The 57,671-nt window shown below is 46.3% G+C and carries 54 protein-coding genes and 1 pseudogene; 22 read left to right on the forward strand and 33 right to left on the reverse strand.

All coding sequences use genetic code 11. The features are described 5' to 3' along the window. Positions 1 to 210 precede the first annotated feature (210 nt). From rdgB to HGH47_RS06220, 8 genes are all read right to left on the reverse strand, one after another. Positions 211 to 816 carry an RdgB/HAM1 family non-canonical purine NTP pyrophosphatase gene (rdgB, locus tag HGH47_RS06185; RefSeq protein WP_212566331.1) on the reverse strand — a complete coding sequence of 202 codons (606 nt, stop codon included), beginning with the start codon at positions 814 to 816 and terminating at the stop codon, positions 211 to 213. After that, the gene (locus HGH47_RS06190; protein WP_212566330.1) at positions 801 to 1,715 is read right to left on the reverse strand and encodes a hypothetical protein; all 915 of its coding nucleotides are present in this window, start codon (positions 1,713 to 1,715) and stop codon (positions 801 to 803) included. Before HGH47_RS06190 ends, rdgB begins: the two co-directional genes overlap by 16 nt. 334 nt (positions 1,716 to 2,049) lie before the next feature. Next, on the reverse strand, positions 2,050 to 2,430 hold the full coding sequence (locus tag HGH47_RS06195; RefSeq protein WP_212566329.1) for a DUF488 domain-containing protein: 381 nt from the start codon (positions 2,428 to 2,430) through the stop codon (positions 2,050 to 2,052). Positions 2,431 to 2,556: 126 nt separating this feature from the next. Continuing rightward, complete coding sequence (locus tag HGH47_RS06200; protein WP_230974619.1) at positions 2,557 to 2,778, reverse strand: hypothetical protein; 222 nt, start codon at positions 2,776 to 2,778, stop codon at positions 2,557 to 2,559. 42 nt (positions 2,779 to 2,820) lie between these two features. Beyond that, complete coding sequence (locus HGH47_RS06205; RefSeq protein ID WP_230974618.1) at positions 2,821 to 3,198, reverse strand: DUF4143 domain-containing protein; 378 nt, start codon at positions 3,196 to 3,198, stop codon at positions 2,821 to 2,823. An 88-nt stretch (positions 3,199 to 3,286) separates the two neighbouring features. Beyond that, positions 3,287 to 5,089, reverse strand: a complete 1,803-nt coding sequence (locus HGH47_RS06210; protein ID WP_212566328.1) for an L-fucose isomerase — start codon at positions 5,087 to 5,089, stop codon at positions 3,287 to 3,289. Between the two features lie 22 nt (positions 5,090 to 5,111). Next, entirely contained in the window at positions 5,112 to 6,587 is a 1,476-nt protein-coding gene (locus HGH47_RS06215; protein ID WP_212566327.1) for a rhamnulokinase, read from the reverse strand. 8 nt (positions 6,588 to 6,595) lie between these two features. Continuing rightward, entirely contained in the window at positions 6,596 to 7,279 is a 684-nt protein-coding gene (locus HGH47_RS06220; RefSeq protein WP_212566326.1) for a class II aldolase/adducin family protein, read from the reverse strand. An 82-nt stretch (positions 7,280 to 7,361) separates the two neighbouring features. Here HGH47_RS06220 and HGH47_RS06225 point away from each other — a divergent pair, with 82 nt between their 5' ends. After that, entirely contained in the window at positions 7,362 to 7,643 is a 282-nt protein-coding gene (locus HGH47_RS06225; protein ID WP_414162766.1) for a hypothetical protein, read from the forward strand. A 45-nt stretch (positions 7,644 to 7,688) separates the two neighbouring features. Here the strand turns inward: HGH47_RS06225 and HGH47_RS06230 are convergent, their stop codons facing one another. The 9 genes and pseudogenes from HGH47_RS06230 to HGH47_RS06270 all read right to left on the reverse strand — a co-directional run bounded on the left by HGH47_RS06230 (position 7,689) and on the right by HGH47_RS06270 (position 18,579). Further along, the gene (locus tag HGH47_RS06230) at positions 7,689 to 8,480 is read right to left on the reverse strand and encodes a class I SAM-dependent DNA methyltransferase (protein WP_230974617.1); all 792 of its coding nucleotides are present in this window, start codon (positions 8,478 to 8,480) and stop codon (positions 7,689 to 7,691) included. Between the two features lie 9 nt (positions 8,481 to 8,489). Beyond that, positions 8,490 to 8,840 (reverse strand): PadR family transcriptional regulator, encoded by a 351-nt coding sequence (locus HGH47_RS06235; protein ID WP_212566324.1) that lies wholly within the window; start codon positions 8,838 to 8,840, stop codon positions 8,490 to 8,492. Positions 8,841 to 9,064: 224 nt separating this feature from the next. Further along, positions 9,065 to 10,849, reverse strand: coding sequence for an ABC transporter ATP-binding protein (locus HGH47_RS06240; protein ID WP_212566323.1), 1,785 nt, complete (start codon positions 10,847 to 10,849; stop codon positions 9,065 to 9,067). Then, complete coding sequence (locus HGH47_RS06245) at positions 10,846 to 11,670, reverse strand: ABC transporter permease (RefSeq protein ID WP_253676431.1); 825 nt, start codon at positions 11,668 to 11,670, stop codon at positions 10,846 to 10,848. Before HGH47_RS06245 ends, HGH47_RS06240 begins: the two co-directional genes overlap by 4 nt. Next, complete coding sequence (locus tag HGH47_RS06250; protein ID WP_212566322.1) at positions 11,667 to 12,614, reverse strand: ABC transporter permease; 948 nt, start codon at positions 12,612 to 12,614, stop codon at positions 11,667 to 11,669. Before HGH47_RS06250 ends, HGH47_RS06245 begins: the two co-directional genes overlap by 4 nt. 81 nt (positions 12,615 to 12,695) lie before the next feature. Further along, on the reverse strand, positions 12,696 to 14,255 hold the full coding sequence (locus HGH47_RS06255; protein WP_212566321.1) for an ABC transporter substrate-binding protein: 1,560 nt from the start codon (positions 14,253 to 14,255) through the stop codon (positions 12,696 to 12,698). A gap of 352 nt (positions 14,256 to 14,607) precedes the next feature. Next, positions 14,608 to 15,099 (reverse strand): annotated as a pseudogene (locus HGH47_RS06260) (AAA family ATPase); the annotation flags it as partial. A 133-nt stretch (positions 15,100 to 15,232) separates the two neighbouring features. Then, complete coding sequence (locus HGH47_RS06265; RefSeq protein WP_230974615.1) at positions 15,233 to 17,041, reverse strand: leucine-rich repeat protein; 1,809 nt, start codon at positions 17,039 to 17,041, stop codon at positions 15,233 to 15,235. Positions 17,042 to 17,832: 791 nt separating this feature from the next. Continuing rightward, on the reverse strand, positions 17,833 to 18,579 hold the full coding sequence (locus tag HGH47_RS06270; protein ID WP_230974614.1) for an RluA family pseudouridine synthase: 747 nt from the start codon (positions 18,577 to 18,579) through the stop codon (positions 17,833 to 17,835). Between HGH47_RS06270 and HGH47_RS06275 the strand changes: the two genes are divergently transcribed. Next, positions 18,556 to 19,761, forward strand: a complete 1,206-nt coding sequence (locus HGH47_RS06275; protein ID WP_212566320.1) for a hypothetical protein — start codon at positions 18,556 to 18,558, stop codon at positions 19,759 to 19,761. The genes HGH47_RS06270 and HGH47_RS06275 overlap by 24 nt on opposite strands. Before the next feature lie 48 nt (positions 19,762 to 19,809). On the opposite strand, the gene HGH47_RS06280 is transcribed toward HGH47_RS06275, so the two are convergent. After that, entirely contained in the window at positions 19,810 to 20,766 is a 957-nt protein-coding gene (locus HGH47_RS06280; protein WP_212566319.1) for a TraB/GumN family protein, read from the reverse strand. Between the two features lie 204 nt (positions 20,767 to 20,970). On the opposite strand from HGH47_RS06280, the gene mraZ reads away from it, so the two are divergent. From mraZ to HGH47_RS06335, 11 genes are all read left to right on the forward strand, one after another. Then, positions 20,971 to 21,420 carry a division/cell wall cluster transcriptional repressor MraZ gene (gene mraZ, locus HGH47_RS06285; protein WP_212566318.1) on the forward strand — a complete coding sequence of 150 codons (450 nt, stop codon included), beginning with the start codon at positions 20,971 to 20,973 and terminating at the stop codon, positions 21,418 to 21,420. A 5-nt stretch (positions 21,421 to 21,425) separates the two neighbouring features. Next, on the forward strand, positions 21,426 to 22,373 hold the full coding sequence (rsmH, locus tag HGH47_RS06290; RefSeq protein WP_212566317.1) for a 16S rRNA (cytosine(1402)-N(4))-methyltransferase RsmH: 948 nt from the start codon (positions 21,426 to 21,428) through the stop codon (positions 22,371 to 22,373). Positions 22,374 to 22,378: 5 nt separating this feature from the next. After that, positions 22,379 to 22,660 (forward strand): cell division protein FtsL, encoded by a 282-nt coding sequence (locus HGH47_RS06295; RefSeq protein ID WP_212566316.1) that lies wholly within the window; start codon positions 22,379 to 22,381, stop codon positions 22,658 to 22,660. A gap of 4 nt (positions 22,661 to 22,664) precedes the next feature. Then, positions 22,665 to 24,056 carry a UDP-N-acetylmuramoyl-tripeptide--D-alanyl-D-alanine ligase gene (locus HGH47_RS06300; protein WP_212566315.1) on the forward strand — a complete coding sequence of 464 codons (1,392 nt, stop codon included), beginning with the start codon at positions 22,665 to 22,667 and terminating at the stop codon, positions 24,054 to 24,056. After that, on the forward strand, positions 24,053 to 25,189 hold the full coding sequence (gene ftsW / locus HGH47_RS06305; protein WP_212566314.1) for a putative lipid II flippase FtsW: 1,137 nt from the start codon (positions 24,053 to 24,055) through the stop codon (positions 25,187 to 25,189). Before HGH47_RS06300 ends, ftsW begins: the two co-directional genes overlap by 4 nt. Next, positions 25,189 to 26,028, forward strand: a complete 840-nt coding sequence (locus tag HGH47_RS06310; protein ID WP_212566313.1) for a cell division protein FtsQ/DivIB — start codon at positions 25,189 to 25,191, stop codon at positions 26,026 to 26,028. The genes ftsW and HGH47_RS06310 overlap by 1 nt, the downstream gene beginning before the upstream one ends. Beyond that, positions 26,021 to 27,262, forward strand: a complete 1,242-nt coding sequence (gene ftsA, locus HGH47_RS06315; RefSeq protein WP_212566312.1) for a cell division protein FtsA — start codon at positions 26,021 to 26,023, stop codon at positions 27,260 to 27,262. Before HGH47_RS06310 ends, ftsA begins: the two co-directional genes overlap by 8 nt. A gap of 23 nt (positions 27,263 to 27,285) precedes the next feature. After that, positions 27,286 to 28,575, forward strand: coding sequence for a cell division protein FtsZ (ftsZ, locus tag HGH47_RS06320; protein ID WP_212566311.1), 1,290 nt, complete (start codon positions 27,286 to 27,288; stop codon positions 28,573 to 28,575). Positions 28,576 to 29,002: 427 nt separating this feature from the next. Continuing rightward, entirely contained in the window at positions 29,003 to 29,896 is an 894-nt protein-coding gene (locus tag HGH47_RS06325) for a tyrosine-type recombinase/integrase (RefSeq protein ID WP_212566310.1), read from the forward strand. A 289-nt stretch (positions 29,897 to 30,185) separates the two neighbouring features. Then, on the forward strand, positions 30,186 to 30,560 hold the full coding sequence (locus tag HGH47_RS06330) for a hypothetical protein (protein ID WP_212566309.1): 375 nt from the start codon (positions 30,186 to 30,188) through the stop codon (positions 30,558 to 30,560). Positions 30,561 to 30,571: 11 nt separating this feature from the next. Continuing rightward, complete coding sequence (locus tag HGH47_RS06335) at positions 30,572 to 31,564, forward strand: radical SAM protein (RefSeq protein ID WP_212566308.1); 993 nt, start codon at positions 30,572 to 30,574, stop codon at positions 31,562 to 31,564. 247 nt (positions 31,565 to 31,811) lie between these two features. Here the strand turns inward: HGH47_RS06335 and HGH47_RS06340 are convergent, their stop codons facing one another. The 6 genes from HGH47_RS06340 to HGH47_RS06365 all read right to left on the reverse strand — a co-directional run bounded on the left by HGH47_RS06340 (position 31,812) and on the right by HGH47_RS06365 (position 39,747). After that, on the reverse strand, positions 31,812 to 32,489 hold the full coding sequence (locus HGH47_RS06340) for a hypothetical protein (protein ID WP_212566307.1): 678 nt from the start codon (positions 32,487 to 32,489) through the stop codon (positions 31,812 to 31,814). A gap of 386 nt (positions 32,490 to 32,875) precedes the next feature. Further along, entirely contained in the window at positions 32,876 to 34,840 is a 1,965-nt protein-coding gene (locus tag HGH47_RS06345; protein ID WP_432911054.1) for a TRAP transporter permease, read from the reverse strand. A gap of 155 nt (positions 34,841 to 34,995) precedes the next feature. Beyond that, positions 34,996 to 35,967, reverse strand: coding sequence for an electron transfer flavoprotein subunit alpha/FixB family protein (locus HGH47_RS06350; protein WP_432911057.1), 972 nt, complete (start codon positions 35,965 to 35,967; stop codon positions 34,996 to 34,998). A gap of 16 nt (positions 35,968 to 35,983) precedes the next feature. After that, the gene (locus HGH47_RS06355; protein WP_432911060.1) at positions 35,984 to 36,787 is read right to left on the reverse strand and encodes an electron transfer flavoprotein subunit beta/FixA family protein; all 804 of its coding nucleotides are present in this window, start codon (positions 36,785 to 36,787) and stop codon (positions 35,984 to 35,986) included. 247 nt (positions 36,788 to 37,034) lie between these two features. After that, entirely contained in the window at positions 37,035 to 38,180 is a 1,146-nt protein-coding gene (locus HGH47_RS06360; protein ID WP_432911063.1) for an acyl-CoA dehydrogenase, read from the reverse strand. Positions 38,181 to 38,205: 25 nt separating this feature from the next. Beyond that, positions 38,206 to 39,747: an L-lactate permease gene (locus HGH47_RS06365; RefSeq protein ID WP_432911066.1), complete on the reverse strand. Its 1,542-nt coding sequence runs from the start codon at positions 39,745 to 39,747 to the stop codon at positions 38,206 to 38,208. A gap of 346 nt (positions 39,748 to 40,093) precedes the next feature. On the opposite strand from HGH47_RS06365, the gene HGH47_RS06370 reads away from it, so the two are divergent. The 9 genes from HGH47_RS06370 (at position 40,094) to HGH47_RS06410 (ending at position 49,925) form a co-directional block, all read left to right on the forward strand. Then, positions 40,094 to 40,645: a LutC/YkgG family protein gene (locus HGH47_RS06370; protein WP_432911068.1), complete on the forward strand. Its 552-nt coding sequence runs from the start codon at positions 40,094 to 40,096 to the stop codon at positions 40,643 to 40,645. A 177-nt stretch (positions 40,646 to 40,822) separates the two neighbouring features. Then, positions 40,823 to 42,979: an L-lactate dehydrogenase (quinone) large subunit LdhH gene (gene ldhH / locus HGH47_RS06375; protein ID WP_432911072.1), complete on the forward strand. Its 2,157-nt coding sequence runs from the start codon at positions 40,823 to 40,825 to the stop codon at positions 42,977 to 42,979. A 2-nt stretch (positions 42,980 to 42,981) separates the two neighbouring features. Beyond that, on the forward strand, positions 42,982 to 44,001 hold the full coding sequence (locus tag HGH47_RS06380) for a polyprenyl synthetase family protein (RefSeq protein WP_432911075.1): 1,020 nt from the start codon (positions 42,982 to 42,984) through the stop codon (positions 43,999 to 44,001). A gap of 3 nt (positions 44,002 to 44,004) precedes the next feature. Next, entirely contained in the window at positions 44,005 to 44,931 is a 927-nt protein-coding gene (locus HGH47_RS06385; RefSeq protein WP_432911078.1) for a prenyltransferase, read from the forward strand. Positions 44,932 to 45,016: 85 nt separating this feature from the next. After that, positions 45,017 to 45,745, forward strand: a complete 729-nt coding sequence (locus tag HGH47_RS06390; protein WP_432911081.1) for a ubiquinone/menaquinone biosynthesis methyltransferase — start codon at positions 45,017 to 45,019, stop codon at positions 45,743 to 45,745. A 146-nt stretch (positions 45,746 to 45,891) separates the two neighbouring features. After that, a complete protein-coding gene (locus HGH47_RS06395; RefSeq protein WP_432911084.1) occupies positions 45,892 to 47,187 on the forward strand; it encodes an FAD-dependent oxidoreductase in 1,296 nt (431 codons plus the stop codon). A gap of 2 nt (positions 47,188 to 47,189) precedes the next feature. Next, positions 47,190 to 47,474, forward strand: coding sequence for a hypothetical protein (locus tag HGH47_RS06400; RefSeq protein ID WP_432911087.1), 285 nt, complete (start codon positions 47,190 to 47,192; stop codon positions 47,472 to 47,474). Between the two features lie 99 nt (positions 47,475 to 47,573). Further along, on the forward strand, positions 47,574 to 48,758 hold the full coding sequence (locus tag HGH47_RS06405) for an ArsA family ATPase (RefSeq protein ID WP_432911090.1): 1,185 nt from the start codon (positions 47,574 to 47,576) through the stop codon (positions 48,756 to 48,758). Positions 48,759 to 48,761: 3 nt separating this feature from the next. Continuing rightward, entirely contained in the window at positions 48,762 to 49,925 is a 1,164-nt protein-coding gene (locus HGH47_RS06410) for a TRC40/GET3/ArsA family transport-energizing ATPase (protein WP_432911093.1), read from the forward strand. A 2-nt stretch (positions 49,926 to 49,927) separates the two neighbouring features. Here the strand turns inward: HGH47_RS06410 and HGH47_RS06415 are convergent, their stop codons facing one another. The 9 genes from HGH47_RS06415 to HGH47_RS06455 all read right to left on the reverse strand — a co-directional run bounded on the left by HGH47_RS06415 (position 49,928) and on the right by HGH47_RS06455 (position 57,637). Then, positions 49,928 to 50,431, reverse strand: a complete 504-nt coding sequence (locus HGH47_RS06415; RefSeq protein WP_432911096.1) for a DUF1850 domain-containing protein — start codon at positions 50,429 to 50,431, stop codon at positions 49,928 to 49,930. A 12-nt stretch (positions 50,432 to 50,443) separates the two neighbouring features. Next, a complete protein-coding gene (locus tag HGH47_RS06420; protein WP_432911099.1) occupies positions 50,444 to 51,448 on the reverse strand; it encodes a TAXI family TRAP transporter solute-binding subunit in 1,005 nt (334 codons plus the stop codon). Between the two features lie 111 nt (positions 51,449 to 51,559). After that, positions 51,560 to 53,689, reverse strand: a complete 2,130-nt coding sequence (locus tag HGH47_RS06425) for a methyl-accepting chemotaxis protein (RefSeq protein WP_432911102.1) — start codon at positions 53,687 to 53,689, stop codon at positions 51,560 to 51,562. A 35-nt stretch (positions 53,690 to 53,724) separates the two neighbouring features. After that, positions 53,725 to 55,050: an ABC transporter substrate-binding protein gene (locus HGH47_RS06430; protein WP_432911105.1), complete on the reverse strand. Its 1,326-nt coding sequence runs from the start codon at positions 55,048 to 55,050 to the stop codon at positions 53,725 to 53,727. 146 nt (positions 55,051 to 55,196) lie between these two features. Then, entirely contained in the window at positions 55,197 to 55,625 is a 429-nt protein-coding gene (locus HGH47_RS06435; protein WP_432911108.1) for an MOSC domain-containing protein, read from the reverse strand. A gap of 4 nt (positions 55,626 to 55,629) precedes the next feature. After that, on the reverse strand, positions 55,630 to 56,589 hold the full coding sequence (gene moaA, locus HGH47_RS06440; RefSeq protein WP_212566301.1) for a GTP 3',8-cyclase MoaA: 960 nt from the start codon (positions 56,587 to 56,589) through the stop codon (positions 55,630 to 55,632). Continuing rightward, complete coding sequence (gene moaC / locus HGH47_RS06445) at positions 56,579 to 57,058, reverse strand: cyclic pyranopterin monophosphate synthase MoaC (protein ID WP_212566300.1); 480 nt, start codon at positions 57,056 to 57,058, stop codon at positions 56,579 to 56,581. Before moaC ends, moaA begins: the two co-directional genes overlap by 11 nt. Positions 57,059 to 57,180: 122 nt before the next feature. Further along, positions 57,181 to 57,324 (reverse strand): HepT-like ribonuclease domain-containing protein, encoded by a 144-nt coding sequence (locus HGH47_RS06450; protein WP_230974612.1) that lies wholly within the window; start codon positions 57,322 to 57,324, stop codon positions 57,181 to 57,183. Beyond that, positions 57,314 to 57,637, reverse strand: a complete 324-nt coding sequence (locus HGH47_RS06455) for a nucleotidyltransferase family protein (protein WP_212566299.1) — start codon at positions 57,635 to 57,637, stop codon at positions 57,314 to 57,316. The genes HGH47_RS06450 and HGH47_RS06455 overlap by 11 nt, the downstream gene beginning before the upstream one ends. Positions 57,638 to 57,671: the final 34 nt, after the last annotated feature.

The following is a 57,671-nucleotide window of genomic DNA, read 5'->3' on the forward strand; positions in this document are numbered from 1 at the left end:
CTCGCAGCCCAAGAATGTACACGGACGTTCATTTTGGGCGAGGATGTCCGTGGTTCCACGCAAAGGCGATGTTTTTGCGCAGCGAAAACTCGTCGTTGAAAAGTGTACACGGATGTACACTTTTCAACAGGCCTGCGGTTAATTTGTGCTCGCTCCTAGCATCTGCTCTACCCATTTTCAAAAGGCTAACGGAATGGCTATTGCCAAAAATCAACATCCCGACGCAGTGGACGGAAACATAGCCAATAGTTGGGCGACAATTCGTCCGGCTTTTCCGCGATGGGACAGTTCGTTTTTTTCTTGTGCCGTCAGTTCTGCAACCGTTTTGCCGATCTTGGGAAGATACACAATCGGATCATAACCGAAGCCGTGTTCTCCGCGCTCCGATTCGGCAATTACGCCCTCGCATGTTTCTTGTACCGTAAAAAAACGGTGAGCATCCAGCATTACCGCAATGCAGCAGACAAACCGGCAGCTGCGGTTTTCTATCCCTTTCATCTGTTGCAGCACAAGTTGATTCCGCTCCTCCGCTTTCAGCTGTACACCGTCTTTCATGCCGTAGCGGGCTGAATAGATACCGGGCTTACCGCCCAGCGCATCGATACACAGCCCCGAATCGTCGGCAATCACCGGACATTTAACACATTCGTATAGGACGCGGGCTTTTAATAATGCATTTTCTAAAAAAGTCGTTCCCGTTTCTTCGGGGTCAAAGAGGATACCCGCATCAGCAGGGAGGCTGATGTGATGGCCTTCCAAAATAGCGGCAAATTCTTCTTGCTTATGTCGGTTGCCGCTTGCTAAGTATATGTGCATGGCTTACCATAACACGCTTTTTTAAGCTCGACAAGATCGCTGTTAATCGTTGCTCGAGAAACGCCCAGTTGCCGTGCCAATGCTCGATTGCTCGGCCCCCGCGTGTATTCCCGTATCCGCTTCAGGTATCCCTGCCAACGTGCATAGCTGTATGCCTGACGATGTTTCAAACGTTTGATAACGGAACCATGCGCCTCATCAACCTTACGAAGCTGGAGCGTCGCACTCTTATACCGCACATAATAAAAATCCCGCTTTGCTACCCATTCGTTGTAAACAGCATCCCGTTTATCGGTCAGCTCCTTTGCTTCCTCAATCAGCAGTCTCACCTTTCGTACCGATATTCCTAAATGTACGGCAACTGTTTGCAGCAAATGTTCGTTGATACAAAAACAAGACTTACACAGTAGTTCGAGAAAATAACGTGTATAGATGTCTTTTCTTTTTCTTTCCCATCTGATTGTTTCCTGAATAGACTGAACTTTTTCGGGTAACACCGTATATGAAGGCGACGGACTTGCTGCATACAATTCATAGTTTTGTGATCCGTTCTGTTCGTCCCGTCTCGTTTTAACGATCCGCTGCTGATCATCTTGAGCAACGGAAGCATACGTTGCCTGTTCACGATTCCGCCTTAGAAAAAGCTTCCAACTATAGGTAAGAGACATTCGCAAGTAAGTAGGAAATATTGACCTATCGGGATTATAACCGTCTATGATAGTATCCAGCTTTGGATAGAGCCAAAGCAAAAAGTCACTGCGCATATCCTCGCTTCCACAGTAGACCCCGAATTCACCGAGATTAAAATACAAATACTGAAACAGCGTATCTACGGCTTTTTTTTGTTTATTCTGCCGTGAAAAGTCCGCCAATATCGTTTCAATGATATCCTCTTGCATACGTTTCTCCTTCGGTTTCATCTTGTCTATAGGGTTGTCATAGCAAGATATATGCCAAAAAAGGATTGCAGGATTTTTCAAAAACCGAACAGTCCATAAAAGATAATGATTGGCAAAGACGGATAATAAATTTATTAAAATAAGTCCTTCTATGATAATAACTTACAAGTTTTTTCATTAAATTATACGTATGAAAGAATATGTTTGTTCCGTTTTTCTCCTACCGTGATTATGCAGTAACATCGAAATATGGATAAAACGTAACTAATTCACCTGTCAGAATATGACATACGGAATATCAGAATTTGAGACTTCGAAAATAATCAGGGAAGTACTAATGAAAGCGAGGGCTGTATATATTTTTTTCGATAAATGCCCGTAGGGTAGGAATATGGCTAGTCTCAAGTTCTTTGACCGCATACAGTATTGTAACGTTCCCGTTTTGTAGCTCGGTCTTAATTTTTTCGATAAAAGCCGGTGCTTCAGGATTTTCCGCCAATTCATTTGCATAGAGGGCGGAAAAATGGCCGTAATCCATTTCTTTTCTATGATAGGCTTGTCGTATTGCCGATGATGGTGCAATATCTTTAGCCCAATCTCCGAGCGCTGCCTTTTCTTTTGTAAGTCCGCGCGGCCATAGCCGATCAGCTAATATCCTAAACCCGTCTTGCGGTTCAGCAGCATCGTATATCCGCTTCCAATATAGTGTTCCCATAATAATGCCTCCTAACGCATCTACGCCTTAATCTTGTGCCAGTACTCTTCCGACGTATCATGTATGGTTTGCATGCACCTTAGCGATGTATCGTAGCGTGTTATCCACGACACTATCCGCAAAAGCTCACTGTAAATACTTTTCCCAATCGCGCCAGCTCACATAAGCAGTGCCGTTGATGTTCATACTCATATCGGACAAATAAAACACTGCGTTTTTTGCCGTTTCATCATTCAGCAGCTGCAGGTATTTTTTTGTGTTGCGCGACAGCTTTGCGTCCGGGGCATTGGAACTTTTTATCTCAATCGCAAAAGTACGGTTCCAATCCGCAATCGTATCTACCTCCAAGCCCTTGCTGTCTCTAAAAAAGGTGAGGTTCGCTTTTTTACCCTAATTCAGGCGATGTTTCAGTAATTCCGAAACGGCAAAGGTCGCAACCGCGGCTCCCTTGTATCGGCTCAAGAGCAAATCTTCTTTTGTCTCCAGCCGCAAAAGATGACACATCAACTCTGAATCAACAAAATAGAGCTTCGGCGTTTTTACGATGCTTCGTCCAAGGTTATTAGTATTCGGTTCAAGAAAGTGGATAATAAACGAAGCCTCTAAAATAGAAAGCCAGCTCTTCACCGTCGGCGCAGAAATGCCGGTATCCCGCGCAATGCTATCCATAGAAAGCAGCTGACCGCTGTGCACCGCGCACACGTGCACAAACTTCTTGAACAGAGAAATATTGCCGGAATTAATCTGATCCCGTATATCCAAATCCAAGTAGGTATCGATATAGTTTTCATACCAATCCTCTCGAATTAGGACTGTCCCAAAAGTCGGTTACTTTCGGGACAGCCCCCGTTCCCTGTTATTTATACAGGGGTCCGAGTGTTGCACATGCACGATAATCCGCGCCTTCCAACTCATCGCCGAAAGCATTCCAGTACTGCGGACGGTAGATTTTTGCATTTTCAACATTGTGCATACACACCGGTATACGCAAAATAGCGGCCAGTGCGATCAGTTCTGCCCCGATATGTCCGTATGTAATTGCCCCGTGATTTGCACCCCACTTTGCCATGACGGAATAAACATCTGTAAATGCGCCCTTACCGGTCAAGCGCGGAACAAACCACGTAGTCGGCCAAGTCGGATTGGTGCGCAGATCAAGTTTTTCGTTTACGGCTTTAGGAAGCGATACGGTGGCGCCTTCGGCAATTTGCAGTACCGGACCCAAGCCGTGCACCAAGTTAAGACGCGCCATAGTAACCGGCATTCCGCCTTCCGTTAAGAAGTTGGAAGAATAACCGCCGCCTCTAAAGTATTCCAAGCTCGCATATCGCCACTGCGTGGCATCAAGACAGGCATTAGCTTCTCCGGAGGTGATTTCCCAGAACGGCTTCATAACGGACTTACCGTCTTTTTTCTGTTTCCCCGTACCGTCAAGACAGGTTGCTCCGGAATTAATCAAATGGATAAAGCCGTTTGCCGCATCGCCTTGAGGCTTCCATCCGGTAATCCGTTCAACCGCTTCGGGGCTCCAATAGGTTCTGACGTCGGAGAAAATCGCCGCACTATAGCCGAGCAGATGTTCAAACATCATACAAACGCCGTTCAGCGAATCATTTTCGGTGGCTACTAAGAATGGCTCACGGATACCGTTCCAGTCAAAACTGGAGTTCAGCATGGCTTCGAAGAAGTCGCCGTTCGGCATAAAATCAGTCCAGTGGCGCTGTCCTTGGAAGCCTGCCAACAAGGCGTTGCGTCCTTTGGCTTCCTCAGGAAATTTTGCTTCAAGTTTCTTGTTTCCGATCATCAAATCGCGGACGATGATCATGCACTTAACACAGATTTCCCATGTTTTATCTTTCCGTTCCCGTGAATGCTGCATTTTTTCGGGGTTGTCGTCCTTCCCCTCTTTGCAGTGTTCTTTTGTCCATGCAAGCGCTTTTTTGAATTCTTCTTCATCGTAGATATTCTCGTTGATGCGCCGAATAAGTTCGGACATATCGACGGTTTCATTTCTCATACCGAGATACCGCTGGAAAAAGTCCTGAGAAACGATCGAACCTGCAATCCCCATCGAGACGCTTCCGATAGACAGATATGATTTTCCCCGCATCCATGCAGCGGCAAGGGCTGCACGGGCAAAAAGCAAGATTTTTTCTTTTACATCGCAGGGAATAGCAGTGTCATCGGCATCTTGAACATCCCGTCCGTAAATGCCGAATGCGGGCAGCCCCTTCTGGGTGTGTCCTGCAAGCACGGCCGCAAGATATACCGCGCCGGGTCGTTCCGTACCGTTAAAGCCCCACACTGCCTTAATGGTCATCGGATTCATATCCATAGTTTCGGAACCGTAGCACCAGCAGGGGGTTACGGTCAGCGTGATATCCACACCTTCCCGCTGAAATTTTTCCTCGCAGGCAGCAGCCTCGCCGACACCGCCGATAGTAGAATCTGCGATAACGCACTCAACCGGCATACCATTCGGATGGCGGAGATTTCCGCTAATCAGCGCCGCAGCGCTCTTTGCCATATTCATGGTTTGGTCTTCAAGACTCTCCCGCACTCCCTGCTGCCGACCGTCAATAGCCGGTCTGATACCGATTTTCGGTAAGTGTCCTTTATACCGGTTTACCGGTTCCGTTTGCTTAAACTGTGTTGACATACGTCCTCCTTACTGTTTTCTGTTAACGACAAAACGCCCGAAATGCACTGTAATGTTCATCCCACAGGCGTGTATCTTCCGGCTCATATTCTGCAACCGGATATGAAGCGGCAATAACTTTCCGGGCTTCCTTGATATTCCGTACATCGCCGGAAGCGATTAATTGCACTACAATATTACCCAATGCCGAGGCTTCCGTAGGGCCTGCTTTTACCGGCCGTCCACAGGCATTTGCTGCAAGACGGCAGAGATGCGTATCCTTAATGCCGCCGCCGACTATATGAATAACAGGATATCGTTTACCGGTACACAGCTCTATTTCTTCAAGGGTTTTTCGATACAGGAAAGCGAGACTCTGATAAATGCACTGCATAATGCTTCCGACCGTTTCCGGCACGGGCTGACCGGTGTTCTTGCAGTATGCCCGTATCCGCCCGGGGATATCGCCGGGAACACCTAATTCGGGAGCATCCGGATCGATAAATGATACGAACGGCTTGGCTTTACGCGCCTCTGCCTCAAGCTCTGCAAACGAGTAGTTTTTACCTTCCCGCTGCCACTGCCTTTTGCTCTCTTGTATCAGCCAAAGGCCGGTACAGTTTTTTAGAAAATTTGTTTTACCGCCGAAACCTATTTCATTGGTAATATTAAACCGTGCGGAATCATCCGAAATAAGCGGAGCATCCAGCTCAGTTCCGAATAAAGACCATGTTCCGCAGCTGACAAAGATAAAATCGTCACAGTCGGCAGGAACAGCGGCAACGGCGCTCTGCGTATCATGCCCGCAAACGGCCGTAACCTTGACGGCAGTCTTTCCGAAACCTTCGCACACCGACGGTTTCAGTAAGCCGATTTCGGTACCGGAGGGGATAATAGGGGTAAGAATATGAGCAGGCAGCCCCAGTGCACCGATAATCTCCTCCGACCATGTTTGAGAGTCGGCATCAAGCATCTGTGTAGTAGAAGCGATGGAACACTCCGTCCGCTTTTCACCGGTTAAAAAATAATTGAAAAGATCCGGCATACACAGCATCGTTTCGGCGCCGTCAAGCAGGTAGGGACGCTGTTCCTTTAGTGCATAGAGCTGGAACACCGTATTAAGCGGCATTAGCTGTACGCCGGTAATACGGTAAAACCGCTCGGCGTTGATTTTTTGTAAAGCATGAGGGAAACTTGTTTCGGTTCGTCCGTCACGATAATGAACGGGCGTTTCAATAAGCGAACCGTCTTTTCGTAGCAAGCCGAAGTCTACCCCCCATGTATCAATCCCGATACTTGAGACAGGCACGTCCTGCTGCGCTTTCAGAATGCCCTGTGTAATTTCAAAAAATAAACGGTAAAAATCCCAATACAATACTCCATTTAGCATAACGGGATCATTTGAAAAACGATGACTTTCCTGCATCGTAATACGGCTGCCGTCAAAGCAGCCTAAGAAAGCGCGCCCGCTTGAAGCGCCGAAATCAAGCGCTAATACAACTTTATTACCGGATATCATAGGTTCTCTCATTCTTTTCGATAATGCTTATACCCCGGATGCCGGCCGGTTACCTTATAGTCGGCACGCATTCTGCACAAACGTTCAATGTTTTCAGGGGAAATTTCTTTTTCACCGCCGAGAATGGTTGCATTTATACTGATCTTTGCCCAGAGTTCCAACGTCTCCATACGGTAGTATGCAGTGATGAGATCACAACCGACCGCTAATGCTCCATGGTTTTCCAACAGCATTACATCGTGTTCTTGCAGATAGGGGGTAATCGCATCCGGAACTTCATGCGTGGAAGGCGTTCCGTATGGAGTTACCGGTACGGAACCGATCGTAATAACGGATTCGATCATCGTATAGCGATCCAAGGGTACATGAGCCACGGCGAAGCCTGTTGCGGCAGGCGGATGGGCGTGTACGACAGCCCCGACGTCATCACGTTCTTCGTAACAGCGAAAGTGCATTTTAATTTCGGAGGAAGGCTTATATCCTTCTGCTCCTTCAATAATAGCGCCGTCTTTTGCAACAATAAGCAGCTTTTCGGGTGTAATAAAACTCTTACTAATCCCTGTCGGGGTTACCAAAAAGGTGCCGTCGTCAAGTTTAACGGATACATTACCGTCATTGGCTGCAACCCAACCTAACTGCCACATTTTATGGCAAATATCGCACACTTGGTCTTTCAATTCACTTATGTTCATTTTATAGCCTCTTATGTTTTAAGTATAACACAGCCATTTCTCCTGTCAATTTCAATCACAAGATTGACAAAAATTCTTAGGAATTCTATTTTTTAATCAGTTTAGGGCGGATATCCTTTTTATGTCCTGCGGTGGGCTATCCCGGGCAGCAGGCATAACAGAAGCAACTCTTGCACAAGCCTCAGTCAAAAAAACAATGATTAAAAACGCTCGGCAGCGTATTTTACTGTGCGACAGCGATAAGATGAATGTAGAATTTTTTTGTAAAATTTGTGAATTTGATGAAATCGATTTGCTTTTGACCGATTCCCGTCCGCCTGAAGATATTATGCATATACTCGGAAATAAGATCGTGTATGAATAAAGGCATCTATAAAAACTTCAGGCATGAATTTTTAGAGCTTTCCATTTATGTTTCCCACAGGATAATCGCTTTTACCACAGATTCTTCTGTCGTGATTACACCGTCTTTTTGTTTTTCGTTCAAAAGCTGCATAACTGTTGCTTTTTCTTCATCGGTATATTCAACCTCTTGTGTATAAAATTCGACAGCATGAGTTACAGTCTGAATACGTTTATCAAAAAAAACGTTCGGATAATATCCCATCTGCCACAAAATATTCCAAATCCCATAGATATAATTTTTATTGTTATGCGGACGGTTAAATAATTTCTGTTGGAAGTGTTGTTCTATTTCTTCTTGAACAATGTCTTTTTGATATATAACTCGTTCCAGCATACAATACTTTTTTGAAATCATATTCATTCGTTTTATATTCTCGATGGAGCTGATTGCTGGCGTCATACACGCAAAGACAAAATCAAATTCGTCTTTAGTTGTAAATGTTTCCATCCAATTACCGTGAATTAATGTTGCCTGCGGAATATGCTGAAGTTTTTCTTGTGCATACGCAAGCATTTTTGAAGAAATATCGATACCGGTAAGATACGGTGTGTATGCCGAAAATTCCAGCAAATGCCGCCCCGTTCCGCAGCCGATATCCAAAACTTTAGAATCCGCACCAAGTAGTGTCCGTTCTTTTATCAGTCGAAATACAAATTCATTTGCAAACTGCTTTCGTTTTTTTTCCGTATGTGCATGAAAGCTTTCGCTTCTGTTATCCCACATTTGTTCGGAATTTGCGTCAGTCCGAGTTTTTTGAATATACCGTTCGAAATCATACATCGTTAGTTCCATCATTACCTTCTCCTATTTTTGCCCTGTCTCCAGTGCAGTATATTTTTGTAAAAAGACCTCAAAATTATGTTTGCGGATTTCAATGTCTTCTTTCCATTCACATAAATCATGTTTACCGCTCGACGTAATTGCATATTTCTTCCGTGCAGCTCCTTCCGGCGGCAATTCCCACTCCATCGTTACCAAGCCTTCTTTTTCCAAACTGCTGAGGCAGCGGTACACGGTTGACATATCGATGGTAAAACCGGGAAAATCCTGCAGAAGGATCGACTGTATATCCCGCGGATTGCGCGGCTGCTCTGCAAGGATAACTAAGATAAACGCCGTCAAATGCTTAAATTTCGATTTTTCATTGATATTCATTGCATACTCCCTCTCAATCCTTTTTACAAAATACTTCAGGGCAACTGCATCACAAATAGTTTAAGCAGTTGCCTTCCTTCTGTGCGAAATTTTATTAAAATTTCGCACATTTTTTCCAGCAGACGGGCAAGCGCATCAGGTTGAGTAGGCAAAATCGCAGAATAATGGAGACTGGGAGACCATTTGAGCCGTACAGCGGCGAAACTCTGGTTGAGCAGACTCCATTATTCTGCGGGGCTGTTAAAACAGCCACCTGATGCGCTTGCCCTACCAAACACCTTCCGTATGCTGCCTTCTTCTACGATGCGGCCGGCTTCCATGCGGTACACATAGTCGGCAACTTTCTTTACAAGGTCGATGTCGTGTGTAACCAGCAGCATCGAAAAGCCGAGTTCGTATTGCAGCTGCTTTAAAAGGCGCATGATGTTCACCTTAGATGAATCGTCGAGCATGGCGTTTATTTCATCTGCTAACAGCAGTATCGGCTGCATCGAGAGCGCCCGTGCAATCGCGGTTTTTTGCCGCTGCCCGCCGGATAATTCCCGTGCTTTTTTATGCAGCAGCGCAGCATCGGCAGGCAGCCCGCAGAGCTTTGCATATTTCGCTGCCGTTTCCGCAAAGGCAGCGGCGCTTTTACGGTAGCGGATGACGGATGGTTCGGCGATAATTTCCTGTACGCTCAGCGCGGTGTTCATTGAAGAAAACGCATCCTGCTCTACAATTTGCAGGGCATGTTCCCGCGCAAGCAAATTATTTTTTTCCATTGAGGTGCCGTTAAACACAATGGAACCGGCGTCTTTGTTCAAAAGCCCTGCAATGATATGCAGCACGGTCGTTTTCCCCGAACCGGATTTTCCCAGCAAGGCGACAATTTCTCCGTGCCGCACCCGCAGCGAGCAGTCTTGAACGGCTGCTGTTTTTTGTGTGCCCATACCGAACGTCTTTGAAAGATGGTGGACGCTTAAAATAGTCTGTATGCCGTTTTTTGCACAGGCACAGCCTTCACTGCACTCCGGCGGCAAATACGGCGTGTACGATAGGCACTCGCTGCTTTTTTGCGTACACCGCTCATAAAACGGGCAGCTCTGCCGTTCATCCGCTTCTTTAATGCCCCACAAATCCTTCCACGGATTAAGATAGGTACTCGATTGCAGCAGCGCATTGGTGTACGGGTGCTTTGCCTCTTCCAAGATATTCTGCGTTTTGCCTTTTTCGATAATATATCCGTGCAGCAGTACCATCAGATTATCAGTGAGGGCTTCAATCACTGCAAGATCATGGGAAACAATCAACATTGTCGTGCCGTATTCGCTCCGGATGTTTTTTAGAAGTTGCAGTATCTGCTGCTTTGATGCGGGGTCTAATGCGGTTGTCGGCTCATCAATCAACAAAAGCGGCGGGCGCAGGCAAATTGCCATTGCGATAAATACCCGCTGCCGCATACCGCCGGAAAGTTCATGCGGATACCGGTTTTTTACGCTTGCTTCCAGCCCGACGGACTGGAGCACTGCGGCAAGTTCTTGTTCCAACAGCGCGGCATCACTTGTTTTTTTGCGCAGGATTTCGGCAATTTGCTCCCCAACCGTTAGCGCAGGATTGAGCCGCTCATCCTGATTCTGAAACACCAGTCCGATTTCCGTAAAGCGGAGATGTTTCCACTCATTTTTTCCGGTATTTTGTATTTCTCTTCCATTATAAATGATTTTGCCCGTTATCTCAGCAGAGTCGGCATCGCCGCCGCGCTTTTCTTGCAGTAAGCCCATAATTACCGAAAGCAGCGTGCTCTTGCCGCCGCCTGATTCTCCGATGATGCCGCAGCGTTCACCCCGCTTGAGCGAAAAGCTGACATTCCATATTCCGGATTTGGCTCTATCAGTATTACCGGCTGCAGGAGTGCGTGTTCCTGCCTTGTCTGTATTACCGGCAGCGGTATGGTAAATTTCCGTATCGGCGGCGCTTCGGTACCGCACCGTGAGGTTTTCTACCCTGAGTATTTCGTCCGGCATCATGAGCGGGTACGCCCTCCAATGCTCAGCTCCATCCGCCTACCGATTGCCGCAACAGAGAGCACGGTACACACCATCACGGCTGTGGGAAATACGAGCCACCACTTCCAAAAATCCGTGAGGTAAATATTCGGAAAATCCATTGCACGGGTAATGGTCATCCCCCAGCTTTTTGACAGCGGATCGCCGAGTCCCAAATACGCGAGCGATGCTTCCGCCAGAATCGCTTTATTCATAATCTTAATCACACTCACCAGCATAATAGAAAAAAGCGGTTTCCAAAAATGCCACGCAAAGATATGCCAAAAATGCGCGCCGTACGCTTTTGAAAGCCGGATATACGGTTCCGTTTTCAGTTTGAGCACTTCGCTCCTGACAATTTTAGCAGGCATTATCCACGACACAAGGGAAATAGCAAAGATGATATTCGCCAACCCCGGACCCAAAAAAACTCCCAGCACTACCATCAGCAGCAGATCGGGAATACCGATACAAAAATCGATCATACTCACTATCACCGCGTCGATACTGCCGCCTGCATAGCCTGCAAGCATCCCGATGATACTGCCACCGATTGCTGCAGCTACTGCGCTCCCCACCGATAAGAGCAAACTGCTTTTTGCCCCATAACAGATCGACGCAAAAAGATCGATGCCGAGGTCATCAGTGCCGAACCAATGTTCCCGCGACGGCGGACTCAGTGCAACTCCGCTGGGTATGGTACCCGATTTCAAAAACGGAAAGTACGGTAAAACGGCAGCCAGCACAACCGCACACAAAAAAAAGCATGGCAGATACGGCGTAGTAAATTTCGGTTGTTTCACACTGCACTCCTTTCCGTCCGCCGGTACACCGCTTCACCCACTGCACTGATGCACAAGATAAACACGGTGATAACAAAAAAGATGCCTTGCAGCAAAAGGTAGTCTCGATAAAAGACGGCATCCCTAATGAGCCTGCCGATACCGGGATACTTAAAGACGTTTTCTACAATGAGCGCACCGTTAAAGAGCGTTTGTAGGCTGAGCAAAAAGCGGGTGATAATCGGGTTTGATGCATTCGGCAGACAGTGTTTTACCACGATGGTGAACGCTCCCAAAGATTTTGCCTGCGCGGTTTCGACATACTTTTTTTGCAGCTGCCGCAGCATCGCGCTCCGGGTTACAAAATAAAAATCCGGTGTTTTAAGCAAGGATAAGGTCAGCGCAGGCAACACCGCGTGTTTTATGATGTCGGTGATAACAGGCAGGGTAAACTCCAGCGGTAAAAACGGCGTGATGCCGCCCGATGTCGGTAATACTCTCCAGCGGATAACAAACAGCATCAGAATAGCGTTTGCCGTTAAGAAGGACGGAATCTCCGACACTACCGTCATGGTATGATACAAAAAACCGTCAAGCCGCTTTCCGGCAAACCACGCACTCAGACTTCCCAAACAGAGTCCCAGCAATAGACTGAACAATAGGGACGCGCACACAATCCCCGCCGTCCATACCAGCCGCTTAAAAATAAGGTTGACCACCGAATCTTTAAAGTAAATGCTGTAGCCTAAATTAGCAGTAGCAATACCCGCAACGTACTGCACATATTGCTGCCACAGCGGCTTGTCGAGTCCGTAATACGCTTTGTACTTATTGATTTCTTCCTCGCTGTAGCTTGCAACTTCCGTTCCGTCTGATGAGATGAACACAAACGGATCTGCGCGCATCAAGCGGGGAAGAAAAAAATGAGCGGTAATCAAAGCAAAAAATAAAACGAAATATTTCATTGGGGAGGAAGCCTCACGTGCGTGCTGCGCTGCCGCGTTGTACTGCAGCAGCTTTAAATATCGCTTTTTACTCGCTCTATTTTACCGGATAATGTACGATAACTTAGGATGCTCCAATTTTGCGTGATCGTACCGCACCGTCCACCGGTCGTATTTTGCGGGGCGATACACCGCATTATCGATTTTGCCGTAGAGCAGCAGCATCGGAATTTCATCCGCAAGAATTTCCTGCACATCATAGATCAGCTGCTTCCGCGTTTCCGCATTCCGCTCTATCGACTGCCGGTACAATAGGTCATCTAGCCGCGCATTGGCATATCCGGCAAGGTGAGGCTTTTTCATTTTAGACGAATAAATTTCGCGCAGCATATCAGCATCGCCGCCCATACCGCCCGATTCCACAATCGCAGTCTGATAGGTTTTATCCCGGATCATACCGTCCCGCGCTTTGGAGTCGACACTGACAACATCCAACGTAATTCCGATATCCGCCAATCTGATTTTAATCAGCTCCGCCATCTTTACCTCTTTCGGCGAGCTGCCCACGGTCAACTGCGCGTTGATTGTTCTGCCCTTCATCAGCTCCTTTGCTTTTTCAACATTGAACTCGTACTTGGGAAGATTGGGATTGTACATCGGGTGCGCAGGGTGCAGATACCCTTGACTGCCTTCCAGCCCCGAACCACGTTCAAGCTTTTCGATTAATTCTTTGCGGTCTATTGCATACGCGATTGCCTGCCGGACTTCCTTTTCGCGGAAAGCAGGAACGGTATCAAAATTGAAATAGAAACGGAAATCGTGCAAACCGAAATTTTTAACGACCTTAAACTCGCTGTTGTTTTCGTAATTTTTGACGAGATCGGCGGGCAAGTTGGTAATATCAATTTCGCCGTTATTAAATGCCAAAATAGCATCGCTGACGGGAATCCATTCTATTGCGGAAACGGCGGGCTTTAATCCCCAAAATTCGTCAAAGCGTACCATTTTATATGCGCCCTGTTCGCTCTGGTAAGAAGCCAGTTTATACGGCCCGGAACCGACGATATCACCTTCGCCGGAAAATTTTGCAGGGTCGTCAATATGTTCCCAGACGTGTTTGGGGATGATGCGCATACTGCCGATTTTTTCCAGCGCGGTCGGCGTATATTCCGGAATGTGAATGCTCACCGTATTGCCGTTGACGGTAACGGAATCCATCAGATATTTTCCATGCAGCATCAGACCTCCGCGCATCGGCGGATGTGCTTCAAAATACTTAACCGTAAACGCAACATCGTCCGCCGTCAGCGGCTTGCCGTCATGCCACGTTGCATTGTCTACAATGGTGAACGTATAGGTTTGCCCGTCATCGTTCACCGACCATTCCTTTGCAAGCCATGGGATCAGCCCTTTTTCGTCCTTTTCCAAAAGCGAATCGTAAATCAATTCCATTTTGAAAAAGCCCGGCCCGCGGTTTTGGTGCCGAAACGGGTTCGGATAGCCGAAGTCCCCGCCTGCTTCCCGCAGCACAATATCCGCAGCCTTTTTTGCCTCCGGATTCTGCATACCCTGCATATCCGCATTTTTTTCCTTGCTGCACGAAACCGCCAGCACTACACACAGCGCACCTATTCCTAATGCGCGTATTGTTTTGTTTAACATAACGCCTCCACTCTATATTAAGTTAATAATAACTAACTTCGGGGCGCATAATAGTGCATTATGCACTATGGTGTCAAGTGGAAGGGGAAAAAACAGGCATTGATATTACTCTACATAAATAAGGCGATCTTCGATATCAACAATGGCAGAATTCTGCGGAGGTAGGAGCGCAGCTCATTGATGTAATTTACTTTTCAAACACCTCGGTTTTCCAATTCTTAATTGTCCGCGTTGCTTCCTCAAATCCTGTTAAACAATGTACGTCCTTGTACATTGTTTAACGTCGAGTTTTTGTAAAGCAAAAACATCGCTGCTGCGTGGAACCGCCGCCATCCGTGGCGGCACTGCTATAGCAGTGGACTTCCGTCTGCACAAACTGCCCCATCAGTTTAAAGATGAGGTACACTGCTGTCTGGTAGTTTTGCTCCCGCAATTTCAGCTCTTTGCTGTTAAAGTTGTCATAAGAAATACCGGCGATAAGCGACTGCATCCGTTCCATAAAGCCGTTTACATTCCCCTTGCGGATATCCTGTACAAAACGTCCTACCCATACGCCTGTTTGACCAAAGGGGACATCAGAGTATGCTGGCAGCAGATTTTCCAAAAAGCCGTATCGTACTTCATCATTCGGAAAGCCAAGCCGGTAGAGCCTAACATCGCGTATGTACTCTTTTATGGTCAAATAACCGGCCTGAAAGAGAATAGGCAGTGCATCTTGTGCTACCGCCCGATAGGTCTGTAATCCCGATTCATCGAGCTCAACATTTCCATCCAAGTCAGGGATAAAATAGTGTGCTTCTTTGAGAAAATTCACTAAAAATGTCGGCGTTCCCGTGCTAAACCAAATGTTTTATACGCGAAGCCCTTTCCTTGTAGTAAGGCTTCGCTCTCATTCCACAAGGGCTTGCCCCCTTTCGGGACAAGCCCCCATCAGCCCGTGCAGCAACTCAGCTGCACGAATTTCTCTCATATTTCTTCTACGGTTGTTCAATAATCTTGTCTGCATTAACCCCGTAGTCAAGCAGCTTCTGCTTTACATTGCCGCCGGATTTAACCTTAAACCGTGCTTCGTCATGAATATTGTCAAATGCATAACTTCCTATCCCCGTTATATTCATCGCTTCGATAGTGATGTCTTTGAGCCCCGTGCAGCCGGAAAAAGAATAGCTTCCGATTTGGGTAACACCCGCAGGAAGGGTTATGCTTGTCAGCCCCGTGCAGCCGGAAAAAGAATAGCTTCCGATTTGGGTAACACCTGCGGGAAGGGTTATGCTCGTTAGCCCCGTGCAGCCTTCAAAAGAAGAGCTTCCGATTTGGGTAACACCTGCAGGAATGGTTATGCTCGTCAGCCCCGTGCAGCCTCCAAAAGCAGAGCTTTCGATTTTGGTAACACCCGCAGGAATGGTTATGCTCGTCAGCCCCGTGCAGCCTCCAAAAGCAGAGTTTCCGATTTTGGTAAGCCCCGCAGGAAGGGTTATGCTTGTCAGCCCCGTGCAGCCGCTAAAAGCAGAGAATTCGATTTCGGTAAGACCTGAAGGAATGGTTACCTCGGTAACTTTTACGCAGTCTTTAAAGGCGTTATTTGCAATGCTTTTTACATAGTCGGGAACTGCGATTACCCCTTCGGCAGTTTTTTTACACGATTCGACATAATGCTCTCCTCTCCAATCTTTTCTAATGGTAAGAATATCGTCAGGTTCAAAGGTTACCGAAACAGTCTTGTCTGCTTGCACCGTGTGGACTTTAACATAGCCGTGTTCGGGGTCGGTATTTACGTTTTCCCACTTTAAGAGCCGGTAGTCTATTTCGGGAATGGCGGTAAAAACGATATGCTGCCCTTCCGCAGCTTTGTCACCGCTGTTAAATTGAACACCGTCAAGGGTGGCTTTAAGAGCTCCATTGGCAGGTTGGTTAAATGTTATGGTGTACTCGGGCACATTGATAAATTCAACCGACACGTGTACCGCTTTTGTAACGGTGAGTGTGTGGATGGTTTTAGTATCTGCATTTTCCAATCCCGTCCATTTTCTTACACGGTAGGTAGGAGCAGGTTCTGCCGTAAAGACGATAATTTTGCCTTCTCGTACTTCACCGCCGGTAAACGGAGCGCCGTCAAGGCTTGCTGTTAATGTGCCGTTCTGCGGGGTATCAAAGGTAACGTTAAATTTTGGAACCGGAATAACCTCAACTCCATACTCAAACTCCACCGAAACCGTTGCATTTTCTTTTACCGTGAGTACTGCCGTTTTATCCGTGCTTGCAGGATTATCCGTGCTTGCAGGATTATCCGTTCCCGTCCAGCTCTTTACTCGGTACCCGTCGGCAGGGGTGGCGGTAAAGACGACTGTTTTCCCTTTTTGCACGGTGCCGCCGGTAAAGTCTTTTCCGTCAATACTTGCCGTAAGCTTTCCGTGTTCGGGTTGCGCAAAGGTAACCGTATGCATAATTGCCGTGCATTCTGCGGTTACCGAAACGCCTGCCTTTACGGTCAGTGTTATGGTAACTTTGCCTTCGGATTTATCTATCCCCGTCCAGCGTGAAACCTGCATTCCGCTTTGCGGATGAGCAGTAAAGGTTACCTCCTTTCCGACTCCAATCAAGTCCCCGTTTTTAATTTCTTTTCCGTCTACACTGGCGGTAACGGTTCCTCCGACGGCACTAAAGCTGACCGGGTATGCGGTAACCGTAACGGACGGCTGCTTACAGCCCATAACCATGCTTACAGCCAGCATCATCGCCGTTACTGCAAACGCAAAGAATGTACTTCTTTTATTCGTAGTCTTCATATAGTTCTCCTATTTAAGTTTGTAGTTGTTCGTTCATGTTGAATGGCGGAATGATCGATAATTATCCCTATCAAGCCGGATACTCTGCCGTCCCCATCGGTACAAAGCAGCATTGTAAAAGCGCATGCAATAGCTGATATTCAGTGTTTCAATTAACCGCGAAGTACGCAGAGAGCGCAAAGAATAAGGTATAGAAAGCAAAGTATAAAAATCCTTGGGATATTTTTGCGTTCTTAGCGGTCTCTGCGGTTTATTTATACCCTGTAATGCGAAAAGAGAGTGCTGTGTAACCTGAAAAAACCGTCTCAAGCCATGCCGCTCCGCATCTACTGGTGAGAAAAAATAATGATATTTGTGAAAAAATGCGAAAAAATTATCTAAAGAGTATTCGCCGTGAAGCCGTGAAGCCGTGAAGCCGTGAAGATTTTGCCGGCCATTACAGGTCTGTCAAGCCCTGTGTACGAATTTCTTGCTGGGGTTTGTGCTTTGGTGAGAGACTTTTTATACTGCGACAATCCTGTTCTGCGGCTGAACATAGATATTATTATAGAAGCAAAAACGGGGAAACGCAAGCGGAAAAATGAGGAGAAAACGCACAACCGGAGGCAAGCTGCCGTAGAGCATATAACAGACCTCTTCTGAAACTTTCATTTCCGAACAGGTTTAACGTAAAAGCGCAGGGATGGCAAAAGCAACCGACTTTTGGGATAACCCCGATGTCCGATCATTACAATTCCGACAGAAGTTCTGTAGAAAAATGATTTATCGTATCCGCTAACGTGGATTGTGAATCAGTTTTTAGCTACACCCATCAGTGTATCAATAGCAGCTTGTATATGCTCCGGTACCGGCACGGTAAAAAGGCGAACTTTGCCGCCGATGGGAAAGCGGAGACGGTATGCGCAGAGCTGGAGCTTTTTAATACGAGCGGTTTTCCAAAGCTGTTTATTTAATGCAAAGTTTCCGTGCTTGTCGTCGCCGATAATCGGGCAGCCGATACCTGCAAGGTGAATACGAATTTGGTGCATTCTGCCGGTATGCAACCGGACGGAAAACAAACTGCATGCGTCCGTACCTGCAAGCAGTTTATACGCGCTTGAGGCAGGCTTTGCCGTGCCGTTTTCCATAATCGGCGTATCGATAATGCCTTCTTTCGGAATGGGTTTCAATGTTTTCTTATTTACAGAATGTTCAAAACTGCCGAAGCATAATGCAAGATATTCCTTTTCGACCGCCCTCGACTCAAACAAGGTGCGGCATGAACGGGCGGCGGCGGCGCTTTTTGCCGTTACCAATAAGCCGGAAGTCTCTTTATCCAGCCGGTGTACCGGAAATATTTCTGTCCTGAGCTGCTTGCTTAAAATCTCGGTAAGGCACACGGCAATGTGCGCCCCGCCCTGTACCGGAATACCGTAAGGCTTATTAACGATACAAATCGCTTCGTCCTCGTATACAATCGGAATGGATTTCTTTACAATATTTTGTTGACTATTGTGCATAGTGGGGAGTATATGATGAATCGAAAAAAAATTCAGCACTTGTTATGTGTAATCCTTTTATCGTTTTGTATCGGCTATCCGCTTCGGGCGGAACTGATCAGCAATCCTTCATTAGGCTATACATTGGATTTACCGGAGGGATTCAGGCAGGTGAATTCCCGGGATAATTCCCGCTACCTTTATCAAAACACAATTATCCCCGTCGGATTACAGGTTGCCCTCTACCCATATCAACAGTTCGGTACGGTAACCGCTGCGGCGGAACATATTTTTTCTCAACTGAAAGCGCAGAAAAAGGCGATACAATTTTTGATGCAGGGCAACCCCGCACTCGTTGCAAACCTTCAATTTACACAGCAAAACCAAAAACAGGCAGGGTGGCTTTTGGTGCAGCCGCTCGCCGAACAAAAGGGATGGCTGGTTGTCTTAACAACAACGCAGGCGGCAAAAGCGCAGGAATATGAGCCAATGATGATTTCCTGCTTGGATGCGGTATTCATCAGCCGTCAGTCCTTTTTTGAACCCGGTCCGATGATTCAAGCGGTATATCCCAAAGAAGGGACGGTAAAAAAAGAAGTACTCTTTAACGGAAAAAAACTTTCCGTGCATTTTGACCGCTCCGATTCCGAAGCAAACCAAGCAGTAATAGACCGCGAGTTTGCCCTGCTGACCCGCTACCTTAATTCCCCACTGCAGCAAAAAGCATGGCAGCGCTATTACCGGATGATTTACCGCGACAGTATTGCCCGCTGCCGCCATCTTTCGCTGATGCTGGAAAAAGAATTAATCGAAGTGGACAAAGAAGGAAAAATACCTGCTGCGGAAACCATCGCCGCAGCCCTGCTGGAGTGGCTGCAGAATTTTACCTACACAAGGGATGAAAGCGGAGCAGACTTTCTCAATATCCCGACCGTGTGCAGCGACCGGAGCGGCGATTGCGACAGCCGAGCGCTGCTGATGTCCGTACTATTGCAGCACTTCAATATCGATTCCATCTTGATGATTGCACCCGGACAAAAACACGCGGTTGCAGCCGTAGACTGTACCGGCGACGGAGCACGCTTTACGCACAACGGCAAGCGCTATCTTATTGCAGAAACGACGGCAAAGGTTGCGCTCGGGCAAATCGCACAAGACCTTGCCGACCCCAGCCTCTGGTTCGCCGTCGATTGGTACGTTCCCCCTGAACGGGACGAGTACGGCTTCGGTAAGAAAGAATAACTCTCCCCGCAGAGGAGCTATGCGGGAAAGAAAAACATTCCTGAAAATTTACTCAAGCATGTTCTTCTGCCGCATAATTTCAAAAACGCTCGACTTTCCAAGGAAGTGTGCAGTACCGGCAAAAACAAATGTATTGCCGCCTTCGCGCAGGTATTCATCGAATTTCTGCGCCCATATCCGGTTCCGGTCGGTCAACAGTGTATCAATATAAGCTTGCGCCTTTTTTTCAGAGAAAGAAGACGGTACATTCAAAAGTAATTCGACCAGCAACGCTGAAAGCTCTTTCCGATTATTACTCAGATAAAAATCCCGAATCCTATGCATTTCTTCAATACTCTTATCAATATCTCGCAATGCTTGTATGGAATCCTTTAATAGAGCAAGTTGCTCTTCAAAAGTACCGTACGATAACACTGCAAGCTGCTGCTCTGCCGTATCGAGCGCTGCAATTTTTTTATTTTCAGCCCGCTGCATCAAATACATATCGATACCGTCTCCGGCATTCAACCCTGCTTTATTCATTAAAAGCTGCGCTAAGACCGTGTTCAAAATCCACGGATTAAATAAGGCAAGTTGATGCACCGTATCATCACCAATCGTTTCATAGAGGAAAGCAATATCTTCCTCTGATAAGACTTTGAGCAAACTCTTTTTGGGGTCGGCATTTATATTCTTCATGATAACGGTTTGCAACATTCCGGTGAATGCCTCCAGTTCTGCCTTGCCGCCGATTTCACTTACTAAGCGGTCAGCTTTATCGAATGCACGGAGCACGTTCTTTTCAAGCGGATAAAAACCTTTATCGGCAACATGAACGGTTCCTAGCACATAGACGGAGCCATTATTACCCTTTATCTCCCAAAAAAAACGTTCTGGGTGCTCTATCAGCACCGGTTTCGATAATTCAGAACGACGTTCAGCCTGTCCCGTAGTCGTACAAGCAGTAAGCGCGATAGTCAACATAAGGAGCAGCGCAATCTTTTTCAAATATTTAAGGGTTATCATACAGTCCTCCTATTTATCCCTAAAATAACGTTTTTTTGTATTTCCTACTAGAGGACTCATATCCGATTCTGCAGAGAAAAAAAGTTGTTGATTCGAGTGCCTTATTTCGAGTGTCCCATAATATCGGCAAAAAGAGCATTGACATTTATCATTTTACCGGTAAAATAAAAGTAAATGGGGAAAAGTGGAGGAAAGTAGGTAAAAGTGGAAAAAAGTGTGTTTTCAGGAGAGTATAATAATACACTCGATGAGAAGGGGCGTATTATGTTTCCTGCAAAATTACGCTGTTTACTGCCGGACTCACAAGTAGTGATTACCCGGGGGATCGACCGCTGTCTATGGATATTTCCCCCTGAAGAATGGGCATTGCTATCCGAAAAAGTTATGCAATCCGCTTCGTTATTTCAGGCAAACTCCCGTCTTGTACTGCGCAGACTTATCGCTCCTGCGCAGGAAATAGACATCGATAAGGCGGGACGTGTTTCAATACCCCAAAGTTTACGTGAATACGCGCAGCTCGAAAAAGACTGCGTGCTATTGGGCATCAACCGTTATCTCGAATTATGGGATGCGGATGAATATCGGGCTTATCTGGAGGGAAGCGAGGCGGATTTCCATCAAGCGAGCGAAGACTTGGGGCTTATTCGTTTTTAACATGTATGAACTTTGTACACACACCGGTTTTATTACAAGAATGCCTGCAGTTGCTTGCCCCGGAAACATCCGCCCCGCTCCTCATCGACGGAACATTAGGCGAAGGCGGCCACAGTGAGGCCTTTCTAACCCGCTTTCCGCAGTTAAAGGTTATCGGTATCGATGCCGACCCTGCCATTCAAGCAAAGGCAAAAGTACGGCTTGCCCCATTCGGCAACCGTATGCAATTTTTTTTAGGCTGGTCGGATGCTTTTTTCGATCAATACCCTCACGATATGCCTGCGCCTTCGCTCATCTTATTTGATCTTGGCATCTCTCTCTTCCATTATATGGAGTCAAAACGCGGCTTTTCATTCAGCGGCGACGAACCGCTCGATATGCGCATCAATCCGAACGAATCGCTAACGGCCGCCGATATCGTAAACACCTACAGCGAAAAAAAACTGGCGGATGTATTGTACCACTATGCGGAAGAACGTTTTTCGCGGCCGATCGCCCGCGCTATTGTTGCGGAGCGGGAAAAACGCCCCTTTATGGAAGCGCGGCAGTTAAGCGAAACCGTATTCCATGCGGTTCCCGCCCGTTTTCGGCACGGCCCCATACACCCTGCAACCAAGACATTCCAAGCCCTACGGATTGCGGTCAACAGCGAGCTTGATCGGCTGCCGCGCCTATTGGAAAAAGCCTTTGCCTGCCTTGCGGAAGAGGGAAAAATGGGTGTTATTTCCTTTCACTCGCTGGAAGACCGCATCGTAAAACTTTTTTTTAGAGACCTTGCAAAAAGCTGTATTTGCCCGCCTGAAATGCCGATATGTACTTGTGGAGGCATCCCCCGTGCAGCTTTGCTTACTAAAAAACCGGTCGGTCCCTCCGCCGAAGAGACAGCCGGCAATGCGCCGTCCCGCAGCGCCCGGCTCCGTGTTGTTAAAAAGCTCTCTTTGAGGAGGTCATAACCGATATGAAACACCTTTTAGCTTTGATTCTTACCATCAGCATCCCGGGTCTGTTTTTCTTTACCGTTAAACAGTCTCAAGTTTATAATACACTTGAACGTGAAGTAAACGCATATAACGACGAGCAAAATCGCTTGATTGCAGAAAATAAACGGAAGATTTCGGCTATTTCCATCCTCTCCAAACCGCAGCGGATAGAAAAAATCGCCGTCGAAGAATTGGATATGCACAAAGCGGATTCCTCTCAAATTATCCGCATCACCTTAGATAAGGAAAAGAAGGGATAACGCCATGCTGTTGGGTTGGGAGGCTCTCTGCAAGGCAATTGCAGGAACATTTATTTGCAATTATTCTCCTTATCAAGGGTTTGATTCCGTTACCACGGACAGCAGAACCGTAAAGCCTCGTGCACTCTTTATTCCGCTGCGGGGCACACAGCAAGACGGACACCGCTATATCGAACAAGCCTTGCAGCAAGGCGCTGCGTGCGTATTTGCCGATGCGGTATTCCTCGACATTCAAGAAAACATCCAACATATTATTGCTCTTTGCAAAAAACATCAGGCAGCCTGTATCCGCGTTGAACACACGTTAAAAGCATTGCAAGATGCCGCTGCTGCCTATCTGGAACAATTCCCGCAGCTCCTAAAAATCGGGGTAACCGGTTCAAACGGTAAAACGACGACGAAAGAACTGCTTGCATCCGTCTTTGCGCAAAAATACCGCACCGTGAAAAACGAGGGCAACCTCAATTCGGAAACGGGGCTGCCGCTCTCGGTTTTTACCGTAACAAAAAAACATGAAGTTGGCATTTTTGAGCTCGGTATGAACCGGAAAGGAGAGATTGCGGAGCTTGCCGCAGTTCTTAAACCGAATATTGCCGTTATCACCAATATCGGCACCGCACATATCGGAATGCTCGGATCCAAAGACGCTATCGCACACGAGAAAAAACAAATTTTTTCCTGTTTTGATGAAAACTCTGTCGGATTCGTCCCCGATAAGGACGAGTACACGGCTGTCTTAAAAGAAGTACCGCACGGAAAAATCTTTACTTATAGCGCAGCTCTCGGCTCCTATACCCTCGAGGGGCTTTCCGGCGCAGAGATACGGTATAAGGGAGAAACCATCCGCCTGCCGCTTCCGGGAATCCATAACGTACAAAACGCTTTTGCTGCGATTGCCGTCGCGGAATACTGCAATATTCCGCTGCAGTTGATAAAAGCAGGCATCGAACAGATACAGGCGCTATTTGGCAGGTCGCAAATTATCCGTGGTCCGGTAACTTACCTGCTCGACTGCTATAACGCCAATCCCGATTCCATGAATGCGGGACTTGCGCTGTGTGCGAATATCGCAGTACGCGGCAAAAAGATTTATCTGCTTGCCTCGATGAAGGAGCTTGGCCCGGAATCAACGAAAGCACACCGTGCCGTATGTGCAGCAGCATTTGCCTCCGATGCCGATATACTATTCTTTTTCGGCGAAGAAATATGCGCTGCTGCCGTCGAACAAAATAAAACTTCGAATAAACCTTTTTTCTGCTTTACGGAAGCCGAAGCGGGCAAACTCCGCGACACATTGGACAGCTTATTAAACCGAAACGACTTCGTATTTCTGAAAGGATCCCGCAGCCTTGAGCTTGAGCAGTTTGAGCCTATCCTGCAAAAGGAGCGGGTATGATGCAGCACACTATCACTGTTGAAAAGAACATCAACCGCGACCGGTACAGCTTCACGTTTATCCTGCTCGTGCTCATCATGGTTGGAATCGGCCTCGCTGTGCTCTATTCGGGTTCCTTGCATTACGCCGAACGTTTTTTCGATGATTCTTCTTATTTCCTTGTCCGGCAATTTCGCAATCTCCTTATAGGCTGCATCGGCCTTATTTTCTTTTCGTTCTTCAGTTTTGACCGTTTACGAAAACTGCTCCCCTATCTCTTGATAGCAGGCGTTATCCTCCTCTTACTTCCCTTTATTCCGGGCATCGCTTCGCCGCGGAACGGCGCTAACCGCTGGATTTCCATCGGCGGTTTTAGCTTGCAGCCGTCAGAATTTATCAAGCTTTTGCTCATTATCTTTCTTGCAAACTTCTTTGATAAAAAAGCGGATCAACTGGATGCGCCCTTAATTTCCATATTGCCGCCTTTTTTTATTACGTCGGTATTCGTATTGCTGATATACCTTGAAAACGATTTTTCGAGTGCAATTTTTTTAATGCTCATCTTTATGGTCATGTTTTTTGCGGCAGGAGGGCCGCTGCTCTGGTTCCTCAAAGGATTGATTGTTACCATCCCCTGCGCAGTTCTCATGGTTGTTACTTCAACCTATCGGATGAAACGTGTACTCTCCTTTATCTCCCCCGATAGCGATCCGCTCGACACGGGCTATCAAATTAATGCAGCCCTCGAAGCGCTTGCAAGCAGCGGTTTGTACGGTACGGGAATAGGGAATGGCATCCATAAAATTTCGAGCGTTCCCGAAATATATTCCGATTTTATTTTTGTCGCATGGGCCGAAGAGATGGGCTTTTTGGGAGTATGCGGTTATCTTGCACTCTTGCTTGCATTTACTGCGGTAGCCTATCTGATTGCCTTTTCCTGTAAAAATCGATTCGGCTGCTATGTCGCATTCGGCGCCGCCACCTCAATCGTTCTTCAATCTTTTTTAAACTTAGGAGTCGTTGTCCGCCTGCTACCCGCAACCGGTATTCCTCTCCCTTTTTTCTCATTCGGAGGATCTTCGCTTATTACCAGTCTTTGCCTATGCGGACTGATTATCAATGTTTCAAGTTATTCAAAAAGGAGCGCTTCATAATGTCTGATATTATCGGTTTACAAAACCACGCATACACCGAATCGCGTCAATTACCTCAAACCGTAAAAAAAACAAAAGGAAAGCAGCTCCTTAAAATCATTATTTTAGCGATGCTGTTGTTTTTGGTAGGCGACTTAGTATATTATCTTTTTATCGTACCGTTTAATTCGACGGCAAAGATACGGATTTCGGGAATCGACACCATTCTCGAAGCGGATTTGAAAAAGGCATCCGGCCTGACCGGAACGGAAAAATGGGGAAAGATCGATAAAGATGTGCTATTGCATCGGATTGCAAGCTATCCGCTCGTTGCGGAAGCACGCGTAGTCAAAAAATATCCGGACAAGGTGTTGATTGAAATAATCGAACGAAAGCCGGTCGGCGTATTGCTCGCGACAGTCGGCGGACGTACAATTCCGATGGAAATAGACAAAACGGGAACGGTGTTCAAAGTCACTTCAAAGAAAGATACTCAAACACTGCCTGTTATCAGCGGCCTTTCTTTTCAGACTATACGAGCGGGAATGAAGGTACACAAACAGCTTGTGCCATTATTTAAACAACTGGATCTTTTGCAGAAAAAAAATCCGGCCTTACTCAGCGAAATCTCCGAAATGAAGATTGAACAAAAAAAATACGGCGGATTCGACCTCATTCTCTATCCGGTACAAACACCGGTTAAGGTACGTACCGACAGTACATTGAATGAGGAGCGATTGCAGTATATGATATTGACATTGGATGTTATACGAGATCTTGATCTGAGTGCAAAGATTGAGGAGTTGGATGTACGGGCGGGAACCGCTTCCTACCGGTTAAGAGGTGAAGCCGATGAGTGATATCATAGTCGGATTGGATATAGGTACCAGCGCAATCAGAGCCGTTGTTGCCGAAAAACTGGAAACAGGCGTTTTACAAATTATCGGCGTGGGCACCGGCATTTCCGAAGGCTTACGGAAAGGAACCGTCGTCAATATCGAAAAGACCGTACAGGGAATCCATGAAGCGGTGGAAGCCGCGGAGATGATGTCCGGCGTGGAAATTACCCACTGCATTACGGGAATCGGCGGCACCCACATTGAAGGAATTAATTCCCGCGGTATTGTTGCCGTTACCGATAAAGGAAAAGGGAACCGCGAAATAGACCAACAGGACATCGACCGCGTTATAGAAGCTGCAAGAGCAGTCGTTATCCCGATGGATAGGCGCGTCATGCACGTTATCCCCCAATCGTATATCGTTGACGACCAGCGCGGCATCGCGGATCCGCATAACGTCATCGGTGTCCGCATTGAAGCCGAAGTGCATATTATCACCGGATCGGTTACCTGCATCAAAAATATCGTCGATTGCGTGAAGCGCGCTAATTTACAAGTTGATGCACCGATGTATCACGGTTTGGCCGCCGTAGAATCCGTTATGACGCAGGAAGAACAGGAACTCGGCTCGGTGCTTATCGATATTGGAGGAGGCACCACCGATATTGTGGTGATGTCGGGCGGAGCGCCGGTGCTTACGACCGTGTTGCCGGTAGGCGGCGGCCATGCGACAAATGATTTGGCGATTGTGAAAGGGCTTTCGACCGAAACCGCCGAAAAGGTTAAAATAACCGACGGATGCTGCTGGCAGCCGCTTTTGGAAGATAATAAATCCGTACTGATTTCCGCTCCGGGCGGACGAGCGCCGATACAGATTGAAAGAGCGGATATATGCGATATTCTGCAAGCCCGAATGGCGGAAATTTTTACGATGGCAAAAGATAAAATCGCACCGGCGACAGCGTCCAACCGATTCGCAGGCAATGTGATCCTCTGCGGCGGCGGCTCTCTGATGCCGGGCGCTACGGAACTTGCTTCCGAAATCTTCGGCACGCCTGCAGTACGGCTCGGGATTCCGGGAACTTTCGGCGGGCTTACCGGAGAATACCGAAGCCCCGAATTTGCGGCCGTACTCGGACTGATTTTATCGCAGTACAAACAGCGGGCGGCATCCGGTGAGGAAACAAAAAAAACAGAAGCCGAGCAGGGTAAAATTGTCGGTAAACTCAAAAACTTTTGGAAAAATTTATTTTAACCAGCAAGGGGGAGGGAATATATATGGATTATCAAGTGATGCAGCAAAATGAACTGTTACCGGTCAATCCTACCGTTATTAAGGTAATCGGCGCCGGCGGAGGCGGTTCGAATGCGGTTAATAGAATGTTGGAGTGCAATATCCGGTACGTCGATTTTATCGTAGCGAACACCGATGTACAGGCGCTCAATTATTCAAAGGCGCCGATGAAATTGGTGATAGGTTCAAAGTTGACCGGAGGACTCGGCGCGGGAGGCAAACCGGAAGTCGGCGAAAAAGCCGCTATGGAAGACACCGAAATTATTGCGAATGCCGTCCGCGGAGCGCACATGGTCTTTATCACTGCCGGTATGGGAGGCGGCACTGGCACGGGTTCCGCACCGGTCATCGCAAAGATAGCCCGTGACCAGGGAGCCTTAACAGTCGGCGTCGTTACCAAACCATTCAGTTTTGAAGGACGTGCAAAAATGCGCACCGCCGAAGCGGGGATTGAAAAACTCAGGCAAAACGTCGATACGCTGGTCGTTATTCCCAATCAGCATTTATTAAATATGGTAGACAGCAAACAGACGATAAAGGATGCTTTCGTTATGGCGGACGATGTGTTGCGCCGTGCCGTGCAGGGCATTGCGGATATCATTACAAAGAACGGATTGGTCAATATCGATTTTGCGGATGTGCGTTCCACGATGGCAGGGCAAGGCGATGCGTTAATGGGCGTCGGTACCGGATCGGGAGAAAACCGCGCGGTTGACGCAGCAACGAATGCCATCAACAATCCACTTTTGGAAGATTCCCACATAGAAGGAGCAACACACATACTGGTTAATATCTACGCAGCGGAGATGCCTTCTACGGTGGAAGTCAACGATATTATGGAAATCGTTACCGCGAACGCCCATCCCGATGTTGAAACCATTCACGGCATTACCATCGATGAAACCGACGAAGCCATGAAAGACAAAATCACCGTAACGGTCATCGCAACGGGCTTTCCTACCGATGCGGATCCGATTCAGAGTATAATACAGCAACCGGGACAACCGGCTGGAACAAGCGTTCAGAGTGAACCGCTTCATACGTCATTTTTACAAAACGATTTTATTTCGGCAAGCGAATGGGCAAAGCTGCAAACACCGCAACAGCCTACCCTACCCGGCCTCGGCCCGCGGAATGCAAGCATACCTGCTATGCCTCCGCCGCCTCAACAACAACCGGAAATGACCGAAGCCCCGCGGCAGCCTATCCGCGTACAGCTTCCCGGCGCCAATACCGATTTGGATGTGCCGGCGTATATACGAAATAAAAGGTAGCTCCTTTTAAAAATATGCGGGCATCTGCGTTGTCGCTACGCCGAAATAAATACTCACCGTATACCCGATACGCCTCCGTTTTATTTCGGCTAGCTCCTAGCATCTGCTCCACCTATTTTTAAAAGGCTAACGGAAAGACTAGGTGCAAAAGTTATGACCACCTTTAGTCGTATGAGGGCTTAATATCTCGACGCTCTGCATCGAGGTTGTTGATTACAGTCCTTTTGTGCGAAATTTTGGATAAAATTTCGCACAATTTATTTTAAAAGAAGAATAAGCACACCAGATGAATTAATCACAATCGCAAAATAATTGAGGCCGTGAGACCATTTGAACCGCGAAGAGGTTCAACTCTGGTTGAACGACCTCAATTATTTTGCGGGGAGATTCAAACAACGTTTGTGGTGCTTATTCTGAGTAAACTACGATGACAGAAATACAATTACGGGCATTTTACGGGTATTTAATCTCGGCGGAGGCGCGGGCGCAGCTTACTGCAAAAACATATCTCAATACACTGCGCCTCTTTCAGCAGCAGCTTGGGGATGAGCGCCTTATCGAAGATGCGTCTCAAGACGATTGCATCGGCTTTCTCCTTGTGCGGGCGAAAGAAGGGGTAACGGGGAGAACGCTTGCAAAAGATCAGGCGGCGCTCCGCTCCTTTTATCGCTTTTTGCAGCTGGAAAACGTCCGCGCCGATAATCCTGCAGAGCAGCTGGAAAGCCCCCGCCGCGAAAAAAACTTGCCGCGGGCGCTCGCCCCTGATGAAGTAGACAAACTTTTGGCAGCCATCCCGCTGGATACGCCGAACGGTATCCGCGACCGCGCCCTGTTTGAGCTTATCTACTCGGCGGGGCTGCGCGTAAGCGAAGCGGTAACGCTTTCACTGGAGGATGTTTTTTTTAACGAGCAGCTGCTGAAAGTTCACGGCAAGGGCGGAAAGGAGCGCATCATCCCCTTTGGGGCGCAGGCGGAAGCGCGGCTAAGCGTCTATTTAAAAACAGCCCGTCCGCTTCTTTTAAAACCGGCGCATCGCGAAAACACCGAAACGACAGGAGCCGTATTCCTAAATCACCACGGCGAACGGCTTACCCGTAAGGGTATTTGGAAACGCTTGCAGGAAATCGAACAACTCAGCGGCGTTACCACAAAAATCCACACACTCCGCCATTCGTATGCAACCCATCTGCTCGCAGGCGGCGCCGACCTCCGCTCTGTACAATGTCTCCTCGGTCATGCGAGCATCGCTACTACGCAAATTTACACCCATATCGAAGACAAGGATTTGGAATCCTACCACCGCAAATTTTTTGAGAAATAGTTGGAGAAATCAACAACCCCGACGCGAGCGTCGGACACAGTGCTCAACGTTTCGCACTGTGTGTTCTCATAAGGTGGTTGCAGTCGGCTTTAATACCCTTTGCTACGACGCAGAGCGTTCGTCAACACTATACATCCGTGTATAGTGTTGACTGCAAGTTGTGGCTCTGCCACAACATTGCTACTGTTCGGAATAACCGCCGTCCGTGGCGGTAGATGAACGGCGGGTATTAAACCCTCCGCAAACGGCGCTTGCTTTTTAGGTCTCTTTTTCTTATAGTAACATCCTTATGAATATCCTCGAAAAATTTTATAGCGATGCACGGCGGCGAACGGAAAAATTACCTGATCCTACATTCCGGCAAGAGCTGAGTTCGTTTTTTGTTCAAACAATCCGCAGTTACGATAAAAACCTTCTCCCATTAGCGGAAGATTCGGCTGAATACTGGTTACGCACACATCTGAAAGATACAAGAGAAGATGCCGTCAACTGGTTCTACACCGTCTTTTCGCTTTTTGACGGCAGCTTCGGCAGCGATATGGATTTTTCCGATGAAGATTGGGAAGAACTGCACACAATTGTTTCGGCGGCGGCGGAAACACTCGATATGCACACCGTAAGCGCAATTATGAGCGTTATGGTTGAACGGAATAAGCTTAAATAGGAACGGTATTTGTGATACGGGATTTTTGCTGCGCCGACTATGAACACTGTAACGCCTGTCCAAAACGCTGCGGGGTAAATAGGAACGCCGGAGAGAGAGGCTTTTGCGGAGAAACGGCGGAGCTGCGCATTGCATGGGCAGGGTTACACTTTGGAGAAGAGCCTCCGGTAAGCGGAGCGGGCGGTTCGGGAACGATATTCCTTACCGGCTGTAATCTCCGCTGTGTTTTTTGCCAAAACTTTCAAATTTCGCAAGAAGGTATGGGACGTGCTGTAACGGAACAGGGATTTATCGAAATATGCCTGACACTCCAAAACGCAGGCGCAGAAAACATCAACATCGTTACGGGCAGCCATGCGATACCGGCTTTGGGCGCAGGGTTCCGTGCAGCAAAGCGGCACGGCTTAACTATTCCCGTTGTGTGGAACTCCTCCGCTTATGAAACGGTGGAAGCGCTTGAATCGATTGCGGATACCGTCGACGGCTGGCTGCCCGACCTCAAAACACTCAATACCGAAACCTCCCGCCGCGTTTTTGCCGCTCCGGATTATCCCGAACAAGCATGCTCCGCAATCCAGACAATGGCACGGCTTTCGCCGCTCAACCTTACGCAGCCTGATGAGCGGTATCCGTTCGGTAAAATGCTGTCAGGCGTTATTGTCCGGCATCTCGCGCTTCCGGGAAAATTAGAGGACTCGCAAGCGGTACTCCGTTGGTTCGCTCAAAACCTTAAAGGCAAGGCGCTCCTTTCACTGATGACACAGTACACCCCCATTACGGCAAATCCGAAAGCGCGGCGAATCGATGCTTTTTCCAACCGCCTGCTCGACGAATCGGAAGACATCACACTGCGTACCTTTCTTGAAGAATTAGCCATCGACGACGGTTTTTATCAAGAATTGGTAAGCGACTTAGACTGGCTCCCGGACTTTAACCGCGTACAAACCTTTTCTTCCGCGCTGTCAAAACCGCTCTGGCATTGGAAGACCGGCTGGGCAAAATAAAAGCGTATCTTCAGCCGCGCCATTTCAGTGCGCCTGCGGTAACAAAGTCAGACTGCTGTTAAAATCATAACTCAGTTAAAGAGCCTCTCCAAAAAGTGCTTTGTAGTATGCAATATATCTTTTACTTTTTGCATTGTATTTGCAAAGAACATCAATGGGCTTCATCATAAAGCTGATATCGTCTATCGAGTAGGTACTATCGAACCCGCGAATGTTACTTTTACCTCTGCCGCAGCGCAACACACATTTATTTCCGCATCCGTTTTGAGACTGTTGTGTAAATCAAATACATATATGGCGCACCCAAATTGGTTTCCATCAGCGAATTAACAACCAAAGTACGAAGCCCCGCATTACGGATACCCGTTATAAATAAAATAAATTCCCATGCAAACTGCACCAAAAGCCCGATTGATATAATGCTCCAAAGAGGTACTCGCTCATCGTCGCGCGTAGCAGATAAATTTTTCATGAGCAACCACGCATAACCGACAAATAAAAACACCGCCATAATCCAATGATACCCGCCAGTTCCGCGCTGAATTGTAATTATCGGGAATGACGCCCCAGCCCCGTTACTGATAACCGCCGCAGAAAACCACCACACGATAATCAAAAGTGAAAACTCCAAACGATTTTTCGGTTCGGCAAACCACAGCCACATCCACGCCATATTTGTAAACCCATAACTCATACTGAGCCACAGCAAAAACCAAAAAGGATTTGCCCCAACCACTTTTCGTGTTCCAAGCAACCAATAAAACCCGCCGTAATCTACTACAAAATAGAGTAAGCCCCCGAGTATTCCAACCAGAAGAGGAATATATCGCTTACTCTTTAGAAAATAAAATGCGAGTAATACTAAAAAAGCACAATCCAAAAATACATACAAGCTGCTCAATGATCGGTTTGGAATTAATTCCATTTTTTCCCCCATACAGTTTTATATCACACAAAACAACAGGAACTTCCAGACGACAATTAACGTAAAATACTCTCATCTGAAATTTCCCTTTGCCTTATAACCAAACTTCGTTATAATTTGAATCTTTTTGAGTTGCCATCTCAGCGGCAACTCAAAAATTCATCCGTGGCTGTCCAAAAACTGAAAGCCTATCGGCTTTTTCTGTAAGGAAATGATTTGTCATATCCGCTAAAGCGGATTGCGTAACAGTTTTTGGACAGTTTCCTTAGATTTAGATACGACGTTTAAAATTAAGTCATTATTGTATAAAGACTTAATTTTAAACTCGCGGGGATGTCGAAAAAGTAACCAACTTTTGAGACATCCCCATACCGTATACCAAATCCCTAGGCCGCTGCGTGCCGTGCTTCTCTCCGTGCCAGTATGCGCTGGATAAAGATAGACGCAACAAATATCCCGACTCCGGTAAGGTCGGTTAATAAGGCGCTGTCGATGAGCAAGAACGCTCCTGCAAGCATCACCAGCCGCATCACAATATTCACCTTAGTATGGAAATACCCTTCTACGGCGGCGCTGATTAAAAAGACGCCGACGCATGCGGTAATCGCAACTTGAATACCTTGCAAAATATTCGTATTCATCAATAACAGCTGATTATTGTAGACGAACATATACGGGATAATAAAACCGGCGAGCGCCAGCTTAATGGATACAATCCCCGTCTTCATCGGATTACCGCCCGATATACCTGCCGCGGCAAATGAGGCAAGTGCAACCGGCGGCGTAATATTGGCGAACATCGCAAAGTAGAAGCAGAACAAATGAGCAGCCAAAGGCGCAATGCCGAGCTCTATCAGCGCAGGAGCCGCAATCGTTACGGTAATGATGTACGCAGGAATACTCGGTAAGCCCATACCAAGCAGCATACAGGTAACCATCGTAAAGACCAGCGTCAGCAACAAGCTCTTTCCGCCGAGCGAGATAATCGCGCTTGCCATATTGATGGTAAAGCCGGTTAAACTCGACACACCGATAACGATACCGACACAAGCACAGGCAATCGCAACCGATACCGTCGATTTTGCGGAAGCGACAAAAGCAGCCTCTATATCTTTTAAGCTCATGCGCGTTTCTTTTTTAAGCTGCGCAATAATGATTGTCAAAATGATGGTTAAAAAAGCGCCTTTGATAACGGTATAACCGCTGAAGAACAGCATATACACCAAGAATAAAATCGGGATGGTCAGGTGCCAGTACATCTTCAGCGTTTCTTTCACCTTGGGCAGCTGATCTTTCGGCATACCGTCGAGTTTATCCTTCGACGCGCGCAGCTGAATCTGGAAGATAATACCCAAATAGTAAATCAGCGCAGGAATAGCCGCCGCAACGACAATCTCCTTGTACTTAATACCGAGTGTTTCCGCCATAATAAATGCGGCAGCGCCCATAATCGGCGGCAAAAGCTGACCACCTACGGAAGCGGTTGATGAAACAGCGCCGGAGAATTCTTTGCTGTACCCGATTTTTTTCATAAGCGGGATGGTAAACGAACCGGTTGTAACGACATTCGCAATCGCAGACCCGTTGATACTTCCAAGCAAGCCCGCCGCAATAACTGCGACCTTTGCGGGACCGCCTTTCGTATGCCCCGCCAAACCGATGGCAATATCGTTAAAGAATTTTCCCATTCCGCATTTATTCATAATTTCACCGAATACGATGAATAAGAAAATGTAGGTTGAAGAAACGTTGACCGACGTGCCGTAAATGCCTTCAGTATTTGAAAAAAGGTGCCCAATCAATTTAGGCCATTTAAACCCTCTATGCAAAAACAGTCCCGGTACGTTTATCGGGATAAGTCCTTGGCGGGCGCCCATCAGCGCATAAATCATAAAGATGATGCCGATAACCGGTAATGCCCAACCTGTAATTCGCCGCGCAGCCTCTATTACCAATGCAACCAATATGGTACCCATGATAACGTCCGTCAGGTTTGCGTCCCCTACCCTGTCGATAATCGCTTGATAGTTCACCCACATGTAGACGGGAATGATAACGGACAAAATCATCAGTATGTAATCATACCATGCAATAACTTTCCTACTCGATGTTTTAAATGCAGGATAGATTGCAAACGTCATCAGCAAAATCATGCCGACGTGAATGGAACGATGGCGCAACGTTTCCGGCCGGATATAGCCGGAAGCATACGCCAAATGGTAAAAGGTAACCAGCAGCGCAGTCCATTTGAGAATCTTTGTAAAAATCGGGTTAACAAAGTTTCGAGTTCTGCTTTCCCGTTCAAATTCTTCCAAGAGAGCTTTTTGGTCTATGGTTTTTTCTGTAACCAAGATGTACTCCTTGCATACAATCGCAAAAGTAATTTAAAGAAAACCTCTAAAAACTGTTTTGCAATTCGCGTTAGCGGATCGTTAGCGGATATAATAATTATTTCCTTACAGAAAAAGCCGATAGGCTTGCAGTTTTTAGAGGTTCCCAATCGTTTTTAAGCTTTGAGTTTTTTAAATTCGTCGATGAATATCGGAAGAACTTCCAGCGCATTTCCAACGATCCCTACGTCGGCCACTTCAAAGATCGGAGCATCCTCATCTTTGTTGACAGCCACGATATACTTGGAACCGATCATACCGGAAACATGCTGTGTAGCGCCTGAAATACCGAAAGCGAGGTAAAGCTTAGGAGCTACAATTTTACCGGATTGTCCTACCTGATGAGCACGGCTAATCCAACCGGCTTCATAAGCCGCTCTCGTACACCCGACTACACCGCCAAGTACATCCGCCAATTCCTTGAGCATGTTAAAACCTTCGGTACTTCCCATACCGCGTCCTCCGGCTACGATCACATTGGCTTCCTCAAGATTGACGGATTCGGATATCTCCTGAACACGCTCTCGGATATGAAAGCGAATTGCATCGGCAGCAACGGAAATATCTTTTCGGCTTATATCGCCGGTCTTTCCCGTCTCCGGTTCATTTTTAGAAAAACATCCGCCGCGAATCGAAATAACCTTAGTCGGTGTACCGATTTCCATATCGGTAAGAATATTTCCCGAAAAAGCGGGAACCGTAAAGACAAGCGCATTGCCGTCCGCTTTTATCGCTATAACATCATTCACGGAACCTGCGCCGAGTTTTGCTGCAATTCTGGGAACAATATCTTTACCGTTGGTTGTCGCGCCGGTAATGATCAGCGCCGGATTCACTTCCTTAGCCAGCTGAACAACAGCCTCTGCCATTGCATCGGCATTATATTCGGCCAATGTGTCGCTGTTGAGGACAACGGCGCGATCCGCACCATACTCAATAGCTTTTTTTGCTGCATTCTCGCAGGTCGTAACGGCAATAACCTTGCCGCTGCCGGCGATTGTTTTCGCTGCAGCAATATTTTCAAGACTGACACCAACCAACGCGCCTTTATCAAGTTCTAATACGACAAGAATATCTTTGCAATCCATTGTAATTCCTCCTTCATTAAAGTACTTTTGCTTCCCGCATAACGGCAATAGCTTTCTGTGCGGAGTCAGCAACGGATTCCTCTTGAATCTTAATACCGGCTTGTTTCTTAGGAGGCTCACGCAGACCAAGTAATTTGGTCGGAGAACCGGCTGCGCCTACCTTTGAGGCATCCGTCTCAAGCTCGGCGGCAGAAATAACCGGAACTTCGGTCTTTCTGGCTTTCAACTTGCTTTTAATGGTCGGATATCGCGGATCGTAATTCGGTTTTTGAATAGTAACAACAGCAGGAATAGCTGCATTCACAACATTATAGCCCGTTTCGGTCATTTGATTGAAACTCACGCCATCTGCCGCCTGCTCTACTGCGATAACATCGGTAATACCGGCAATGCACAATTCATGAGCGAGCAAAAGGCCGACCATACCACCGGCATAATCGGTCGATTCTTTACCGCAGAAAATGATGTCATATTTTACGCCATTCATTGCTTCAAGCTTTTTTACCGCCTTGGAAAGGATGTATGCCTTCGCCGCCGCATCGGAATCGGTAAAAGAATCGTCTTTAAGAAGGAACCCCTTGTCGGCGCCGACGGCAAGACAATCTCTAATTGCCTGTACTGCCTTATCATCGCCGATGGTCGCTACGGTAACCGCGCCTCCGTTCGCTTCCTTGAATCTTACTGCCATCTCCATTGCGTACGTATCAAATGCATTGACAACAGGAAGGACGCCATTGAGGTCGGGAGCGCCTGTAGAAGAATCAAGTTTAACTTCAACAGAATCGTCCGGAACCTGTTTTACGAAAACCAATAATTCCATATTGTTTTTTCTCCTTATACGAATTATACGAATCGTCCGACAGATATGACTGCCTATACGGTTCGTTCTATAAAATAGAAATGGGGATGTCTCAAAAGTTGGTTACTTTTTCGACATCCCCGCGAGTTAAAAATTAAGTCTTTATACAGCAATGACTTAATTTAGAACATCGCATTACAGGGTAACCTGTTCAGAAACGGAAGTTTCCGAACAGGTTTAATATTTACCCGTTGTACGGGAGCGTTCATTACTTTGTCGCGTCTAACCAGCCTGCGATAACCATCCGCTGAACTTCGCTTGTTCCCTCATAAATTTCGGTGATCTTGGCGTCGCGCATATGGCGCTCGAACGGATAATCGCGTGTATACCCGTAACCGCCGACAAGCTGTACGCAACGGCGCGCAACATCCGAAGCTATTTCGGAAGCCATAAGCTTCGCCATTGCAGCAAAATGACTGTGCGGTTCGTTATCCTGTTTAGCTTGCGCTGCACGGTACACAAGCAGTCTTGCGCTGTCTACCTTCGCCTGCATATCCGCCAGTTGGAACTGTGTATTTTGGAATTTCCAAATCGGCTTACCGAATTGGATTCGCTCTTTGTCGTAAGCAACGGTTTCGTTGATTGCCGCTTGAGCAATACCGACAGCCTGCGCGGCGATACCGATACGGCCGCCGTCCAGCGTAGTCATAGCGACCTTAAAGCCCTTACCGACTTCACCTAAAAGGTTTTCTTTCGGAACAATACAATTGTCAAAAATAAGTCCGCTTGTGGATGAACCGCGAATACCCATCTTCTTTTCATGCCCGCTAACGGAAAAGCCCTTAAAGTCCTTCTCGACAATAAATGCGGAAATACCCTTAGTTCCCAATTCCTTGTCCGTCATTGCAAATACGATAAATATATCCGCATACTGAGCGTTGGTAATAAAGACCTTGGAGCCGTTCAGTACCCAGTGATCGCCCTTATCGACAGCTACCGTTTTCTGCATAGCAGCATCGGTACCTGCTCCCGGTTCGGTAAGACCGAAAGCGCCCAGCTTCTCACCGGAAGCCAGAGGAACAAGGTATTTTTGTTTTTGCTCTTCCGTGCCGTACTTGTAAATAGGCCAACAGCACAGAGATTCATGAGCGGAAAGGACAACTGATGTTGTGGCGCAGTACTCCGCTAAAATTTCGCATGCGGCAATGTAGGAAAGATAGGTGAGCCCCGCTCCGCCGTATTCTTCAGGAAAATACATCCCCATAAAGCCCATCTCACCAAGCTGCCGACGCGCTTCCATAGGAAATTTTTCTTCCTCATCGATCTCTGCAGCCTTCGGACCTACTTCCTTCTCTGCAAAATCGCGCAACGTGTTCAGAATGTCCTGTTCTTCTTCGTTAAAATGAAAATTCACTCTTAAATCCTCCTATCAATTAATGTTAAATATGAATTAATGCCCCGACGAGACATATAACACCTGCAAACAGCGTATACACTACGAAATATTTAAATACTGCAGACAGAATTTTACTTTCGGAACCCGCTGCATTAACGGCGCCCGCGCCTATTGCCAACCCTTGCGGGCACACCATTTTGCCGATACCGGCGCCCATAACGTTTGCAGCTGTAATCCAATACGTATTCAGCCCCAATGATAGGGCAGTCTGTGACTGTAAGCCGCCGAACAAAACGCAGGTAGAAGTACCGGAGCCCGTTACAAAGGCTCCCAAAACGCCTATGATGGGGGACACAAAAGGATAGAACGGTCCCGTTGTCGCAACTAGCAAATTCGCTATATCCGAAATCATACCGCTGTATATCATAATTTTAGCGACGGCCATAACAGCGCAAATAGTAAATATGGTTGTCCAGTATTTTTTTAAGGTCGCGCCGAATACGGAAAAGATTTCTGCAAAACTCGCTTTTTGAATAAGACCGCCGCAGATCGCAGCGATAAATATGATAACGCCCGGCGTATTTACCCAGCTAAATCCGAGCGGTTTCCCGCCTTGTCCCGTATATATGAGGAATGAGCTCTTTATACCCTTTATTGCATTATGTATCGGCGGAACTGCCGTAGAGGTTACGGTAAGCAAAACAAAGATTAAAACAAAGGGCGCCCATGCCTTTACTCCTTCCGCAAAGCCGATATTCGATTTCTCCGTGTCTGCTATTTCAATCGAATATTCTTTATTCGTATCCTTTTTAAATATTTTTATAGCCGCTATCATACATAACATGGAACATATCGACCCGATAATATCGGGGAGTTCAGGGCCGAGCCACCACGCGGCGGCAAACCACGGAATAACAAAAGACAGTGACGCAATCAGCGTTATCCGGAACACTCCTTTTAATGCCTTTATCCCCTTACCGCAGATAACAACCATAAAGAACGGCGACAGGAATGTAAGAATCGCCTGTATAAGCGCTACGTTTGCGGAAAGTGCCCCAAGTTCAAGTCCTGAAACGGTACCCAATGTGGTTGTCGGAACACCAACGGAGCCGAAAGCCGTCGGAGTACTGTTTACGACAAGACATGCTGTTACCGCCCGTATGGGATCAAGCCCGATTCCCGCCAGCATCGAAGCAGGAATTGCAACGGCAGTACCGAACCCTGCCATTCCTTCCATGAAGTTTCCGAATCCCCAGCCTATAATCAGCATCAATATTCTTTTATCATCGGAAATGCCTGCAAGCATCTTTTTGATTGAATCCATTGCGCCGGTTTTAAGCGTAAGATTATACGTAAAAAGAGCCGCTATTATAACCAAACAAATAGGCCACAGCGCATTTAAAACGCCTTCCAACGCGGCCGTCGACGTATGGACAATATTTAATTTCCAATATGTTACAGCCAACACAACGGTAATGATCAACGCGATACCACACGCTTTATAACTCGGCATTTTCAGTTTACTGAGCGCTATGATGAGCCAAATAATAGGTATCATAGCAAGGATGAATTTTAAAAACAACATGGCAATGCGCCTCCCTTTAGAAGACCGAGTATAAAAGCGGCTTTTGCGCCGGATTCATCGGCTCACCGCTCCTTTCATTACGGCTTCTAGAAAAAGGATAACACGATTAATATCCGCACGCAACTATAAATTTAAAAAAAATATAAAAATTTATAAATTTTTATTTGACAATTCAGGGTATCTATGCGCTATAATAGTAATAGAGTATAAATTAATTCCGGGTACGATGCAAATAAGCATAAGACTCAAGGTTGCGTTGCCGAAAGCGCGCCGGATGGTTTTTATCATTTGTTTTGTAAACGGTATTTTGGTGTATTCACCTTAACATTATTTTATGGAGGCTGCGATGAGTAGTATAACAGACGACTTGTATGAGCTTTTTAAAAAGAATCTTGAAAGTGTAAACGGCATCAGCAAGCGGGTTCCTAAGGCAGGATTGGGGAAGGCCGTTGCGGAAGTGTTCAAGGAGCACGGCATTTCTTCCGCCTGCGTGTTTGAATCTCCGCTCCTTAAAGAAGCGGGGGTTGTATCGGAGCTTGCGGCTGCCGGTATCAATGTACACACCGATCATATCCGCCTTCATGCCGAAACGGACAAGGGCGGCGTTTCCGAAGCGCAACACGGCATTGCCGAACTTGGAACTATCGTTCAAGAACAGGACGACGTTGACGGAAGAATTGTCGCAACGATGTCGGAATACTATATAGGAATTGTAAAAGGTTCCACGATTGTTCCCACCTACGATGACATGTTTGACATATTAAGTAAAACGCCTCAACTCCCGAATTATGTAGGATTTATCACAGGGCCGAGCCGTACTGCGGATATTGAATGCGTAGGAACGGTAGGGGTTCACGGGCCGATTGACCTGTGCATTATTGTAGTTGATGACGAATAAGACATATCGAGGAGTGTAAAATAAAAGCCGTACAAATAGCTCAGGCTTTTATTTACCCAAGTTTGCTCAAGCGCAAACTTGTATATCATCTGCACGTTCTCACTTCGTTGCGAACGTGCGTAAAAAGTCAATCGAAAGTTGATACTTTCTTCTTGACTTTTTATAGGAGAAATCATTATGGCTAACGAAGAATTAAAGCAAGAAATACAGTCCGCATTATCCAATGCTACGCTGGGGCGTACGCTCGGCAATTTTTGCAAAACGTATCCCGCAAGAAGAGAAAAATCGTATGCAGGCGTCGATTTTGAAGCCACAAGGCAGATGATTAAAAAAGTCAAGTCTTATGCCGCGGATCATATCGATGAAATAATCGAAGAATTTACAAAAAACTGTGAAGCGAGAGGCGGTCATGTATACCATGCAAAAAGTACGGAAGATGCAATGGAGTGGATACGCAAGCTGGTAAAAGAAAAGGGCGTAAAAACCATTACTAAATCAAAGTCCATGGCTTCCGAAGAATTGCATTTTAACAAGGTTCTAAAAGAAGACGGCGTTTTGGTTCAGGAAACCGACCTAGGGGAATTTATTATTTCGCTCGAACAAAATACGCCGGTACACATGGTTATGCCGGCGCTGCACCTAAATAAAGAGCAGGTTGCCGACCTTTTTACCGATTATACGAAGGTTAAAAACAATCCGGTTATTTTGGAAGAAGTAAGAACCGCCCGAAAGGTAATGCGGGATAAGTTTACCGCTTCCGAAATGGGCGTTTCCGGCGCAAATGTTGCGGTTGCCGAAACGGGAACCGTTTTTACGATGACAAACGAAGGTAACGGACGTATGGTCGGAACGCTTCCCGGTACTCATCTGTATATTTTCGGTATTGAAAAATTCGTTAAATCGTTTTCGGACGCCCGCTGGATTTTTAAAGCGCTGCCGAGAAATGGAACCGCGCAAAGAATTACCTCATACATTTCAATGTATACCGGCGCCTGTGAAGTTACCGTTAATAAGGAAACGGACGAAAAGAAAAAGAAAGATTTTTACTGCGTAATCCTTGACGACCCCGGCCGCAGAGAAATTCTTGCCAATAAGGATTTCCGCCAAATGTTCGATTGCATACGGTGCGGCGCCTGTCTTGACGTATGTCCCGCTTTTGCGCTGGTAGGCGGCCATGTCTACGGTTCAAATGTATATACGGGCGGTATAGGAACCCTGCTGACGCATTTCTTAGTATCCGAGGAGCGGGCTTCGCAAATTCAAAATATCTGTTTACAGTGCGGAAGATGCGATGAAGTCTGCGGAGGCGGTCTCAAGATTTCGGAAATGATTATGAAGCTGAGAGAAATGGATATGGCGGAACGTCCCGATGCAATAAAGAAATTTGCATTGGATGCAGTATCCGACCGCAAACTTTTCCATTCGCTGCTCAGAATCGCTTCCATAGCGCAAGCTCCGTTTACAAAGGGACAGCCGATGATTCGGCACTTGCCGATGTTCTTATCGGGGCTTACCGAAGGAAGGAGCTTCCCGGCTATTGCACCGGTACCGTTTAGAGACATATTCCCGACAATTAAGCAAGAAGTTAAAAATCCGAAAGGAACGATTGCATTATTTGCAGGCTGCTTGTTGGATTTCATTTATGTTGATCTTGCCCGATCCGTCATCGCTGATATGAACTCCATCGGTTACAAGGTGGAAATGCCGCTCGGACAGGCGTGCTGCGGCTGTCCCGCGACAAGTATGGGCGATGTGGCAAACGCAACAAAAGAGGCGATTATCAATATTGAAGGAATGGAAGCGGAAAAGTACGACTATATCGTTTCGGCCTGTCCGTCGTGTACGCATCAGCTGCATTTATATCCGACCTTCTTTGAGGAAGGCACTCCCATGCGCAAACGGGCGGAGGAACTGGCCGGTAAGGCTTTCGACTTCTGTAAACTCTTTTACGATCTCGGCGGCGTATCAGATCAAGGTGACGATAAACCGCTTAAAGTTACCTATCACGATTCCTGCCATCTTAAGCGGAGCCTCGGCGTAACGGAAGAACAGCGCGAGCTTCTAAAACATACAAAGGGTGTTGAGTTCGTAGAGATGGAAGAACATGATAACTGCTGCGGTTTCGGCGGTTCCTACTGTATGCTCTATCCTGAAATTTCGGCGCCCATTCTTGAAAACAAGATTAAGAATATAAAGGCTTCGGGAGCGGGAATTGTCGCCGTCGACTGCCCCGGCTGTATGATGCAGATCAGAGGCGGGCTTGACGCGAGAGGAGAGAACATACAAGTTAAGCATACGGCTGAAATTATTGCGGAGAAAAGAGGGCTGGTTTAAGGTTGAAAGAAACAAGGAGCGAAGCGGCGCAGCATTTTGACATTCCTGAATTGGAACGCTTTATAAAGGAGCCGGAGGATTGCGTAAGACGGTATATGCGCCTGATTGTAAGAAATCCGCTATCGAATACCGAAACGGGCAGCATCATTAACGATGCGGTTTCTTCATCGGGGAAGATGATCAGGTCAAAGCTGCTTCTGCTCTGCGGAACCTTAGGTCCCTTATGGGAGGCAAAAAAAGAGCGGCTATGCGCATTGGCGGCTTTGGTTGAGCTTACGCACCTCGCTTCATTGATACACGATGATATCGTTGATGATGCCCCCTACCGGCGCGGAAAACCTGCAATACACAGTAAGTACGGCAGAAATGCGGCCGTCTATGCGGGCGATTTGCTGATAGCGAGCGTGTATCACTATCAAGCGGCGGAACAGCTCAATGAATCGGGAGCGGCGCTTTCAAAAGCGATAGAACGGATGTGCGCAGGCGAAATAGGACAAGACGCCTGCCGCTATAAAGAGGAGGTTACAATAGAAGAATACCTACACAATGTCAAAGGAAAAACGGCGGCATTGTTTCAGGTTGCCTGCCGCATAGGCGCGCGGGAAGCGGGGTGTTGTGATGCATTGGTGAGCACACTTGAGCGGTTCGGGGAGAACATCGGTTTTATGCTTCAGCTGCGGGATGATCTACTGGACTTTACCGCCGACGGAAAGGTGTTCGATAAAGAGATTCACCGGGACTTTTTGAGCGGGATTTATACGATGCCGCTGCTTAAAGCGCTGGAGCATCCCGACGCCCAAAAGCTGTTGCGGCCGGTTATGCGTGAAAACACACGGCGGCGTCTTTCGTCCGAAGAAATTTCCGATATGGAAAAAAATGTTATACGTTTAGGAGGCATTGACGGCACCCGCGCTGAAATTAAAACACTTGCAAAAAAGAACGAAAAACTTTTGAACACAATTGAGGATAATGCATTGACGGTAACACTGATGAAAAAGCTTACGAAACTTTTGGAGGTCTAAAAGATGAGCCGGTACCGAGGTCTAACGGTGCGTACGGCTGTACAACTGGCCGCACCTCATACATGGGTTGCCTCCGTTTACCCCGCGTTGTTCGGCGTTCTTTTCAGCAGAATAAGCGGATACGGTTTAAGTATTCCTACGGGAGGAATGCTTATCCTTGCATGTATACTGATGCAAGCGGCGGTAAATACGCTGAATGACTATGCAGACTATGTAAAAGGTACCGACAGCACGCAAGACAATGTAGAAAAAAGCGACGCCGTACTTTTATACAACGACATAAAGCCCGTTCATGCGCTGTATCTCGGCCTTTTATACCTTGCGGCGGGAGCGGTCTTAGGAATTTTCAGCTGTATCAAAACGGGATTTGTTCCGCTGTGTATCGGTGCAGTCGGGGGCGTAGTTGTGTTGCTGTATTCCGGCGGACGGCTTCCGTTATCCTACCGTCCGGTAGGCGAGTTCGTTTCGGGCTTTGTTATGGGAGGCCTGATACCGCTCGGTATAGCGGCGGCGGCAGACAATAGGCTGCACCCTGCCGTACTTGTGTACAGCCTTCCGCTCATCATCGGTATTGCGCTTATTATGATGAGCAATAACGGATGCGATATTGAAAAAGACATACGCGCAGGAAGACACACACTGCCCGTATGCATCGGAAGAAAAAAGACGGTTATCTTATACCGCATATCGGTAATCGTGTGGATCACGCTGTTGTGCGTATTGCCTGTCGCTACATTCGGCATTGCCAACGGTATAATCGCTCCTATTTGTATTGCTGTCGGCTGGAGAGCCTTTATCGGTCTTCTCAAATCGGACTTATGCCCTGAAAAGCGCGTACGATGTATGAAAGGCATTGTATCGGCAAACATATACGGAAACGGCGGATATATAGCGGCGGCGGCCGTCAGCCTCGTATTGGGAAAACGCTGATGAAACGAGCTTTCGACTGTAATGATGACTTCAAAAAACACGGTTTTTTGAAGATACCCTCTTGAGTGTTCTCGCAAGGGGTCGTATGGATAGCGTATTAAAGTCGCAGCACGTATATCGGGTTTTTGAAACCATATCGGGGAATTATGACCGCGCAAATGAACGAATCAGTTTGGGGCTGCAAAAATCGTGGAAAGCGCTGCTGGTGAATGCAATTTCCGAAACGGCGCCGCTTCATACGAATTTGCTTGATGTGTGCTGCGGCACCGGTGACATTCCCCTTTTGACGGCGCAAAAACGGCCGGATATATGGAGTACCGGAATAGATTTTTCTCCCGCTATGCTGGCCGAAGCGCAGCGGAAGAGCAGCGGTATGAAACATATCGTATGGAAGGAAGCGAATGCAATGCACTTGCCGTTTCCCGACAATACCTTTGCATCTGTTTGCATTTCCTTCGGTTTGCGCAATACGCCGGATTATCAACAGGTGCTAAGCGAAATGAAAAGAGTTGCAGCCGCCGGAGGAAGCATATATTGTCTGGATTCCTTTATACCGGACACCATATACGTACGCGGTTTTTATACGTTGTATTTTAAGTATATCATGCCGCTTGTAGGCGGAGGGAAAAAATATCGTCAAGAGTATAGATGGCTCTATACGTCTACGCAAGAATTCCTCCGTAAAAAAGAATTGGTTGCGTTATACGAGCGTTTGGGGCTGACGCATATTACCCAAACGAGCAGAATGTTCGGGGCATGTATATTGGTTCAAGGGAAAAAACCGGAGAAAACTGCTAAAGACCTTAGCGTTTAGAGGTTTTTCTCGGATTTATGTGCATATAAGGGGACATCTGAAAAATTCACCGGAATTTTTTAAAGATGCCTTATATAGAGTATAGAGTATAAAATTTGTGTCTTAATAAAGGCACAAACGTACATTTCACACAAGGAGGAAAGAGTATGAGCGATGATAAATTTGATGTCATAATCGTCGGAGGAGGATTAGCCGGCTGTTCGGCAGGTCTTGTGTTGGCGCGGGCAAATCTGGAAGTGCTTATCATCGAACGCGGAAATTTTTGCGGAGCAAAAAATATGACCGGAGGACGGTTATACGGTCATAGTCTTGAAAAAATTATTCCGAATTTTGCGCAAGAGGCTCCCATTGAAAGAAAGGTTACAAAAGAAAAAATTTCTTTGATGAGCAGCGACGGTTCCGTTGATATTGGGTTTGGCTCCAAGAAATTAAGCAGTGAACCCGATACCGGTTCGTACACCGTACTTCGTGCGCCATTTGATCAGTGGTTGGCTTCAAAAGCGGAAGAAGAAGGGGTTTCAATTATTCCCGAAGCGCTTGTCGAAAAGCTGATTGTTGAGGACGGAAAAGTTATCGGTGTTGAAGCCACCGAGGAAAAGCTATATGCGGATGTTGTTATCCTTGCAGACGGCGTAAACTCGCTCCTCGGGCAAAGCATCGGTATGAAAAAGGAACTCGAACCTCATCAGGTCGCAGTCGGTGCAAAAGAAATCATCAAACTGGGTGAAGATGTTATCAATCAAAGATTCGGGGTGCGGGGCAATGAAGGCGTTGCGTGGCTTTCCGCAGGGGACCCCACAGCGGGAGGATTCGGCGGAGGCTTACTCTATACAAATAAAGATTCGGTTTCAGTCGGTATCGTAGCGACATTAAGCGACATCGAACACAGCGGTTTATCGGTTAATCAATTACTCGAACGCTTTAAAGACCATCCGGCTGTGGCTCCGTATATAGAAGGCGGAAAAACCATTGAATACTCGGCTCACTTAGTACCGGAAGAAGGACTGCACATGGTGCCGGAATTATACAGAGACGGTGTTATCATCGTAGGAGATGCCGCCGGATTCTGTATCAATCTCGGGTTTACCGTCCGCGGTATGGATTTTGCAATAGAATCAGGACGTCTCGCAGCCGAAACGATTATCAAGGCGAATGAAAAGGGAGATTACAGCGCAAAATCGCTTGCATACTACCAAAAAGCATTGGATAACAGTTTTATCATGCGAGATTTAAAACAATATCAAGGATTTCCTGCATTGCTTGGACGCAGAGAGATATTTGAGCTTATTCCTTCTCTGGCGACCGATATTGCGGCTAAGGCATTCACCGTCAACGGCAAACAGGAACAAAATCTTATTATGTATGCGCTTGACAGTATTGCACAGCGGACAAGCGCGACGGAAATTGTAAATACAATCACATCGATAGTGGAGGCCTTTTAACTATGAAAAAAATGACGATTGAAGATAAACTTGCGCTTAATGTATTTCATACGGATGAGGAATATTCTCATATCGATGTTGATCTTGAATATACGGATGAAAAGGAGATTAAAAAATTATTGCTTGCCTGTCCTGCGGAATGCTATAAGTACATTGACAACAAACTTGCTTTCAGCCATTTAGGATGTTTGGAATGCGGCACATGCAGAGTCCTCTCTTTGGGCAAGATCGTCAAGCAATGGAATCATCCTTCAGGCGGGATCGGCGTTTCCTACAGACGGGGGTAGCTTTCCGGCGGTTCCGAAAAATGTGTTTGCATCACCTTTCATCGGTATCATTTGAGGAACCGCCCGTATATCGTTTGTTGCCGATAAAGTAAGGTTGAAATGGGAAGAATAATAGTATTTACCGGAAAAGGAGGAGTCGGTAAAACAAGTATCGCTGCGGCTCATGCACTGCGGTCGGCGCGTACGGGACAAAAAACTATATTAGTCAGCGTAGACATGGCGCATAACATCGGCGATATTTTTAGAGCGCCGGTGGGCAAAGATATAACGGAAATTGAAGAAAACCTGTGGGCAGTAGAATTGGACCCATACGCGCTCATGCGTGAAGATTTTCCCGAAACTCAAAAATCGATATTCGATCTTATCGGAGGGGCAAAAAAGAATCTCGATGCGATAGGCAGCCATTTCATCATTCCCGGATTTGAAAATTTATTTTCACTACTTAAAATCAAACAACTCTATGATGATAACACCTATGACCGTATTATTGTCGATTGCGCCCCAACCGGAGAAACATTATCCCTGCTTAAACTCCCCGAATTGCTTTCTTGGTACATGGAAAAATTTTTCCCGGTCGGTAAAACCATGCTCCGTGTATTATCTCCTGTTTCAAGGGTAAAATATCATGTTACACTTCCTAGCCGTAAAACCCTCGACAAAATAGAAGTATTACATGCAAAACTGCTCGAGCTTCAAAATCTTCTTAAAGACAAAGATATCAGTACCGTCAGATTAGTATGTATGCCGGAAAAAATGATTGTGGAAGAAACGAAGCGTAATTTTATGTATATGAATTTATACGGATACCAAGTCGATACCGTATTTATCAACCGTATGGTGCCGGAAGATATAAAAAATCCGTTTATGCAAAAAATCAAAGAGCACCGTAGCCGATATATACGCGATATGGAAAGCATATTCACCGATATACCTATCATATATGTTCCGTGGTATCCCGATGAAATAAGAGGCTTTCAAGCAATTCAAAAATTGAGCGAAGAAGTTTTGAATATCCCTGACCTATTCGCGGTTAGAGCGCACACCGAAAGCGAATCGTATGAAAAATGGGAGGAGGGATATATCCTTACCATTACGCTGCCGAACAACTGCCGAGGCGAAACGGAAGTGTTTTGTCATACGGCGGATATCAGTATCAAAGTGAATAATTTTAACCGCTGTATTCCCTTACCTAATACGCTGCGCGGAAGCAAAATCGTTCAAACGGACGTAAACGATAGAACCGTTCGGATTTATTTTCGGCTTTCCGAAAACAAAGAGGCATAACCTGTGAGAATTATTATTTACACCGGAAAGGGAGGAGTCGGAAAAACCAGTATAGCGGCGGCGACTGCGTGCCGACTCGCAGATAACGGGAAGAAGGTTCTTATCATAAGTACGGATCAAGCGCACAGCCTCGGCGATTCTTTTGGAGAAAAATTAAGCGGGGAACCGGTACGCATATTTAAAAATATCGATGCGTTGGAGATCGATACCGTCTATGAAAGCAAAAAAGCATGGAAAAATGTGCACGATTATTTAAAACAAATCATTACGGAAAAAGCGAACGGCGGAATAGAGGCTGACGAAGCATTACTGTTTCCGGGCTTTGACGAGCTGTTTTCTTTATTGCGTATCCTCGATGCCTATCAAGATAATAAGCATGATGTGATTATTGTAGATTGCGCTCCGACCGGAGAAACCTTGTCTTTACTGCGTTATGCCGAAAAATTAACCGTCTTTGCCGATAAGATCATTCCGATGATACGCACGGTCAATACTGCAATTGGATCATTAATTTCAAAAAAGACCTCCGTACCGAAACCGAAAGACATCGTTTTTGAAGAGTTTGCCGCTTTAATTAAAAGGCTTGCGCAGCTACAAAAAATACTTCACGATCGTACTGTTACCGGTATAAGAATTGTTATTACCCCTGAACGTATCGTATTGGAGGAAGCCCGCCGCGCTTATACATGGTTTCAACTCTATGATTTCGGTGTTGATGCAATTTTTATAAACAAAATATATCCCGAACAAGCGCTCGACGGTTATTTTGAAAATTGGAAAGCCGTACAGGAAGAGCATATACGCATTGCACGGGAAAGCTTTATAAATCAAAAATTTTTTACATTGGAATTGTGGGACGAAGAAATACGCAGTAAAAAACTTTTGGACAAGGCTGCAGAAGCGTTGTATGGAGAAACCGATCCGATGGAATTATTTTGCAGCGAACCTTCTTTTCATATAGAAGAAGCTCATGGAACATTGATACTCGTTATGAATCTTCCGTTTATTAATCAACAGGATATTTCAATTTTAAAAGAGGATGCCGACATAATCGTATCGATCAAAAACGAAACGAGGAGATTTCATTTGCCGGATAATATGGCAAGACGCACGCTGTCAAACCATATTTACGAAAACGGTCAGCTTAAAATAATGCTGGATTATTAAGACTAAAAATCCCTCTGTAAACTCAGCCGTATTTTTGCCCGTTGGGGAAGTTCCTCCCCCCGTATAAGCACGGCATCATTTATCGTAATGGTTTTGAGATGCTTTTGCGAATGGATCCAATTAAACTCTTTGAATACACTGCCTTCTATATGTTCCATATAGATAAGCCCGTCCTCATATCGATAGGTGCAGTCCATCTCCGCCGGAATCCCGGCGCCGAAACCTTGAACGGCAATGGTAAAAAGTTTAAACGTATGTTCATCGGTTACCCGATAAAATTCTTTCCATAAGACATGTTCAAATGAATGTTCCCACTCAAACGAAAGGACATCACCGGTTTGCACCGTTTGTGTACAATACCGTTCTTTTGTTACCTGATTGGAAATTTCAACAGCATTACCGGAGGAACAGCTTACCGGTAGTAATACGGCAAAAATAAGCAGACACACTTTATATAAACAAGTGCATATACGCATAAACCGCAATCCGGTAAAAAGCCGTTCCATCCGACATATCCGTTAATTCTGCGGAGTGTTAAAACCTTTTTCCTGCCAGAATTTTGCAGCGCCCGGATGCAGCGGAATTCTTACATCCTCTACACCGAAGGACAAATCGATATGCTTATTGGCCGCATTGTGTGATGCTTTAATCGTCGAAATATTATCGAAGATAACCGTCAGCATATCATACACAACATCCTCAGAAAGCTCGCTGTTTACCAGCATGATGTTATACACAAAAACGGTGTCGACATCCGTAGTGTTGTTATAAGTATTTGCCGGAATAATCGTCTGCGAGAAGAACGGATATTTTTCAATCAGTGAATCCCTGCCCGCGCCGTCGATGGGAACAATCTCCATATCATAGCTGGTCGCAAGCTCCATAATCGTTCCGTTCGGCAAACCCGATGTAACAAAAGCCGCATCGCACTGACCGTTCTTCATTTGATCGATTGCTTCACCGTAAGACAAATAGTCAACCTTGCTGTCGGCGTACGTCATACCATAGGCTTCATAAATCATACGGGCATTTAATTCAACACCGGAGTTTGCAGCGCCGACGCCGACCCGTTTTCCTTTTAAATCTGCAACGGTTTTGATACCTGATTTGCGCAGCGTTACCAGCTGTACATAATTCGGCCACAAGCGCATACAAGCGGTTAGCTTAGGATTGGCTTTGCCTTCATAAGCGCCGAAGCCCTTATATGCCTGCATAACGGAATCCTGCATTGCAATGGCGAGCTCCGCCTCTCCCTTTGAAATCATCGAAATGTTTTCAGCTGATGCACCGGTCGCTTGCGAACTGGTATTATACCCAGCCGACTTTAAGGCTTCGGCGAAAGCTCCGCCAATCGGAAAATAAATACCGCTTGTCGGGCCTGTCGCAACCGTAACGAACTCTTTCGTTCTATCAAGCTGATGAGCGGCTTTCTCTCCGCCTTCTTTCTTTTCACAGCCTATTGTTGTCATCACAACCAATGCGACCATACACAACAGACCGAAACTTACTCTTACTGTCTTCATAATATCTCCTATAAAAGTTTTGGCAGGATGTTTCAACATCCGAAAAAACTTTTAGCCGTGCGCGTTACGCGCATCCGTAAATAATCGAGTTTGCAACGCAAACCTTTTTGCCTATTTCTCGGTTTTAAACTTACCGACTTCCAAGACAAGACCGTCTATACTTTGCTTATTTTTTACGGCAATTTCAAGAGACTCTTGCGCAGCTTCATTGATCAATTCCGTCTGTGAGGCGATATCGTCGATACTCTGCCGCAAAATACGGGTTAATTCATCGAGCATCTTTGTCGCCGAAACAACTTTTTCACCGTCATCAAGCATTTCTCCGGAACCGTTTTTTACTTCATTCGTTAAACCGGTAACGTCGTTAATAATACCCCAGATGATTTTTCCGTTCTCTTCCTGCTCATCCATCGCTTGAACAACCCCTTCGATGGAGCCGCTCAAACCTTTTGAGTATCCCGAAATGATATTAAACTTTTCAACGGCTCCCGATGCGGAATCGGCAAGTGCTTCGATTTCGGCGGAGAGATTTTTAAGTGTTATGGAAATCTTTTTACCCTGTGCACTCGATTCTTCAGCGAGTTTTCTGATTTCCGAAGCGACGACGGCAAATCCCTTCCCTGCTTCTCCCGCATGAGCTGCTTCGATAGCGGCGTTCATTGCAAGCAAGTTTGTTTGACTTGCAATATTTTCTATTACGGCGCCCGCTTCAATTAAATCGCCTGATGCCTCCGCAATCCGTTGCGACACCTCATTTGCTTTAGCGAGTGTTTCCCTGCCGTCATTGGTAGCCGCAGAAAGATTACGGATAGCCTCACGGGTTTCAGCTACATTTTCGCCTACCATACCGATACTATGCGACATCTTATCAAAAGAAGAGGATGATTCCGTCACCATTGCGGCCTGCTTACCAATACTGTCATTTAAAACACGCAGTGTTTTGATGATATGCTCAATAGCGGCAGCCGTACCGGATACGCTTTCTTCCTGTTCCACAAACCGCTTTTTCAGATCTTCAATACCGGCGGTAATATTTGAGACCACTTCGCTGACCGACATCATATTGCTTTCGAGATCGGAACCGACCGATTCCATTTCGCGGGAATCCGCCCCGACTTTTTGGATTGAATTTTTCAGTTTTAAAATCGTCTGATTAAAATACGATGACAATACGCTCGTTTCATCCTTACCACTTGCAGGAAGCTCTATCGTAAGGTCTCCTTCTCCCTGCGCAATATTTTTGAGTGCATCTATCACGTGATTGATCGGACGAGTAATATTGCGTGCAATAAGAACACCTAACGAGATGGCGATAATCAATTGGCATAACGCAATGATGACAAATGTTTTAATAAGGTTTGTCACATTCTCCGCCATAAACTCCGAGACGGGAGCCGTTAAGAGGAGTGTCCAATCCGCGTAGCGCATCGAAGCGACGGCAGATATATACTTGACGCCTTTTATTTCGGATACGTTAACCGAAGACTTATGTGAAGCAAGCGCCTGTTTAAGGAATTGCGCATATGCATTTGTATCACTTCCGATTATTTCACTGTAAATATTTTTGTAAAGAATTTCGGGGCGGCGGTTGCCTAAAACAGTGCCGGAAGCACTCACCAAATACGCAGTACCCGTTTCGCCGACAATAATATCGCTTATTAAATTCGAGAGTGCATCACCTAAAATCGTTGCATTGATAACACCAGTGATTTTCCCTTGTAAATCCCTCATAGGAATCGCCACAATGAAAATATATCTCCGATCGGTCGATGACTGTGCCGGTTCCGTAATAATATATTTTCCTTTACGTGCCGATTGAAACCAATCGGCGCTTGCAACTTTTTCAACCGTGTTATCCGTTCGGTACAACATACCGTCAAGTCCGCTGATACCGAAGCTGAGCCAGCCGCGCTGTTTTTGCATTTGTATCTCATTCTTAAATAATTCTATTTTTTCTTGATACGATACGGTGTCGTCTTGAATGATCGGCAAGTTTGAAAACGCTTCCAACTTTCCGAACAAGGCCTGCGAGCGTTCATCTAAAACTTTCGATGAGCTTTTTACGAGTTCTTTTAAGAAATATTCGGTATTATCCAAAAGCGAAACGGAAGCAAAGTATATCGCGACAATATAGACAATCGTTAAAATAGAAACGGCAAATACGGCAAAAGATGTAATCATCTTATTTCTAATGGAAAAAAAACTCGTTTCTTTTTGTCTATGTGAAACTGTGCGTACCATTGTGTTCTCCATTCTTATCAGTTAGAAAATTCCCTTTATTCTTTCAGCGTAGCGTTGGAATTCTGCACAAAGCGATTCAGTACAGCTTGAATATCTTTTCCCGCAGCGGCTTCTTTTAAAAGCGTATTCCAGTATCCGCGCATCTGCCCGAAACCGGTAATATTATTGTAATACTGACCAAAGAACCGTTGAAGCACCGAATTATACAGTATTTCGGTATCTTCCGTTTCTATCTGAATTTTAGAGCTTGCAGGAAAACCGCCGGTTGCATTTATAAGCTTAGGCGCCCATACTTCGTCGGTTGCGGCAAAATGCAGGAATTTCTTTGCGGCCTTTATTTTATTCGCATTGCCGTTGTTAAAGACACAAGCACCGCCCGCCAAAAATTCAAGGAGCGGAGCGCCGGCATCATTGGGAAACGGCATATAGATCGGCGTAAAATCTTTTCCTTTATAGCGGCGTTTACCGTCATTCATTTTATTGAGCTGAGGTGAATACAAGATAGTATGAGCGGCCTTAGCGGAAACGAACATTGCAATCGCATCATTTGAAGTAAGATCCTTTCCGTCGAGCAAAATGCCCCGTTTCATTGCACGTACCGTCCAATCCACATTCCGTACCGCTTGCGTAGAATTATAAATATAACTGGAATAATCTCCGTTCAAAAGATTTGCATTTCCATAAAGGTTGACCAAAAAGGCTCTAGTCCCCTGATCGCCGCCCATATTTTTATAATAGAAAACACCCGGGACGGTTCCTGCCGGTAGCTTCTCTTTAAGGGCAGTTAAGAGCCTTTCATACTCTTCAACCGTCCATTGGCGGTCTCTCCGCTTATACGGCAGCAAATCGATAAGATGCAGGTCTTCGAGCATTTCTTTATTGAACGCCATCGAAAAAGCGCCTTCATGCATCGGGTACATATACGTACGTCTATCTTTACCCGCGGAAACGGTCAAAAGCTCCGTCGTGATATACGGTTTTTCAGTTGCGAGCACATCATCCAGCGGTTCAAGCAAGCCCTTCCCCGCCCATCCGATAATTCGGCCGGGGGCATCATAAATAATATCGGGAGCTTTGCCGTCTTTTATGGCTTTTTCAATCTTTTCCGCTCCGTCGGTAAAACTGAGTAACGTAAAATGTACTTTAATAGAAGGATTTTCTTTTTCGAACGCAGCAATTAAACTTTTTTCAAAATCACCTTCGACACCGGTTTCGGAGGTAAAATTGGGAAACGACCAAAATTCAATTTCCGCAGCAGTATCGGCTTTTTTAGCATTCATACAGCCCATCAACAAAATCACCGGAAGGGCAAACAGCATAAGCAAACTTCTTTGCAATAAACCGTGAAAAATCTTAGTCATAACAGCACCTTGATCTTTTGTTTTAAAAATTATCGGCACATTGTAGCATAAGCGGTAAAATATAACAATCAGCCCTGATACCTCTATTATTCTGCGATTCTTATCTACTCTGCCTGATGTGTTTGCCCGCTTGCTGAAATAAATGCTCAACGTACAACCAGTTCATCTCCTTTTTTTAATAGACCGCCGGTAAGTACTTTCGCGAATATTCCGTTTGTCGGCATAATACATTCGCCCATTGTGTGATAGATTGCGCAATGGCTGTGGCACTCCTTCCCGATCTGCGTTACCTCAAGCGTTATGTTTCCCGATGTAAGAATCGTACCGATAGGAAGATGCACGAGGTCTATGCCGCTCACCAAAAGATTTTCACCGAACGCACCGTCTGTCACGTCTGCGCCTTTCGCTCTAAACCGTTCTCTTGTTTCAAAGGAGAGCAAGCTGACTTGCCGGTGCCACTTACCCGCATGAGCATCGTTTTCCAGTCCGAAATCTTCAATTAAAACGGCTTGCTCTACCGCATGTTTTGCGGTTCCTTTTTTTTCGCTGATACATATTCCCATCACGGTTCCCACAGGCTCACCCTCCTATCGTGTTCATCACGCGCGTTTCCGTTTTCCGCCTGTTGTTAAAATGATGACTTACCGGCTTATGAAACACCGCTTGTTTTAAAGCCCTCTCCAGCTCGGCATCTCCGGCTCCGCTTCTGAGTAAGCGCTTTATATTATATGAAAGCGTACTTGCAAGACAGGGCTTGATGACCCCTTCAGCAGTCAGCCGTACCCGATTACACGAGGAACAAAACATATCGTGTACCGCCGAGATAAAACCGACCCGTTTACCGTCTCCGAATTGATAATATCGCGCGGGGCCATTGCTTCTAAAATCGTCCTTTGTAATATCGGGATGATGCCGCTTAATCAAGTTGAATAAGTCCGCATTTGTTACCCGTGTCCGTTCCGCGATACCGATGGGCATCAGCTCTATGAACCGCACCGTGATACCTTTGCATGAAAAAAAATCGAGCACATCGAGCAATTCTGCCGGAGCGCTGTTCCCACTAACGACGGTATTCACCTTGAGGGCGATACCCAGTTCCTGCGCCGTATCTATTCCGCGCAGCACCTCCATAAGCCCGTCTTTGCGGCATATTTTCGTAAAGTTTTCTCTATTGACCGTATCGACACTGACATTGACCGCGTCTATCCCCGCCTCTTTTAGCTTCTCGGACGCCTGTTCAAGCAAGTACCCGTTTGTCGTCAGTGTAACCTGCTCAATACCTTCAAGCGCTTTTAAATCATTAATAAGAGAGCAAATACCCTTTCTAACCAGCGGTTCACCGCCGGTAATTTTGATATGTTTGATACCGATCCGAGGGAGTAACCGGCCTATCCTGATAATCTCCTCAAACCTGAGAATTTGATCATGCGGAATAAATCCGACCCCTTGAGCGGGCATACAGTAACGGCACCTGAAATTACACCGGTCGGTTACGGATATTCTGATATAATCGATTTCCCGCAGGAACCTATCTTTCATAGCGGCCGCTCTTTCCACCGTCTTTCTTCAAAAGCTCTATTCCCGATATACACATCGAACGATCCAGCGCCTTGCACATATCGTATATCGTCAGCAACGCGGCGGAAACACCCGTCAACGCTTCCATCTCAACGCCCGTCCGTCCGATAGCCCCGACCGTACATACAGCTTCGATTTTACATTCCGCTTCATACAGGGTAAAGTCAATACCGGCACTCGTAACCTGCAGCGTATGGCAGAGAGGGATAAGCTCCGGCGTCTTTTTTACCGCCATAATTCCGGCAACCCGCGCAATTCCCAGCACATCGCCTTTTTTGACGCTGCCTTCGCGTACCGCAAGAAAGGCCTCCGCGCTCATGCTGATAAAGCCGTGCGTAACCGCTATTCTTTTTGTCTCATCCTTACCGGCGACATCCACCATCACGGCTTTACCGGAGGAGTCAAAGTGATTAAGTTGTTTTCTTTCCATGTTATTATATCATAAGCAACTTTTATGAAAAAATAAATGGGAACCTGTAAAAACTTCCGTTTTTAGAGGTGAGCTTTGCTCACCGGTTTTCCCTTAGATGTAACTTGCGATTGAAGGAGATATTAGATAAAATTTTTTGATTTTATTTGATACATTAACTCAGGAATTGATTCCGACGCAATAAGCCAGATTCGATCTGTTAAGATTTCCTCATAATCATGAACAATTTTGTTTCTTAATCTTTTATCACGCTCATTATGAAACATAGAGCAGCTCCCGAGAATTCATTATTGCTTCTCTTCTATATGGATTTACTAAAGCAGCAGGTTCCACTATATCAACATTTCTTTTTGTAATATTTTGAAGATAGTCTTGTATATCCAGTATATCAAAAAGTGATATTTTCTCAGAATTTCTAAACTCTATAAGGAAATCGACATCGCTTTCACTTGTAAAATCATTTCGTATTGAAGAGCCAAATACAGATATTTCTTTAATATTATACTTAGAAATTATATATTCCAAATTTTTATGAGTCAAATAGATGCCATTGTTTGAAAGTTTTTCAAAGGCTGTCATATTTCATTCCCTTTTAAATATACCATACCCTTAT

Origin of the sequence: Treponema sp. OMZ 805, assembly GCF_050937395.1 — a bacterium.
Taxonomy (GTDB): Bacteria; Spirochaetota; Spirochaetia; order Treponematales; family Treponemataceae; genus Treponema.

Coding starts and splice junctions, on each gene's coding strand:
- rdgB (WP_212566331.1), bottom strand. CDS start 816: ATGCACATATACTTAGCAAGCGGCAACCGACATAAGCAAGAAGAATTT.
- HGH47_RS06190 (WP_212566330.1), bottom strand. CDS start 1,715: ATGCAAGAGGATATCATTGAAACGATATTGGCGGACTTTTCACGGCAG.
- HGH47_RS06195 (WP_212566329.1), bottom strand. CDS start 2,430: ATGGGAACACTATATTGGAAGCGGATATACGATGCTGCTGAACCGCAA.
- HGH47_RS06210 (WP_212566328.1), bottom strand. CDS start 5,089: ATGTCAACACAGTTTAAGCAAACGGAACCGGTAAACCGGTATAAAGGA.
- HGH47_RS06215 (WP_212566327.1), bottom strand. CDS start 6,587: ATGATATCCGGTAATAAAGTTGTATTAGCGCTTGATTTCGGCGCTTCA.
- HGH47_RS06220 (WP_212566326.1), bottom strand. CDS start 7,279: ATGAACATAAGTGAATTGAAAGACCAAGTGTGCGATATTTGCCATAAA.
- HGH47_RS06230 (WP_230974617.1), bottom strand. CDS start 8,480: ATGATGGAACTAACGATGTATGATTTCGAACGGTATATTCAAAAAACT.
- HGH47_RS06235 (WP_212566324.1), bottom strand. CDS start 8,840: ATGAATATCAATGAAAAATCGAAATTTAAGCATTTGACGGCGTTTATC.
- HGH47_RS06240 (WP_212566323.1), bottom strand. CDS start 10,849: ATGATGCCGGACGAAATACTCAGGGTAGAAAACCTCACGGTGCGGTAC.
- HGH47_RS06250 (WP_212566322.1), bottom strand. CDS start 12,614: ATGAAATATTTCGTTTTATTTTTTGCTTTGATTACCGCTCATTTTTTT.
- HGH47_RS06255 (WP_212566321.1), bottom strand. CDS start 14,255: ATGTTAAACAAAACAATACGCGCATTAGGAATAGGTGCGCTGTGTGTA.
- HGH47_RS06265 (WP_230974615.1), bottom strand. CDS start 17,041: ATGAAGACTACGAATAAAAGAAGTACATTCTTTGCGTTTGCAGTAACG.
- HGH47_RS06275 (WP_212566320.1), top strand. CDS start 18,556: ATGAATCGAAAAAAAATTCAGCACTTGTTATGTGTAATCCTTTTATCG.
- HGH47_RS06280 (WP_212566319.1), bottom strand. CDS start 20,766: ATGATAACCCTTAAATATTTGAAAAAGATTGCGCTGCTCCTTATGTTG.
- rsmH (WP_212566317.1), top strand. CDS start 21,426: ATGAACTTTGTACACACACCGGTTTTATTACAAGAATGCCTGCAGTTG.
- HGH47_RS06295 (WP_212566316.1), top strand. CDS start 22,379: ATGAAACACCTTTTAGCTTTGATTCTTACCATCAGCATCCCGGGTCTG.
- HGH47_RS06300 (WP_212566315.1), top strand. CDS start 22,665: ATGCTGTTGGGTTGGGAGGCTCTCTGCAAGGCAATTGCAGGAACATTT.
- ftsW (WP_212566314.1), top strand. CDS start 24,053: ATGATGCAGCACACTATCACTGTTGAAAAGAACATCAACCGCGACCGG.
- HGH47_RS06310 (WP_212566313.1), top strand. CDS start 25,189: ATGTCTGATATTATCGGTTTACAAAACCACGCATACACCGAATCGCGT.
- ftsA (WP_212566312.1), top strand. CDS start 26,021: ATGAGTGATATCATAGTCGGATTGGATATAGGTACCAGCGCAATCAGA.
- ftsZ (WP_212566311.1), top strand. CDS start 27,286: ATGGATTATCAAGTGATGCAGCAAAATGAACTGTTACCGGTCAATCCT.
- HGH47_RS06325 (WP_212566310.1), top strand. CDS start 29,003: ATGACAGAAATACAATTACGGGCATTTTACGGGTATTTAATCTCGGCG.
- HGH47_RS06330 (WP_212566309.1), top strand. CDS start 30,186: ATGAATATCCTCGAAAAATTTTATAGCGATGCACGGCGGCGAACGGAA.
- HGH47_RS06340 (WP_212566307.1), bottom strand. CDS start 32,489: ATGGAATTAATTCCAAACCGATCATTGAGCAGCTTGTATGTATTTTTG.
- HGH47_RS06350 (WP_432911057.1), bottom strand. CDS start 35,967: ATGGATTGCAAAGATATTCTTGTCGTATTAGAACTTGATAAAGGCGCG.
- HGH47_RS06355 (WP_432911060.1), bottom strand. CDS start 36,787: ATGGAATTATTGGTTTTCGTAAAACAGGTTCCGGACGATTCTGTTGAA.
- HGH47_RS06365 (WP_432911066.1), bottom strand. CDS start 39,747: ATGTTGTTTTTAAAATTCATCCTTGCTATGATACCTATTATTTGGCTC.
- HGH47_RS06370 (WP_432911068.1), top strand. CDS start 40,094: ATGAGTAGTATAACAGACGACTTGTATGAGCTTTTTAAAAAGAATCTT.
- ldhH (WP_432911072.1), top strand. CDS start 40,823: ATGGCTAACGAAGAATTAAAGCAAGAAATACAGTCCGCATTATCCAAT.
- HGH47_RS06385 (WP_432911078.1), top strand. CDS start 44,005: ATGAGCCGGTACCGAGGTCTAACGGTGCGTACGGCTGTACAACTGGCC.
- HGH47_RS06390 (WP_432911081.1), top strand. CDS start 45,017: ATGGATAGCGTATTAAAGTCGCAGCACGTATATCGGGTTTTTGAAACC.
- HGH47_RS06395 (WP_432911084.1), top strand. CDS start 45,892: ATGAGCGATGATAAATTTGATGTCATAATCGTCGGAGGAGGATTAGCC.
- HGH47_RS06400 (WP_432911087.1), top strand. CDS start 47,190: ATGAAAAAAATGACGATTGAAGATAAACTTGCGCTTAATGTATTTCAT.
- HGH47_RS06405 (WP_432911090.1), top strand. CDS start 47,574: ATGGGAAGAATAATAGTATTTACCGGAAAAGGAGGAGTCGGTAAAACA.
- HGH47_RS06415 (WP_432911096.1), bottom strand. CDS start 50,431: ATGGAACGGCTTTTTACCGGATTGCGGTTTATGCGTATATGCACTTGT.
- HGH47_RS06420 (WP_432911099.1), bottom strand. CDS start 51,448: ATGAAGACAGTAAGAGTAAGTTTCGGTCTGTTGTGTATGGTCGCATTG.
- HGH47_RS06425 (WP_432911102.1), bottom strand. CDS start 53,689: ATGGTACGCACAGTTTCACATAGACAAAAAGAAACGAGTTTTTTTTCC.
- HGH47_RS06430 (WP_432911105.1), bottom strand. CDS start 55,050: ATGACTAAGATTTTTCACGGTTTATTGCAAAGAAGTTTGCTTATGCTG.
- moaA (WP_212566301.1), bottom strand. CDS start 56,589: ATGAAAGATAGGTTCCTGCGGGAAATCGATTATATCAGAATATCCGTA.
- moaC (WP_212566300.1), bottom strand. CDS start 57,058: ATGGAAAGAAAACAACTTAATCACTTTGACTCCTCCGGTAAAGCCGTG.
- HGH47_RS06450 (WP_230974612.1), bottom strand. CDS start 57,324: ATGTTTCATAATGAGCGTGATAAAAGATTAAGAAACAAAATTGTTCAT.
- HGH47_RS06455 (WP_212566299.1), bottom strand. CDS start 57,637: ATGACAGCCTTTGAAAAACTTTCAAACAATGGCATCTATTTGACTCAT.